This is a genomic window from Saccharothrix luteola, from assembly GCF_020859565.1.
Taxonomy (GTDB): domain Bacteria; phylum Actinomycetota; class Actinomycetes; order Mycobacteriales; family Pseudonocardiaceae; genus Actinosynnema; species Actinosynnema luteola.
This window is the reverse complement of record NZ_JAJHUO010000018.1, coordinates 57672-114099: the sequence shown is the minus strand read 5'-3', so window position 1 is coordinate 114099 and position 56428 is coordinate 57672. Positions and strand designations below refer to the sequence as shown.

General features: G+C 72.7%; 60 protein-coding genes (2 of these 60 only partly in view). 37 read left to right on the top strand and 23 right to left on the bottom strand.

The window, feature by feature from the left end:
- From LNK82_RS24910 to LNK82_RS24900, 3 genes are all read left to right on the top strand, one after another.
- Positions 1-1046: the 3' portion of a monocarboxylic acid transporter gene (locus LNK82_RS24910; protein ID WP_230569414.1), read on the top strand. It extends 544 nt beyond the left edge of the window; 1046 of the gene's 1590 nt are visible here — the last part of the coding sequence; its start codon lies off the left edge, out of view; it ends in the stop codon at positions 1044-1046.
- A 105-nt stretch (positions 1047-1151) separates the two neighbouring features.
- Entirely contained in the window at positions 1152-1490 is a 339-nt protein-coding gene (locus LNK82_RS24905) for a rhodanese-like domain-containing protein (RefSeq protein WP_230569413.1), read from the top strand.
- Position 1491: 1 nt separating this feature from the next.
- Positions 1492-2397, top strand: coding sequence for a DUF4328 domain-containing protein (locus LNK82_RS24900; RefSeq protein WP_230569412.1), 906 nt, complete (start codon positions 1492-1494; stop codon positions 2395-2397).
- Positions 2398-2399: 2 nt separating this feature from the next.
- Here the strand turns inward: LNK82_RS24900 and LNK82_RS24895 are convergent, their stop codons facing one another.
- Complete coding sequence (locus LNK82_RS24895) at positions 2400-3164, bottom strand: SDR family oxidoreductase (protein ID WP_230569411.1); 765 nt, start codon at positions 3162-3164, stop codon at positions 2400-2402.
- Positions 3165-3229: 65 nt separating this feature from the next.
- On the opposite strand from LNK82_RS24895, the gene sigJ reads away from it, so the two are divergent.
- The 4 genes from sigJ (at position 3230) to LNK82_RS24875 (ending at position 6475) form a co-directional block, all read left to right on the top strand.
- Positions 3230-4135 carry an RNA polymerase sigma factor SigJ gene (gene sigJ, locus LNK82_RS24890; protein ID WP_230569410.1) on the top strand — a complete coding sequence of 302 codons (906 nt, stop codon included), beginning with the start codon at positions 3230-3232 and terminating at the stop codon, positions 4133-4135.
- Between the two features lie 250 nt (positions 4136-4385).
- Positions 4386-5213 carry a helix-turn-helix domain-containing protein gene (locus LNK82_RS24885; protein WP_230569409.1) on the top strand — a complete coding sequence of 276 codons (828 nt, stop codon included), beginning with the start codon at positions 4386-4388 and terminating at the stop codon, positions 5211-5213.
- 14 nt (positions 5214-5227) lie between these two features.
- Positions 5228-5422, top strand: coding sequence for a DUF397 domain-containing protein (locus LNK82_RS24880; protein WP_230569408.1), 195 nt, complete (start codon positions 5228-5230; stop codon positions 5420-5422).
- Between the two features lie 24 nt (positions 5423-5446).
- Entirely contained in the window at positions 5447-6475 is a 1029-nt protein-coding gene (locus LNK82_RS24875; protein ID WP_230569407.1) for a glycerophosphodiester phosphodiesterase, read from the top strand.
- Positions 6476-6485: 10 nt separating this feature from the next.
- Here the strand turns inward: LNK82_RS24875 and LNK82_RS24870 are convergent, their stop codons facing one another.
- On the bottom strand, positions 6486-7718 hold the full coding sequence (locus tag LNK82_RS24870) for a cytochrome P450 (protein ID WP_230569406.1): 1233 nt from the start codon (positions 7716-7718) through the stop codon (positions 6486-6488).
- Between the two features lie 139 nt (positions 7719-7857).
- On the opposite strand from LNK82_RS24870, the gene LNK82_RS24865 reads away from it, so the two are divergent.
- The 8 genes from LNK82_RS24865 (at position 7858) to LNK82_RS24830 (ending at position 12418) form a co-directional block, all read left to right on the top strand.
- On the top strand, positions 7858-8562 hold the full coding sequence (locus LNK82_RS24865) for a glycerophosphodiester phosphodiesterase family protein (protein ID WP_230569405.1): 705 nt from the start codon (positions 7858-7860) through the stop codon (positions 8560-8562).
- Between the two features lie 15 nt (positions 8563-8577).
- Positions 8578-9525 carry a DUF5926 family protein gene (locus LNK82_RS24860; RefSeq protein WP_230569404.1) on the top strand — a complete coding sequence of 316 codons (948 nt, stop codon included), beginning with the start codon at positions 8578-8580 and terminating at the stop codon, positions 9523-9525.
- A 61-nt stretch (positions 9526-9586) separates the two neighbouring features.
- Positions 9587-9910, top strand: a complete 324-nt coding sequence (locus tag LNK82_RS24855; RefSeq protein ID WP_372470630.1) for a DUF952 domain-containing protein — start codon at positions 9587-9589, stop codon at positions 9908-9910.
- Positions 9911-9996: 86 nt separating this feature from the next.
- Positions 9997-10518: a SigE family RNA polymerase sigma factor gene (locus LNK82_RS24850; RefSeq protein WP_308257263.1), complete on the top strand. Its 522-nt coding sequence runs from the start codon at positions 9997-9999 to the stop codon at positions 10516-10518.
- Positions 10515-11255, top strand: coding sequence for a hypothetical protein (locus LNK82_RS24845; RefSeq protein WP_230569403.1), 741 nt, complete (start codon positions 10515-10517; stop codon positions 11253-11255). Before LNK82_RS24850 ends, LNK82_RS24845 begins: the two co-directional genes overlap by 4 nt.
- A complete protein-coding gene (locus tag LNK82_RS24840; protein WP_230569402.1) occupies positions 11252-11683 on the top strand; it encodes a hypothetical protein in 432 nt (143 codons plus the stop codon). The genes LNK82_RS24845 and LNK82_RS24840 overlap by 4 nt, the downstream gene beginning before the upstream one ends.
- Positions 11653-11874 carry a hypothetical protein gene (locus LNK82_RS24835; RefSeq protein ID WP_230569401.1) on the top strand — a complete coding sequence of 74 codons (222 nt, stop codon included), beginning with the start codon at positions 11653-11655 and terminating at the stop codon, positions 11872-11874. Before LNK82_RS24840 ends, LNK82_RS24835 begins: the two co-directional genes overlap by 31 nt.
- A 37-nt stretch (positions 11875-11911) precedes the next feature.
- A complete protein-coding gene (locus LNK82_RS24830) occupies positions 11912-12418 on the top strand; it encodes a YajG family lipoprotein (RefSeq protein ID WP_230569400.1) in 507 nt (168 codons plus the stop codon).
- Positions 12419-12477: 59 nt separating this feature from the next.
- Here the strand turns inward: LNK82_RS24830 and LNK82_RS24825 are convergent, their stop codons facing one another.
- Both LNK82_RS24825 and LNK82_RS24820 read right to left on the bottom strand, forming a co-directional pair.
- On the bottom strand, positions 12478-13038 hold the full coding sequence (locus LNK82_RS24825) for a ferritin (RefSeq protein ID WP_230569399.1): 561 nt from the start codon (positions 13036-13038) through the stop codon (positions 12478-12480).
- Between the two features lie 105 nt (positions 13039-13143).
- Positions 13144-14391: an arginine deiminase gene (locus LNK82_RS24820; protein ID WP_230569398.1), complete on the bottom strand. Its 1248-nt coding sequence runs from the start codon at positions 14389-14391 to the stop codon at positions 13144-13146.
- A gap of 199 nt (positions 14392-14590) precedes the next feature.
- Between LNK82_RS24820 and LNK82_RS24815 the strand changes: the two genes are divergently transcribed.
- Complete coding sequence (locus LNK82_RS24815; RefSeq protein WP_230569397.1) at positions 14591-14950, top strand: hypothetical protein; 360 nt, start codon at positions 14591-14593, stop codon at positions 14948-14950.
- Position 14951: 1 nt separating this feature from the next.
- Positions 14952-17015, top strand: coding sequence for a caspase, EACC1-associated type (locus LNK82_RS24810; protein ID WP_230569396.1), 2064 nt, complete (start codon positions 14952-14954; stop codon positions 17013-17015).
- Between the two features lie 60 nt (positions 17016-17075).
- Here the strand turns inward: LNK82_RS24810 and LNK82_RS24805 are convergent, their stop codons facing one another.
- From LNK82_RS24805 to LNK82_RS24795, 3 genes are all read right to left on the bottom strand, one after another.
- Positions 17076-18299, bottom strand: a complete 1224-nt coding sequence (locus LNK82_RS24805; RefSeq protein WP_230569395.1) for an alpha/beta hydrolase family protein — start codon at positions 18297-18299, stop codon at positions 17076-17078.
- A gap of 97 nt (positions 18300-18396) precedes the next feature.
- The gene (locus tag LNK82_RS24800; protein ID WP_230569394.1) at positions 18397-19161 is read right to left on the bottom strand and encodes a CPBP family intramembrane glutamic endopeptidase; all 765 of its coding nucleotides are present in this window, start codon (positions 19159-19161) and stop codon (positions 18397-18399) included.
- Positions 19162-19185: 24 nt separating this feature from the next.
- Entirely contained in the window at positions 19186-19944 is a 759-nt protein-coding gene (locus LNK82_RS24795) for a DUF2470 domain-containing protein (RefSeq protein ID WP_230569393.1), read from the bottom strand.
- A gap of 204 nt (positions 19945-20148) precedes the next feature.
- On the opposite strand from LNK82_RS24795, the gene LNK82_RS24790 reads away from it, so the two are divergent.
- A complete protein-coding gene (locus LNK82_RS24790; protein WP_230569392.1) occupies positions 20149-20622 on the top strand; it encodes a hypothetical protein in 474 nt (157 codons plus the stop codon).
- A gap of 60 nt (positions 20623-20682) precedes the next feature.
- Complete coding sequence (locus LNK82_RS24785) at positions 20683-21147, top strand: hypothetical protein (RefSeq protein ID WP_230569391.1); 465 nt, start codon at positions 20683-20685, stop codon at positions 21145-21147.
- Positions 21148-21151: 4 nt separating this feature from the next.
- Here the strand turns inward: LNK82_RS24785 and LNK82_RS24780 are convergent, their stop codons facing one another.
- The 6 genes from LNK82_RS24780 to LNK82_RS24755 form a co-directional block, all read right to left on the bottom strand.
- Entirely contained in the window at positions 21152-22342 is a 1191-nt protein-coding gene (locus LNK82_RS24780; RefSeq protein WP_372470629.1) for a VWA domain-containing protein, read from the bottom strand.
- Positions 22343-22629: 287 nt separating this feature from the next.
- Positions 22630-24846, bottom strand: a complete 2217-nt coding sequence (locus tag LNK82_RS24775; protein WP_230569389.1) for a DUF5682 family protein — start codon at positions 24844-24846, stop codon at positions 22630-22632.
- Positions 24846-25934 carry an ATP-binding protein gene (locus tag LNK82_RS24770; RefSeq protein WP_230569388.1) on the bottom strand — a complete coding sequence of 363 codons (1089 nt, stop codon included), beginning with the start codon at positions 25932-25934 and terminating at the stop codon, positions 24846-24848. Before LNK82_RS24770 ends, LNK82_RS24775 begins: the two co-directional genes overlap by 1 nt.
- Entirely contained in the window at positions 25931-27358 is a 1428-nt protein-coding gene (locus LNK82_RS24765; RefSeq protein WP_230569387.1) for a DUF5691 domain-containing protein, read from the bottom strand. Before LNK82_RS24765 ends, LNK82_RS24770 begins: the two co-directional genes overlap by 4 nt.
- A gap of 250 nt (positions 27359-27608) precedes the next feature.
- Positions 27609-28892 (bottom strand): SWIM zinc finger family protein, encoded by a 1284-nt coding sequence (locus LNK82_RS24760; RefSeq protein WP_230569386.1) that lies wholly within the window; start codon positions 28890-28892, stop codon positions 27609-27611.
- Between the two features lie 60 nt (positions 28893-28952).
- Entirely contained in the window at positions 28953-30128 is a 1176-nt protein-coding gene (locus LNK82_RS24755; protein ID WP_230569385.1) for a homogentisate 1,2-dioxygenase, read from the bottom strand.
- Between the two features lie 69 nt (positions 30129-30197).
- Here LNK82_RS24755 and LNK82_RS24750 point away from each other — a divergent pair, with 69 nt between their 5' ends.
- From LNK82_RS24750 to LNK82_RS24735, 4 genes are read left to right on the top strand one after another with little or no spacing between them, the layout of a single operon-like run.
- Positions 30198-31064, top strand: a complete 867-nt coding sequence (locus LNK82_RS24750; RefSeq protein WP_308257262.1) for a hypothetical protein — start codon at positions 30198-30200, stop codon at positions 31062-31064.
- The gene (locus tag LNK82_RS24745) at positions 31061-32233 is read left to right on the top strand and encodes a fumarylacetoacetate hydrolase family protein (protein ID WP_230569384.1); all 1173 of its coding nucleotides are present in this window, start codon (positions 31061-31063) and stop codon (positions 32231-32233) included. Before LNK82_RS24750 ends, LNK82_RS24745 begins: the two co-directional genes overlap by 4 nt.
- 3 nt (positions 32234-32236) lie before the next feature.
- A complete protein-coding gene (locus tag LNK82_RS24740) occupies positions 32237-32905 on the top strand; it encodes an IclR family transcriptional regulator (RefSeq protein WP_053714875.1) in 669 nt (222 codons plus the stop codon).
- A 46-nt stretch (positions 32906-32951) separates the two neighbouring features.
- Positions 32952-33536 (top strand): Uma2 family endonuclease, encoded by a 585-nt coding sequence (locus tag LNK82_RS24735; protein WP_308257261.1) that lies wholly within the window; start codon positions 32952-32954, stop codon positions 33534-33536.
- A gap of 12 nt (positions 33537-33548) precedes the next feature.
- Here LNK82_RS24735 and LNK82_RS24730 read toward each other — a convergent pair whose 3' ends face one another.
- Positions 33549-34136, bottom strand: coding sequence for a TetR/AcrR family transcriptional regulator (locus LNK82_RS24730; RefSeq protein ID WP_230569383.1), 588 nt, complete (start codon positions 34134-34136; stop codon positions 33549-33551).
- A gap of 75 nt (positions 34137-34211) precedes the next feature.
- Between LNK82_RS24730 and LNK82_RS24725 the strand changes: the two genes are divergently transcribed.
- Positions 34212-34601: a nuclear transport factor 2 family protein gene (locus LNK82_RS24725; RefSeq protein ID WP_230569382.1), complete on the top strand. Its 390-nt coding sequence runs from the start codon at positions 34212-34214 to the stop codon at positions 34599-34601.
- Here LNK82_RS24725 and LNK82_RS24720 read toward each other — a convergent pair.
- Positions 34598-35197 carry a TMEM165/GDT1 family protein gene (locus LNK82_RS24720; protein WP_230569381.1) on the bottom strand — a complete coding sequence of 200 codons (600 nt, stop codon included), beginning with the start codon at positions 35195-35197 and terminating at the stop codon, positions 34598-34600. The genes LNK82_RS24725 and LNK82_RS24720 overlap by 4 nt on opposite strands.
- A gap of 229 nt (positions 35198-35426) precedes the next feature.
- Positions 35427-37727, bottom strand: a complete 2301-nt coding sequence (locus LNK82_RS24715; RefSeq protein ID WP_230569380.1) for an RCC1 domain-containing protein — start codon at positions 37725-37727, stop codon at positions 35427-35429.
- 153 nt (positions 37728-37880) lie between these two features.
- Between LNK82_RS24715 and LNK82_RS24710 the strand changes: the two genes are divergently transcribed.
- The 4 genes from LNK82_RS24710 to LNK82_RS24695 are packed head-to-tail and all read left to right on the top strand — an operon-like array spanning position 37881 to position 44603.
- Positions 37881-39359 carry a cytochrome ubiquinol oxidase subunit I gene (locus tag LNK82_RS24710; protein WP_230569379.1) on the top strand — a complete coding sequence of 493 codons (1479 nt, stop codon included), beginning with the start codon at positions 37881-37883 and terminating at the stop codon, positions 39357-39359.
- An 11-nt stretch (positions 39360-39370) separates the two neighbouring features.
- Positions 39371-40387: a cytochrome d ubiquinol oxidase subunit II gene (gene cydB / locus LNK82_RS24705; protein WP_230569378.1), complete on the top strand. Its 1017-nt coding sequence runs from the start codon at positions 39371-39373 to the stop codon at positions 40385-40387.
- Complete coding sequence (gene cydD, locus LNK82_RS24700) at positions 40384-43488, top strand: thiol reductant ABC exporter subunit CydD (RefSeq protein ID WP_230569377.1); 3105 nt, start codon at positions 40384-40386, stop codon at positions 43486-43488. The genes cydB and cydD overlap by 4 nt, the downstream gene beginning before the upstream one ends.
- Positions 43485-44603, top strand: a complete 1119-nt coding sequence (locus LNK82_RS24695) for a GAF domain-containing sensor histidine kinase (RefSeq protein ID WP_268996983.1) — start codon at positions 43485-43487, stop codon at positions 44601-44603. The genes cydD and LNK82_RS24695 overlap by 4 nt, the downstream gene beginning before the upstream one ends.
- On the opposite strand, the gene LNK82_RS24690 is transcribed toward LNK82_RS24695, so the two are convergent.
- Positions 44595-45224 (bottom strand): response regulator, encoded by a 630-nt coding sequence (locus tag LNK82_RS24690; RefSeq protein WP_230569375.1) that lies wholly within the window; start codon positions 45222-45224, stop codon positions 44595-44597. The genes LNK82_RS24695 and LNK82_RS24690 overlap by 9 nt on opposite strands.
- Before the next feature lie 60 nt (positions 45225-45284).
- On the opposite strand from LNK82_RS24690, the gene LNK82_RS24685 reads away from it, so the two are divergent.
- Positions 45285-45767: a GNAT family N-acetyltransferase gene (locus LNK82_RS24685; protein ID WP_230569374.1), complete on the top strand. Its 483-nt coding sequence runs from the start codon at positions 45285-45287 to the stop codon at positions 45765-45767.
- A 50-nt stretch (positions 45768-45817) separates the two neighbouring features.
- Here LNK82_RS24685 and LNK82_RS24680 read toward each other — a convergent pair whose 3' ends face one another.
- Complete coding sequence (locus LNK82_RS24680) at positions 45818-46420, bottom strand: macro domain-containing protein (protein ID WP_230569373.1); 603 nt, start codon at positions 46418-46420, stop codon at positions 45818-45820.
- A gap of 114 nt (positions 46421-46534) precedes the next feature.
- Between LNK82_RS24680 and pheA the strand changes: the two genes are divergently transcribed.
- Both pheA and LNK82_RS24670 read left to right on the top strand, forming a co-directional pair.
- Positions 46535-47428, top strand: coding sequence for a prephenate dehydratase (gene pheA, locus LNK82_RS24675; protein ID WP_230569372.1), 894 nt, complete (start codon positions 46535-46537; stop codon positions 47426-47428).
- Entirely contained in the window at positions 47425-48039 is a 615-nt protein-coding gene (locus LNK82_RS24670) for a histidine phosphatase family protein (RefSeq protein WP_230569371.1), read from the top strand. The genes pheA and LNK82_RS24670 overlap by 4 nt, the downstream gene beginning before the upstream one ends.
- 6 nt (positions 48040-48045) lie before the next feature.
- Here the strand turns inward: LNK82_RS24670 and LNK82_RS24665 are convergent, their stop codons facing one another.
- Together LNK82_RS24665 and LNK82_RS24660 are read right to left on the bottom strand one after the other, a co-directional pair.
- On the bottom strand, positions 48046-48396 hold the full coding sequence (locus tag LNK82_RS24665; protein ID WP_230569370.1) for a metallopeptidase family protein: 351 nt from the start codon (positions 48394-48396) through the stop codon (positions 48046-48048).
- Between the two features lie 4 nt (positions 48397-48400).
- On the bottom strand, positions 48401-49465 hold the full coding sequence (locus LNK82_RS24660; RefSeq protein WP_230569369.1) for a septum formation family protein: 1065 nt from the start codon (positions 49463-49465) through the stop codon (positions 48401-48403).
- Positions 49466-49585: 120 nt separating this feature from the next.
- Between LNK82_RS24660 and LNK82_RS24655 the strand changes: the two genes are divergently transcribed.
- The 3 genes from LNK82_RS24655 to LNK82_RS24645 all read left to right on the top strand — a co-directional run bounded on the left by LNK82_RS24655 (position 49586) and on the right by LNK82_RS24645 (position 51998).
- Positions 49586-50275 carry a hypothetical protein gene (locus tag LNK82_RS24655; RefSeq protein WP_308257260.1) on the top strand — a complete coding sequence of 230 codons (690 nt, stop codon included), beginning with the start codon at positions 49586-49588 and terminating at the stop codon, positions 50273-50275.
- Positions 50276-51439, top strand: coding sequence for a glutathionylspermidine synthase family protein (locus LNK82_RS24650; RefSeq protein WP_230569368.1), 1164 nt, complete (start codon positions 50276-50278; stop codon positions 51437-51439). It begins immediately after the preceding gene.
- A gap of 106 nt (positions 51440-51545) precedes the next feature.
- Positions 51546-51998: a DUF350 domain-containing protein gene (locus LNK82_RS24645; RefSeq protein ID WP_230569367.1), complete on the top strand. Its 453-nt coding sequence runs from the start codon at positions 51546-51548 to the stop codon at positions 51996-51998.
- Positions 51999-52107: 109 nt separating this feature from the next.
- Here LNK82_RS24645 and LNK82_RS24640 read toward each other — a convergent pair whose 3' ends face one another.
- Positions 52108-52722, bottom strand: a complete 615-nt coding sequence (locus LNK82_RS24640) for a DUF6891 domain-containing protein (RefSeq protein WP_230569366.1) — start codon at positions 52720-52722, stop codon at positions 52108-52110.
- Positions 52723-52803: 81 nt separating this feature from the next.
- On the opposite strand from LNK82_RS24640, the gene serS reads away from it, so the two are divergent.
- Positions 52804-54054, top strand: a complete 1251-nt coding sequence (serS, locus tag LNK82_RS24635) for a serine--tRNA ligase (RefSeq protein ID WP_230569365.1) — start codon at positions 52804-52806, stop codon at positions 54052-54054.
- A gap of 3 nt (positions 54055-54057) precedes the next feature.
- On the opposite strand, the gene LNK82_RS24630 is transcribed toward serS, so the two are convergent.
- Both LNK82_RS24630 and LNK82_RS24625 read right to left on the bottom strand, forming a co-directional pair.
- A complete protein-coding gene (locus tag LNK82_RS24630; RefSeq protein WP_230569364.1) occupies positions 54058-54456 on the bottom strand; it encodes a ribonuclease domain-containing protein in 399 nt (132 codons plus the stop codon).
- Between the two features lie 106 nt (positions 54457-54562).
- The gene (locus LNK82_RS24625; protein ID WP_230569363.1) at positions 54563-55327 is read right to left on the bottom strand and encodes a hypothetical protein; all 765 of its coding nucleotides are present in this window, start codon (positions 55325-55327) and stop codon (positions 54563-54565) included.
- 95 nt (positions 55328-55422) lie between these two features.
- On the opposite strand from LNK82_RS24625, the gene LNK82_RS24620 reads away from it, so the two are divergent.
- Both LNK82_RS24620 and LNK82_RS24615 read left to right on the top strand, forming a co-directional pair.
- Positions 55423-56271 carry a DUF5753 domain-containing protein gene (locus LNK82_RS24620; protein WP_230569362.1) on the top strand — a complete coding sequence of 283 codons (849 nt, stop codon included), beginning with the start codon at positions 55423-55425 and terminating at the stop codon, positions 56269-56271.
- Positions 56268-56428 carry the 5' portion of a DUF397 domain-containing protein gene (locus tag LNK82_RS24615; RefSeq protein ID WP_230569361.1) on the top strand. The gene runs 34 nt beyond the window's last position, so the window shows 161 of its 195 coding nt (coding positions 1-161); it begins with the start codon at positions 56268-56270; its stop codon lies off the right edge, out of view. Before LNK82_RS24620 ends, LNK82_RS24615 begins: the two co-directional genes overlap by 4 nt.

Sequence of the window (56428 nt, the reverse complement as noted above, 5' to 3'; positions counted from 1 at the left end):
CCTGGGTCCAGATCATCAAGGCCGTCCTGCTCATCGCGGGCGCCGGCTTGATGACCGTCTGGGTGATGGGCAAGTACGGCTTCAACCTGTCGAGCCTGCTCGGCTCGGTGTCGGACAAGCTACTCGGCCCCGGCCTGCAGTACGGCAAGACCGAGACCAGCAAGCTCGACTTCATCTCGCTCGCCCTCGCGCTGGTGCTGGGCACGGCCGGCCTGCCGCACATCCTGATGCGCTTCTACACGGTCCCGACCGCGAAGGAAGCCCGTCGTTCCGTGGTGTGGGCGATCTGGCTGATCGGCATCTTCTACCTGCTCACCCTGGTGCTGGGCTACGGCGCGGCGGCCCTCGTGGGCTCCGACAAGATCCAGAAGGCGCCCGGTGGCGTGAACTCGGCCGCGCCGCTGCTGGCCGAAGCCCTCGGCGGTCCGATCCTGCTCGGCCTGATCGCCGCGGTCGCGTTCGCCACGATCCTCGCCGTGGTCGCCGGCCTGACGATCACCGCGTCGGCGTCGTTCGCGCACGACATCTACGCGAACATCATCAAGAAGGGTCAGGTCGAGGACAAGGAAGCCGAGGTGAAGGTCGCCCGGCGCACGGCTGTCGTGATCGGCATCGTCGCGATCCTCGGCGGCATCCTGGCCAACGGCCAGAACATCGCCTTCCTGGTGGCGCTCGCGTTCGCGGTGGCGGCCTCGGCGAACCTGCCGACGATCCTGTACTCGCTGTTCTGGAAGCGCTTCAACACCGCGGGCGCCCTCTGGAGCATCTACGGCGGTCTCGGCATCACGGTGCTGCTGATCGTGTTCTCGCCGGTGGTCTCGGGCAAGCCGGTCAACCCGCAGACCGGCAAGAGCGCGTCGATGCTGCAAGGCGTCGACTTCCACTGGTTCCCGCTCGACAACCCGGGCCTCGTGTCGATCCCGCTGTCGTTCCTGCTGGGCTTCCTGGGCACGGTGCTGTCGAAGGAGAACGACAAGGAGAAGTACGCGGAGATGGAGGTGCGCGCCCTCACCGGCGTCGGCGCCGAGAAGGCGACCGCGCACTAGTCGCCGCCGTTCCCGCCGGCCACCACGCCGGCCATCGCCCTCTCGGGGACGGTGGCCGGCGTGCTCCTTATCCCCGGCTTATGGCCACCGTGGGAGCATGGACCCGTGACGGTTCCCAGCGTTGAAGTGTCCGAGGTGCCGGCGGAGCTGCCGGAGGGCAAGGTCCTGCTCGACGTGCGCGAGGCCGACGAGTGGGCGGCGGGCCACGCCCCGGGCGCCCTGCACATCCCCATGAGCGAGTTGGCGGGCAAGCTCGACGAGCTGCCGGGCGACTCCGAGTTCTACGTCGTGTGCCGCTCGGGCGGCCGTTCCGCGCGGGTCACGCAGTACCTGAACGCCAACGGCTGGGAAGCGACGAACGTCGACGGCGGCATGCAGGTGTGGGCCGCGTCCGGCCGTCCCCTGGTCGGTGAGGTCGACGGCGCGGAGCCCGAGGTCATCTGACATGGCGCTGCGACCGCTGCGCGTGGACTGGGTGGCGACCCCGCCACCCGGCGCCTACCCGCACCGTCGCCAGGGTGCGCCGCGCCGGGCCTACACCGGCCCGCCGTCGTACCCGGTGCCGCCGCGCTGGGGCTTCCCGCTGCTGGCGTGGCGCTGGCCCACGTCCGTGGCCATGGACGACGAGCGGTCCGCCGACACGGTCGAGCAGGCGCAGCGGCTGGCGCGCACGGCGTCGCACGCCCTGGGCCTGGCCGCGTTGACGGCGTTGTGGGCAGCGGGCAGCGAGCTGTGGCGTTACGCGTTGTTGCTGCTCAGCCGCTACGGCGCGATGTCGGAGACCACGGTCGGCGTGTCGGACGCCATGGTCGTGGCCTCGTCCGTGGTGACGATCGTGGCGTCCGCGGTCGCCCTGGTCTTCACCCTGCTGTGGCTGCGCCGGGCCCGCAACGCCGCCGCCACCGAGGCGGGGTACGGCCCCTCGAGGTCGGACCGCGAGGTGCTGATCGGCCTGGTGGTGCCGGGGGTGAACCTGGTGGTGCCCGGCTCGGTCCTGGCCGAGCTGGAGCACGCCGCCCTGCGCGAGCCGGCCACCGCCCGCCCGGCGCCGTCCAAGCTGGTCCGCTGGTGGTGGGGCCTGTGGGCGTTCACGGGCCTGTTCGTCGCGTTCACCGTGGTCTGGGGCTTCCGCTCCAGCGTGCAGGCCATGGCGGACGGCGTGCTGTTCCACGCCGTCGCCGACCTCCTGGCCGCCGCCGTGGCGATCGTGACGGCGGTGCTGGTCCGCCGCATCACCACCCTCCTGCTGCCGGTGGACGCCGGCGCCATCCGCCGCATGCGGGTCGTGGACGTCAAGGACGCCCCGACCCCGGTCCTGCGCCCCATCCGCTCCTCGGGCTCGCCGCGCTGACTTCAGCGGTCCGCCGGCACCCGTTCGGCGAGGAAGTCCTCCCAGGGCCGCCTACCCCTCGCGGCTCCTGGTCCCGCCAGGTTCCCGCCCGCGCGGTAGGCCCGGCCGGCTTTGCCCGGCATCCGGACGGGCAGCGCGGGACGGCGCTTGTCGCGTGCCGCCAGGTAGCCGCGCACCAGGTCGGCCAGGCCGTGGACCTCCGGGCCGGCCAGGTCGGGCACCAGGCCGGCCGGTGCGCCGAGCGTCAGCTCCACCAGCCGTTCGGCCACGTCACGGGCGTCGACCGGTTCGAACCGCAGGCCACCGGGGATGGGGACGACCGGCAGCTTCGCCATCTTCGCCACCACGGTCAGGACCAGGTCGTGGAACTGGGCGGCCCGCAGGGTCGTCCACGGCAGGCCCGAGTCGGCCACCGCGCGTTCCGCGCCGAGCTTCTCCCGGAACCAGGCCAGGGGCACGCGGTCCGCGCCGATGGCCGAGATGTGGACGAAGTGCCGCACACCACCGGTCGCGGAAGCCGCGCGCACCAGCCGCCCGGTCGTCGCCGCGTCGCCCTTCGGGCCGCCGGCCAGGTGCAGGACGATCTCGACGCCGTCCACCGCCGCCTCGACGCCCTCACCCGTGAGCAGGTCGCCGGTGACGTGCTCGACGCCGTCGACCGGCCCGTGGCCGTGCCTGCTGAGCACGCGCACCCGGTGCCCGTCCAGAAGCGGCACGACCAGGCGTCCGAGGGTGCCGGTACCGCCCGTGACCAGGATGGATGTCATTGTTCCTCCGAACATGTCGAGTGGGTCCACTGCGTCGACCCGCGGCGCGGAGGGAACGTGACACGGTGGACGAGCTGACCGAGCGCTTCGAGGAGCACCGGGCCCACCTGCGCGCGGTGGCGTACCGGATGCTCGGCTCGGTGGCCGAGGCGGACGACGCCGTGCAGGACGCCTGGCTGCGGTTCGACCGCGCCGACACCAGCGAGGTGGAGAACCTCGGCGCGTGGCTGACCACGGTCGTCGCCCGCCTCTGCCTGAACGTCCTGCGCTCGCGCGAGCAGCGGCGCGAGGACTCGTTCGACCTCCACCTGCCCGACCCGGTCATCAGCTACGACGACGGCACCGACCCCGAGCACGAAGCGGTGCTCGCCGACTCGGTCGGCCTGGCGCTGCTGGTCGTCCTGGACACCCTCACGCCCGCCGAACGCCTCGCGTTCGTGCTGCACGACATGTTCGCCGTGCCGTTCGACGAGATCGCCGCGGTGATCGAGAAGTCGACGGCCGCGACCCGCCAACTCGCCAGCCGCGCCCGCCGCCGCGTCCAGGGCCGCGTCCCGACCCCGGACACCGACCCGACCCGGCAGCGGGAGGTCGTGACCGCGTTCTTCGCCGCCGCGCGTGACGGTGACCTCGACGCCCTGGTCGCCGTGCTCGACCCGGACGTCGTGCTCCGCTCCGACGGCGGCGCGGGCTCACGCTTCTCCGTCACCCTCTCCGGTGCCCGCACCGTGGCCGGCCAGGCGGTCACCTTCGGCCGGCTGTCGCCGTTCGCCCGCCCGGCGCTGGTCAACGGCGCGGCCGGGGTCGTCGTCGTGGCCGACGGCCGGCCGCTGTCGGTCATGGCGTTCGTCGTCGCGGACGGCCGGATCGCCGCCATCGACGTCCTCTCCGACGCCGAGCGCCTCCAGGACCTCGTCGTACTCCCAGACGAGCGCGAGGGGGACGCGCCTGCCGTAGCGCTTGAGGGCTGACTCGGCGGACGTGTGCTGCCCGATGAACGTCCGGCCGGTCTCGGGATCGCGCCGGTAGACGATCGCGTCCGTGCGGTCCTCGTCCAGGACCTCCATGCCCCAGGCGAAGATCCGGCTGCGGTCGGTCGCGTCCACCAAGCTGAAGAGATTCGCTTCCACGGGGACGACTGTGCGGCCGGGAGATCCGCCCGATGCGGTGAAGCACGGCGGGAATCCCGCATCCGCGCGTCCCACCGGATCATGCTGCCCTGTGCCCACCCCGCCACCGTTCCGCCGCCGTCGGCTGGGGCGCAAGCTCGCCCGGATGCGGACCCAGGCCAAGTTGACCCTGGACGAGGCCGCCAAAGCCCTCTACCGCACCAAGTCCACCCTCCACCGGCTGGAGAAGGGCGAGACGATCCTCGACGTCCACCTCGCCAAGTCGATGATGGACCTCTACGACCAGTACGACCCCGACCTCGTCGACCAGGCGCTGCGAGCCCGTGAGCCGGGGTGGTGGACCACCTACGGCATCGAGAACCAGGGCTACATCGACGTCGAGACCGAGGCGTCCGACGTGCGCGACCTGTCGCCGTTGATCATCCCGGGCCTGCTCCAGACGACCGGCTACATGCGTGCGATGTTCGAGGCGCACCGGCTCAAGCGGACCAAGCGGTGGCTGGAGAACGACATCCGGGTCCGCCAGATCCGCCAGGCGCGGCTGACCGATCCGGACGACCCCCTGCGGCTGCACGCGATCATCGAGGAAGCCGCACTCCGCAAGGTGGTCGGCAGCCGTGAGGTCATGCGGGAGCAGTTGGCACACCTGCTCGACATGGGGAAGCGGCCCAACGTGACCATCCAGGTGGTGTCGAACGAGCAGGGCGTCGTCGACGGCATGGCGACCGCGTTCACGCTGCTGGGCTTCTCGGGGCCGGACGAGCCGGAGGTCCTGTACATCGAGTACCTGACCGGAGCGCTGCACATCGAACAGGAGCGCGAGTTGCGGGAGGCTAGAATGACGTTCGGTTTCGTGGCCTCCCGGGCGTTGGGCCCGAAGGATTCGGTGGCCTTGATCGAACGGGTTCTGGCCGAGTGAAAGAGGCGGTGGCAATGTCCACAGTGGACCTCTCCGGCGTGGCGTGGCGCAAGAGCAGTCGGAGCAATGGCGCGAGCAATGCCAACTGCGTGGAGGTGGCGTTCGCGGGGCCGGCGGTCGCCGTACGGGACTCGAAGAACCCGCAGGCCGCAACGCTCGCGTTCCCCGCTGTTCAGTGGTCGTTCTTCCTCCGGCTCTTGGGCTCCTGACCGGCCGCGTGCCACCGTGACCCCATGCGGGTACTCGCGGCGGCACTGATCCTGACCCTGCTGGCCTCCGGGCTGGGCTCCGGCGTGGCGAACGCCGGCAGCGGGAAGGAGTTCGACCTCCAAGCCCACCGCGGCGGGATCGGGCTGACGGTCGAGAGCACGTTGGCGGCGTTCGCCAAGGCGCTCGAACTGGGCGTCACGACGCTGGAGCTGGACGTCCAGATCACCAAGGACGGCCGGGAGGTCGTCACCCACGACCGCAGGACGAACCCGAACAAGTGCGTCGACACCGCGCCCGCCTTCCCCGGCGACCCGGCGTTCCCGTACGCGGGCAAGTACGTGAAGGACCTGACGTTCGCGCAGGTCCGCACGCTGGACTGCGGTTCGCGGCGGTGGGCGCAGTACCCGGACCAGGAGCTGTCACCGGGCGCGCGGATGCCCACGTTGGCCGAGGTCTTCGCCCTGGCCCGCAGCTACCGGGCGTTCACCGTCAAGTTCAACATCGAGACCAAGGTCGAGGCCGCCGCGCCGCACGAGACCGCGCCGCGCGAGCAGTTCGTCGAGGTCACGGCCCGCGAGATCCGCAGGTCCGGCTTCTTCCGCAACGTCACCGTCCAGTCGTTCGACTGGGGCACGCTGATGCTGTGGCGCAAGGCCGAGCCGCGCCTCCCGCTGGTCGCGCTGACCCAGCCCGAGTTCCTGCGCCCCGGCTCACCGTGGACGGGCGGCCTCGACCTGGCCGACTTCGGCGGCAGCGTGGTCGAGGCGGTGAAGAGCTTCGGTGCCTCCGCGCTCTCCCCGGTGCACGGCAACCCGCAGAACGGCGAGGTCGGCGACCCGAACTACGTCCCGTTCACCACGAAAGCCCTGGTCGACGAGGCGCACGCGCACGGCCTGAAGGTCGTCCCGTGGACCGTCAACGACCCGGCCACCATGCACAAGCTGATCGACGACGGCGTGGACGGCATCATCACCGACTACCCGGACCGCCTGCGCACGGTGATGGCCGAACGCGGCTTCAAGCTGCCGAAGAAGTACTCGCGCAAGCGGTAAGCCGTCCGGCTCACGCCGACGTCAGCGGCAGGTCGTGCAGGCCCCGGATGACGAACTCGGCGCGGCGGCGTGGTTCGGCGGCCAGGGTGGCGTTCGGCAGCTTGCGGGCCAGGGAGGACAGGGCCGCCTGGACCTCGATGCGGGCCAGGGGCGCGCCGAGGCAGTAGTGGATGCCCATGCCGAAACCCAGGTGGGGGTTCGGGTTGCGGGTGATGTCGAAGGTGTCCGGGTCGGCGAAGACCGCGGGGTCGCGGGCCGCCGCGCCCAGCAGCGCGGCGATCTTCCGACCCGGCTCGACCCGGTAGCCGGCGATGGTGACGGGCTCGGTGGCGGTGCGTTCGAACAGCTGCAACGGCGAGTCGTAGCGGATCAGCTCTTCCACCGCCGTGGGTAGCAGGGCGTGGTCGTTGACCAGGCGTCGCCACTCGTGCGGGTGGTTCATCAGCGCTTGGACGCCGTTGCCGATGACGTTGACGGTGGCCTCGTGGCCGGCCATGAGCAGCAGCACGGCGGTCGCCACCAGCTCGTCCTCGGTCAGCTTCGCGCCGTCGGTGTCGGTGACCGCGACCAGGTCGGACACCAGGTCGTCACCGGGCGACGTGCGCCGCAGCGCGATCAGCTCCCGCAGGTAGGCGACGAACTCCGCGGACGCGCGCTCGGCCGCCGCCTGCTTGTCCGCGGCCAGGTCGTACTCGTACATCTTCACGATGGCGTTCGACCACGGCTGCAGCAGCGCCCGGTCGCGCGCGGGCACGCCCAGCAGTTCGGCGATCACCTCGACCGGCAGCGGCGCGGCCACGTGGGACAGCAGGTCGGCCTGCCCCTCCGACGAGATCTTGGCCACGAGCTCGTCCACGAGGCGGTCGGCCAGCTCGGCGATCCACGGCCGCAGCCGCTCGACGTGACCGCGGCCGAACGCGGCGGCCACCAGCCTGCGCAGCCTGCTGTGCGTGGGCGGCTCGTTCTCCAGCAGCGAGTTGCGGTGCAGGAGGTTGAACGACGCGAACCGGTCCACCGGCTTCGCGTCGGTCCAGATGCGGCCGAGCGCCCGGTGCCTGAGCACGGCCGACGCCGCCGCGTGCGACACCGCCACCGCGACGCCCATCTCCTCGTGCCAGTGCACGTCGCCCTGCGCGCGCATCGCGGCGAACGCGGGGTACGGATCCGCGATGAAAGCCGGATCGTGCTGGTCGAAGTAGGCCACGGTGACGGACGGTAGGTCTTGAGGAGGGCTCGCGTCCATCCGAGTGTGGTTGTTGTTTCAAACATTCAGCGAGCTGTGACTTCGAGTAGTCGGGTCGCGTCGGGCGGTCGCGACGCCGAAGGCGGCGCCGTCCGACGCAGGTTGACCCGGTGCGTGCTCCGCCAGGAGCATCCCTGACGTGTCACCCGAAGTCATCGCTCACCGCGGCGCGTCCACCCGCCGCCCCGAGCACACCCTCGCCGCCTACGATCTGGCGCTGCGCCACTCCGACGGCCTGGAGTGCGACGTGCGGCTCACCAAGGACGGTCACCTCGTCTGCGTGCACGACCGCACCATCGACCGCACCAGCGGCGGCACGGGCGTGGTCAGCGCGATGACCCTGGACGAGCTGCGCCGGCACGACTTCGGCAGCTGGCACGGCGGCGAGCCGGCCGAGGTGCTGACCCTGGACGCGCTGCTCGGCCTCGCCGCCGACCACGGCAAGCGGCTGTTCGTCGAGACCAAGCACCCCGTCCGGTACGGGGGCCTGGTCGAGCGCAGGCTCGCCGGGGAGCTGGGCCGCCACCGGGTCGACGCGGTGATGATGTCGTTCTCCGTCTTCGCCGTGCACCGGTTCAAGAAGCTCAGGCCCGAGGTGCCCACGGTCCTGCTCTACGACCGGCTGTGGCCGAAGGTGAAGCCCCACTTCGCCGACTACGCCGGACCCGGTGTTCACCTGCTCAAGCGTCACCCCGACAGGGGAGAGGGCGTCTACGCGTGGACGGTGGACGACCCGGCCGACATCGCGTTGTGCCGTGAGCGGGGCGTCCGGTTCCTCGCCACCAACAACCCGGAGGAGACGCGCGAGCACCTTGCGGATAACTTGACGCCCGACCAGCCCTGAGACCGAGGAGGCGCGGTGGCGAAGCGGACAGCCGTGAAGAACAAGCCGGCGGACGGCGTCAACCCGCGGCAGCCGTGCCCGTGCGGCTCCGGCAAGCGCTACAAGGCCTGCCACGGCTCGGCGGGCGGCGCGGCGGACGTGATCGTCTCCCGCCCGTTCGAGGGCCTGGCCGCCGAGGCGGAGCTGATCGCGCTGCGCGAGTTCGTCCCCTCGGCCACGGTGAAGCTGCCGCTCAAGGCGGACGGCGGTCGCGAGGTCGTGCTGGCGACCGTGCTGCCGATGGCGGCGGCGGGCCTCGTCCGCTCGGACGGCACCGCGTTCGTCGGCCTCCAGGTGCAGACCCGGTCCGGCGACCTCAGCCGCGACCTGGCGCGGGCCGTGCAGTGGGCGCTGACCGCGAAGACCGGTGACGCCCTCGCGGTCGTCGGCACGGACGACGGCTCGAACCCCGGCCGCCTCCAGGACCTGCTGGACGTCGAGGCGACGTTGAGCCCCGAGCTTCACCCCGACTTCGCGTGGTGGCTGCCGCCGGACAACGAGCCCGCCGGCGAGGTCGCCCTGTCCCTGGAGCGCGCCAACGCCGCGATCCTGCCCACCGAGCGCGTCGACGCGCCCGGCGTGGCCGCCGCCTACTGGGTGGACGCGGGCGACAAGGCGCACCTGCGCTGGGTCCGCCCCGAGCCGGAGGAGGCGCTGCTCGCGGCGCTCGCCCGGCTGTCCGTGCGCGGCGAGCTCGACCTGGGCGAGGGCTCCCGGTACGCCGGGTCGTTCCGCGCGCACGGCCTGCTGGTCCCGGTGTGGGACCTGGACCGCGAGCTGCACTCCAGCGAGTGGGCGCCGGGCGCGGAGGCGTTGGGCAATCGTTTGCGGGATGCCCTGACCAGCCTCGACGCCGAACCGCTCACCGAGCAGGAACGGCGGGCGCGCGACGGTCTGCGCGGCCGGCAGATCACCCTGCGCTGAACCTGTCCACAGGTATCCCCAGCTTTGTCCACAGGGTCCTGTGGACAAGTGAGGAGTCGGAGTGATCCTGCGGATCAGCCCGAAGGCGGACTGGAGGCGGGCCCGCGAGGACGGCGCGATCCCGCTCGACCTCGACGGTTTCGTGCACTGCTCGGATCCCGGGACGGTGCACCTGCCCGCCAACCGCCTGTACCCGCACCGGCACGACCTCGTGCTGCTGGTGATCGACCCAGAGGGTTTGCCCGTGCTGTGGGAGCCGGGCGAGACCGAGGACGGCCCGTGGTTCCCGCACGTCTACGGGCCGATCCCGGCCGACGCGGTGGTGGCCGTGCACGAGTTCACGCCGGACTCCGACGGCGCCTTCCGGCCGTTGCCCGTTTTGTGACCTCGGTCTGAGGCAACCGACACCCCCTCTCGAACGTGTCCTCTCCGACGGTGGCCGAGGGGCCGCCGTCCGAGGGGGGTTTCGAGGTGACCGCGGTCTTGCCGGGGGAAAGAGCCACCGATCGTGGTGGGGGGACGACGGCCGACTTCGCCGACTTCGTGCGGATGTCGTTGCCGGGCCTGTTGCGCTACGGGCACGCCTTGACCGGCAACCCGCACGACGCGGGCGACCTGGTGCAGACGGTGCTGGAGAAGGTCGGCGCGCGGTGGGCGGGGGTGCTGCGCAAGGGCGACCCCTTGGCGTACGTGCGGCGGTCCATGGCGAACGCCAACACCAGCCGGTGGCGCCGTCGGCGGCGTGAGGACCTGGTGGCGGAGTTCCCCGACGCGGTCGCCGCGGCCGGGCACGACCGCCTGGAGCACGAGCCGCTGTGGCAGGCGCTGCGGGCGCTCCCGCCGCGTCAGCGCGCCGTGGTCGTGCTGCGCTTCTACGACGGTCTGTCCGAGGCCGAGATCGCCCACGCGCTCGGCGTGTCCGCGGGCACGGTCAAGAGCCAGAACAGCAAGGCGATGGCGACCTTGCGCGCACGACTGGGGGAGTCGGGGTGAACCTCGAGGAGGAGCTGGGCCGGTTGCTGCGGGACGACCGGTTGGACGTGCGGGCCAGGCCGGACGCGATCGAGGTGGTCGTGGCGGGGGCGCGCAGGGCGCGTCACCGGCGGACCGCGGTGGTGGGCGCGGTCACGGCGGTCGCGCTGGTGGCGAGCGGGTGGGGTGTGTCGGCGCTGGGTGGCTCGTGGAGCCTGCCGTCCGTGGACCCGGCCGTGCTGCCGACCACCACCACGACCGCCACGACGGCGACGCCCGCCGGGGGGACCGAGGTCGCGCCGCCGCCGCACACCGTGGTGGAGACGGTCACGGTGATGGTGACCAAGGGTCCGGCGCGGCCGGACGTGGGGTACGGCGCGGTGAAGTTCGGCATGACCGCGCCGGAGGTGGCGGCCACCGGTCTGGTGACCGCCGCGCCCGGCGGCGAGTGCGCGGCGTTCACGTGGACGAGCGAACCGGGCACCGCGAACGCCGTGCTCGTGGCGCCCGGCCAGGGCGTCGTGCGCATCACGTTGCCCGCGGCCGGCCGGACGTCGAAGGGGATCGGCGTCGGCTCGACACTGGAGCAGGTGAAGGCGCAGTACCCGCAGGGGGAACCGACCCACGGGGGCTACCAGGTCCCCATGACCGGTGACGTGGGCTGGATGTACGTGTTCGCGCTGGACGCGGAGCGGGTTGTCGGAATTCGGATGCAGCGGCTCACCGCCGACTGCGCGCAGCAGGGGGAACAGCGATGAAGGTCATGGGTGGTGTGGTGCTGGTGGTCGCCGGTCTGGCTCTGGTGGGGTGCACGGCGCAGCAGGACGCGTCGATCGGCTCGGCGTCGTCCGCGTCGACGACCACGACCGCGGTCACGACGACCGCGCCGTCGAGCACGTCGGCCGTCGCGCCGAGCACCGTCACGGTGCGGTCGACGGTGACGAGCACCGTGCAGGAGACCGTGGTCGTGGACACGACGCCGGTGCTCAGCCACTCCGCGTTCGGCGCGATCGAGCTGGGCATGACGCGCGAGCAGCTCGTGGCCACCGGTCTGGTCGGGGAGCCGACGCTGCGGATGAGCGCCCTGTGCGACATGTACCCGCTGAAGTCCGGCAACGGCTCCGCGTGGATCCGATCCAGGACGGCCAAGGCCTCATGGCGATCCTGCTGGAGTACGGCGCCGTGACCGCCGAGGGCCTGCCGGTCGACATCGGCCCGGGCGACCCGCGGCTCGCCGAGACCTACCCGAGCGGCGTGCCTTGGCAGAATGGCGGCGGTGTGACGGCCGCTTTCAGGGTGTGGGTGACCGACGACGTGAACTACCAGTTCCGGGGCAGCACCGCGCTGGTCCGCCGGGGTCAGGCCTGCTTCAACTGATCATGCCGCGGGCACGGCCGAGCGGGAGGATGGACGGATGAAGCGGCTGGTCGTGGTGGCGGCAACCCTGCTGCTGACCGCCTGCGAGTCGTCCGCGCCGCAGGTCGTGCCACCCATCACGAACGCCAGCGGCACGTCCGGGGCGGGTGACCCGGCCGTGCTCGACGCCCGCGGCATCGGCTCGGTGCGGCTGGGGATGTCGTTGGCGCAGCTCAAGGCCACCGGTGAGGTCGGCGAGGAGATCACGGAGCCCGCGTTCTCGTGCCCGGTGCACGAGCTGGAGGCCGTCGAGGGCTGGGTCGGCCTGCAGAACGGCGTCGCGGTGGACCTGCGGGTCGAGTCGGGCGCCCGCACACCGGAGGGACTGCGCCTCGGCGACTCGCGGGCCCGCATGCACGAGGTCTACCCGGACGTCGAGCAGACGCCGCACGGGTTCGTCCGCGCGGCGGAGGGCGGGACCTGGTTGTGGTTCTACTTCCGCGACGCGGGCGACACCCTCACCGGCATCGGTCTGACCAGGGAAGGCCACGGCTGCCTGAACTGACCGCGACGCCCGCCACCCCGAGGGGGTGACGGGCGTCGTTCGCTGTCGGCGGTCGGCTTCTACACGGCGCCACCCGCGGCGCGCGGCGTGCCGCTGTCGGCCTCCTCGCCCACGCTCTCGCGGGTCAGGAAGGCCTCCACGTGGAACAGGTTGCCGTCGGCGCGGTCGATCACGGTGAGCAGCGTGCTCATCGACGCGACCTCCTCCACCTGCTCCTTCAGGAACCACTGGAGGAACTGCTCGCCGATGTAGTCGCCCTCGTCGCGGGCCGTCTTGGCGAGCGCGACGATCTGCTCGGTGACCTTCTTCTCCTGCTCCAGCGCGAGCGCGACCGGCTCGCGCGGCGCGGTGAAGTCGTTGCGCACGTCGTCCACACCGGGAATGGCCACCGGCAGTCCGTTGTCCATCAGGTACTGCACGATCATCATCGCGTGGTTGCGCTCTTCCAGCGCCTGCTTGTAGAAGTGCGAAGCGAGGCGCGGCAGGTCGGCGGCGTCGAACCAGACCGCGATGGCCACGTACTGCTGCGAGGCCGTGAACTCGTTGCGCACCTGCTCCTGGAGCAGGTCGTGGAACTTCGAGGAACGCGCGGCGGTAATCTTCTTCAAGTTGACAGCCATACTCGCAGAATAACCGAAAGTGCGCTTTAATGCATTTCAGGTAAGCCTTACGAAGGTAAGGAAAGGGTTGCCGAAGAAAGCTTAGGCAACCCTTTCCGGGACGTTTCAGACCAGCGGCGCGCGGTCGATCGGGCACGACATGCAGCGCGGCCCGCCGCGACCGGAGCCCAACTCGGAGCCGCTGATCCGGATCACCTCGACGCCCGCGTCCTCCAGCCGCGCGTTCGTCTCCACGTTCCGCTCGTAGGCCACCACCAGGCCGGGCCCGACGGCCAGCGTGTTGTTGCCGTCGTCCCACTGCTCGCGCTCGGCGGTCACCGGGTCGAGGCCGGTGTCGATCACGCGCAGCCGCTCGATGCCCATCGCGTCGGCCGCCGCCTCCAGGAACGGCCGCCGGTCCTCGACCACGACGCCGCCGGCGCCGTCGGACCGCACGGGGAACGCGAACAGGTTGTCCCGCACCGCCGGGTACATCACCACGGCGTCCCGGTCGACCATCGTGCACACCGTGTCCAGGTGCATGGTCGCCCGCTCCTGCGTGATCGGCACCGCCAGCACGGTGTGCGCCAGGCCGTCGGCCAGCGCGGACCGGGCGAACGACTCCGCGCCGGCCGGCGTGGTCCGCTCGCCGACGCCGATCGCGAGCACACCCGGCGCGAGCAGCAGCACGTCACCGCCCTCGACCGGCGCGGAGTGCGCGCCGTACGCGCGGCCGGTCTTGCGGAACCGCGGGTGGTAGGCGTAGATCAGGTCGGTCAGCGCGGTCTCCCGGTCGCGCGCGGGCAGCGCCAGCGACGTGATCGCGACCCGGTCGCCGACCCACACCGACGAGTCTCGGGTGAACAGCAGGTTCGGCAGCGGGTCGACCGCGAAGTCGATCGGGTGGTGCATCTTGCGCACCAGCGACGCGCCCTCGGCGGCGGGCAGCTCCTCGAACGTCATGCCGGTCATCAGCGCGGTGGCCAGCTGGTCGGGGCTGATCGAGGCCAGGTGCGAGCGCAGCGCGTCGGCCAGGTCGATGCCCAGCCGCCGCTCGTTGACCGCGCTGTGGATGCCCGCGATCCGGGCCCGGTCGTCGTGCAGCGCGTCGACCAGCAGGTCCGCCAGCAGCAGCACCTCGACGCCGCGCCCGCGCAGCAGCTCGGCGAACGCGTCGTGCTCCTCCTGGGCCCGGTCGACCCACGGCACGCCGTCGAACAGCAGCTGGTCGTTGTTGCGCGGGGTGAGCCGCTTGAGCTCGGCGCCGGGACGGTGCAGCAGCACCGTGCGCAGGGGGCCGACTTCGCTGTCGACGCGGGGCGCCGCTGCCGGCTCGCCGTCGGTGGACGCGGTCTGGGCGATGTGCGCAGTCACGGGTCGAGGGTAACCCGAGGTCGGTCGGATCAGCAGCTCTGAGTGGTCCGTTCCGGCGAAGCTCGATCGTATGACGGCCTTGGAACGGCGATTCGTTGCGTGATTGGACGAGAGGGCTTCAGGAACGTTGCGTTGTCACGTGGACTACCGGTCCGGGGGCGTGGTTGCGGGATGATCGTGTTCTACCGGGGGAGGATGAGTGTCGGACTTCCGCTTGTTCGTCGACGCGCCGGGCAACGCCGCCTCGGCGACGAGCCAGTTGCTGCAAGAGCTGGTCAGGGGCGCGAAGGTCGACGCGCGACCCGCGCCCGCCGCGTCGCCGGAGGGCTCCAAGAGCGGCGCGGGCGCGACCGTCGCCGAGCTCGTGCTCAACGGCGCGCTGCCCGCCGCCGTGGCCGCCGCCGTCGCGTCCGTGGTCACGTCGTTCGTGCAGCGCGGCAGCGCGCGCAAGGTGACGGTCAAGACCGGGGACGACGAGATCACCGTCGAGGGCGTGGACGCCCGCTCGCAGAAGGCCCTGCTGGAGGCGTGGCTGCGCGAGCACGAGGGCGAGGGGTGAGGTGGGCCGGCACGCGCTCCTGGTGGCGACCGGCGAGTACGAGGACGTCCGGCTGAGCCGGCTGCGCGCGCCGGAGCAGGACGTGGAACGGCTCGCCGCCGTGCTGGAGGACCCCGACGTCGGCGGGTTCACCACGGTCGAGGTGCTGCGGGACCGGACCGACCACGAGATCCGGCGCGCCGTCGAGGACCTGCTCGCGCCGCGCGAGGCCGACGACCTGGTGCTGCTGTACTTCTCGTGCCACGGCCTGACCACGGCCGCGCGGCGGCTGTACTTCGCCGCGTCGAACACCGTGCAGGACCGGCCCGCCGGCACCGCGATACCCCGCTCGTTCCTCAACGAGCAGCTGGAGGACTGCCGGGCGTCCGGGCGGGTCCTGCTGCTGGACTGCTGCTTCAGCGGCGCGTTCGTCGAGGGTTTCAAAGCGGGCGGGACGAGCGTGCTGGACGGCGCGGACCTGGACGGCTCGGGCTCGGGGTACGTGGTGATGACCGCGTCCAACGCCTACGAGTACGCGTTCGAGCAGGACTCGCTGTCGCTGGACGCGCCGCTCGCGTCGCTGTTCACCGACGTGCTGATCGAGGGCCTGGCCGGCGGCGCCGCCGACCTCGACGGCGACGGGTGGATCGACGTCGACGAGCTGTTCAAGTACGCGCAGGGCGAGGTGCGCGCCAGGCGTCCCGACCAGACGCCGCAGTACTTCGCGCACGGCTCCTCGCAGCCGCTGCGGATCGCGCGGGCCGGCGGGGCGGCGGGACGTCGGCCGCGCGGCACGGCGTCGTACACGTCCGGGCAGTTGTTGGTGGCGCGCGGTTTCCGGGCCGCCGCCGAGCCGGTGTGCCGGACGTTGGGCCCGATGGGGCGCCGGGCCGTGGTGTTCGTCGACCGGCGGCCGGTGGAGCTGTCGGACGCGTCGGCGATCGTGGACGCGTTCGAGCCGGACGACCCGCGTGACCGGCTCGGCGCGGGGTACGTGCGCGACCTGGTGCTCCAGGTGCGGCGGGAGGCGGGCGACGGCGCGGCGTCGGCGGTGGCCGTGGCGCGCGGCGCGATCGGCGGGCTGGTCGACGCGATGCGCGACGGGCACAACCCGGTGCGGCTGCTGCGCGGCGTCACGGCCGCCGCCGCCCGTGCGACCGAGCTGATCGAACGGTCCCTGGCGCGGCCGTTGCAGCCGGCCGAGCTGACCCAGCTGGCCACCGCCGCTTCGGGCGACCCCGAGGTCGGCCGGCTCGTCGGGGCCGTGGCCGTCGGTCCCGTCCTGGTCGAGGAGAGCAAGCGGTTCGAGCTGGAGTTCGAGTTCCACCGCGGCCTGCGCCTGGACCGCGGCTACGCGTCCGACCGGTTCGTCACGGACACCGTCGGGGGCACGGTTGTGCTGCAGGACGCGTGGGTGTTGCTGGCCGCCGGTCGGCTGACCGACGTCGACCGGTTGACGGGAGGGCTGGAGCTCGGCGAGCACCCGCTGCTCGTGGTCTGCGAGATGCTGCCGCACGCGGAGCTCGCCGAGCTGCTGCGGCTGGGCGAGACGCGGGACGTGGTCGCGGTGACCGCCGAGCTGGACGAGGTGGAGCGGCTCCAGGGCGTGGTCGGCGGCGCGATCCACTACCCGTACTGGGGGAGCGACCCGGCGTTGAAGTCGTCGTTGGGCCGCGCCGCGAGGGTCGTGGTGACCGAACGGGACACGACGGTGCTGGGGCACCCCGGGGTGAACCGCGGCCACACGGCCGCTCTCGTCCGGGCACCCGCCGGTGACGTGGACAAGGTGCGGCGGGCCGTGCGCGCGGTGGACGGCGCGGTGCGGGAGGGCGTGATCCGCGGCGGTGGCGTGGGCCTGGCCGAGCTGGGCTCCCTGCTCGCGCGGGACGCCACCGGCGGCCCGGAGGAGATCGCCGGCTGGCGCGCCTTCGCCGCGGCCCTGGCCGAACCGGCCGCCCGGATCGCCGAGAACGCCGCCCTGACCGTCGCCGACCTGGACGAGACCCTGCTGGACTCGGCCGGCGTCGCCCGCACCGTCGTCACCGCCGCCGCCCACACCACCTCCCGCTTCCTCCTCGTCCACTGACCCGCGTGTCCTACGTCCAGAACGCGAGAGTCCTACGTTCACGACCCCCGAGTTGAACGCTCACGCGATGAACCGCACGTCGGGGTGCTGCGGCGAGTCGCCCCGGAACAGCCCGGTGTCCCGCCCCTTCAGGTGCAGGTCGAAGTACCCGGCGTAGTACTCGTGCTGCGCGGCCAACGACCGGGTCGCGTCGATCTCGCCCACCAGCTCCCGCTGCGTCTCCGGGCTGATCACCCCACCCAGCTGCGGCACGGCGAACTGCAGGTCGGTGAAGCTGTAGTGCGTGCCCCGGTCGAAGTGCAGGTCGCGCTTCCACCCGCGCCGGCTCACCCAGAAGTCCGCCCACGTCGGGTCGAACTCCGGCGTCAGGTGCGAGTGCTCGATCCGCCCGCCCGTCCCCGGGTCCACGAAATCCCCGCCCACCAGCATGAACGGCCGGTCCAGCCCGCGCGTCACGACCTCACCGGGCCGGTAGTCGTCGCCGAAGCCGTGGGACATCGCGCCGTCCACGTTGATCCCGGCGTCGATCCGCCGGTCGTTCACCATCGTCTCGCCCGCCGTGAACCCGCCGTACGAGTGGCCGAACATGCCGACCCGCGACAGGTCGAGCGCACGGCCCAGCCCACGCGGCAACGGGTCCCGCTCCGCGTCCGGGTTGTGCCCGCGCGCGATCGAACCCAGCTGGTCGAGCACGAACCGGGTGTCGGCCACCCGAGCGTCGAGCGCGGTCTTGAACTGGGTGGGGTCGTCCTCGTCGATCATCGGCGGCTCGACCCGCCCATCCGGGAACTCGACCGCGAGCGACTCGTGCGTGTGCGACATCGAGACGACGACGTACCCGCGGCTCGCCAGGTCGTCGGTGAGGCCCGCGCTCAGCTCCCGCGCCGAGCCGAAACCGGGCGAGTGCAGCACGACGGGCCACCGGCCGAGGACCGGCGCGCCGGTGCGGGCGTGCCGCCGGGGAGAACCCCAGTCGACCGCGCCGGACGGGATGCCGACGAGCCCCGCCTCCCGGTCGACGGCCGCCGCCACGCCCGAGGTCATCCACGGCGCGCGTTCGCCGGGGGAGCCGTGCGCGGGGTAGGTGACGGTGACCATCACCTCCCGGTCCTCCGCCGGCCGCCACGGGTCCGGCCGCCGGTCGACCAGGTGCAGCTCCGCGGTGCCGACGGCGTGCCGGCCGCTCAGCTCGGGCATGGCGATCCGCACGCCGGTGTCGGCAGCGGCGGGTGCGGCTAAACCAAGGGTCGCGATGGCCGCGACGGTGAGCGCTGTGGTGCGCATCAGTTCCCCCTCTTGTCGGGTCACCTGATGCTGTCGGGGGCAGCTGTCGCCACGCGTCCGCCTCGCGGCTGACCGGACGTCCGTCGCGGGGAGGACCTCAGGGCAACCAGGACACGTGACCGCGCAGCAGCGTGTAGCCGACGAACGCGACCACGTCGAGCAGCGCGTGCGCCACGACCAGCACCCACAGCCGGTTCGTGCGCTGCCACACCTTGCCGAACACCAGCCCCATCACCACGTTGCCGATGAACCCGCCGAACCCCTGGTACAGGTGGTACGAGCCGCGCAGCACCGCGCTGGCCAGCAACGCCGTGTCCTCCCGCCACCCGAGCTGCCGCAGCCGGGTGATGAAGTACCCGACGACCAGCACCTCCTCCGCCCACGCGTTGCCCACGGCGGACAGCACCAGCACCAGGCTGCGCCACCACGAGGAGTCCAACGTGGACGGCAGCACGGCCAGGTTCAGCCCCAGGTTCCACGCGACCAGGTAGAAGACCAGCCCCGGGATGCCGATCACGGCCGCCAGCCCGAGGCTGCCCAGCGCGTCCGGCCCGACCCGGGTCCGGTCCAGGCCGAGCGCCTTCAGCTTGATGCCGCCCTGCCACAGCAGGTACAGGCCGAGCCCGCCCCACGCCGCCAGCTGCACGACCCCGAGCAGCTGCGCGATCAGGTCGAGCAGGTCGAACCGCGCCTGCGGGACGTTGATCGCGACCTTCTGCTCGTTCAGCGGCACGGGGTCGAGCAGGCTGTCCAGCAGCCGCACCAGGCTGCGCGCGCCGGACAACCCGAGCGTCACGGCGAACACGAGCAGCAGTTCCAGCCGGTAGCCGCGGCGCGTCCGGGCGTCGAGGTCTTCGATCACGCCCCTACGTTAACCGCGCCCCCGTCACCGGCGTTGCGCCAGGAAAGGGCAGCCCATCAGGCGACGCAGCTCCGCGGCCAGCTCCTGCGCCGTGCCCACCGGTCGGGAGAACGCGATCCGCACGTCGTGGTCGGAGTCCGCCATCTCCACCCGCAGCCGCAGGCCGAAGCGGTCCAGGCCGAGCGGGCGGAGGTGACCGCCCCTCAGCTCGTCCGGCAGGTGCTGGGCGAGCAGGCCCACCACGTCCCGGTGCGACAGCTCCAGGTGGCGCAGCCAGTGGTCCTCGTGCGCGGCGAACGGGTCCGGCTCCGCCTGCGCGAACAACTCCGGCCGCAACGACGTGGTGCCCTCGCCGTCGGCCACCACCAGCGACGCGGGCGACAGCCGCAGCGCCGACGCGCCGTGCCCGACGTCGAGCAGCCGCGGGTCCGGACGCGCCTCGGCGACCTGGAGGCTCGCCTCGCGCGCCTCCCCCGGCGTGAGCGTGCGCAGCCACCCGGTGATCCACAGCAGCCCGCGGACCGGCTCCCGCAGCTGCACGGGCGCCTGGTCGGCGAGCTCCAGCATCGCGGTCACCTCGGTCCCGCGCGCGGCCTCGACCAGCGGGTGCCCGTCGGGCAGCACGATCGTCGCGTCACCGTCCGGGTGGACGTGGTGCAGGACCGGGGTGATCCGGTTCTCCGTGCCGCCGGACGGCAGCAGGGCCGCGCGCCCACCACGGACGGCGATCGTGCGGGCCCGCTCCGCCGGATGCGGCGCCGGCGGACGACGTGTCTCGTTCACCCGCTCACCTCCCAACTTAGGGCAGCCTAACTTGATGGAGCCCTGCGGCGGTAGTCCCACGACCGGCTTACCGGACCGGAGTCGTCCAGGCAGGTTAGGGGGTCCGCCGCGGCCGTGCCGAGGTGGCACGCGGAACGGTCCGGTTGGCCGATTCGGCGGGCCGCGCGTTCGTCGTAACCTTGGCTCGCCTGGCGGAGGTGGCTCGTGGTCGTGCCGAACAAGCCGTCCACCCGGGGTGCGGCCCTCGATGACCGGTGGACCCGGTACTGCATGGAGATCGCGGGCCGGCGGGCGTTCGGCTGGGTCGTGGTCGGCGCGCTCGCGTTCGTGCTGCAACTCGCGCTGATCTTCGTGTTCACCGTGACGTCCGCCCTGCCGCTCGTGCTGCTGCTGTTCTCCGTGCTCGTCCTCGGGTTCGGGCTGACGCGGCGGCAGGTGTTGCCCGAGGTCCTCGGCGAGCACGCGTGGGTCTACGTGCGCGTCCACTGGCGCGGCGGGCTGCTCGTCGTGCACGGGCCGCGACCGCTGGTGCTGGACGTGAGCGCCGGACCCGTCGCCCGCGGGCGGATCAACCGGCACCGGCGCGCGTGGGTCGTCGCGCCCGACCGCGCCGGGAACACCGTGGTCACGTTCCGGGGCGTGCCGAAGCTGTTCCCGGCGAAGGTCGTCCGCCGGTGAGTTTGGTGATCATCTATTCGGTTACCCACGGGGAGGACTTCTGGTTTGCTGGGAGCGGTGGTGGGCGAGGCTTGGGTGGACAAGTGCCTGACCAGTGCGGATCGCCGCGCGGTCGGGTTCGTCGGGCTGGCGTTGTTCGCCTTCCTGACGCTGTGGGTCGTGTCGGAGTGGGTCGGGTCGCGCTGGGTGTTCGTGCTCACGCCGCTGTGCGTGGAACTCGCCGTGCCCGGGCTGCGGCACTTCTTCTCGCGACGAGCGCTGCGGCGGCTGCTCGACACCTACCCCAGGCACGCCGTTTCGGTGCACTTCGTGCCGGGGCGCACGCGCGTCGGGCGGCAGACGTACCTGGAGACGGCGGGCTCCGACCGGACGTTCCTGCGGCTGGCCGAGATCCCCGAACGCGTCCGCGAGAACATCCGCCGCGGTGGCCGGGTGTGGCTGGCCGGACCCGACCCGCGGGGCCGGACGGCCGTGCTGACCAGGGGCGCGCCGTTCATGACGCTCGGCCGGATCGTCATCCGGTGAGGGCTCACCGGCCCACCGGGATGCCGCTCTGCTCGGCCCACGCGGCGACGTCCTCGCGGCGCAAGGCCGTGGCCAGCAGGTCCGGGAACCGGTCCGGGGTGCACGCGAACGCCGGCGCGCCCAGCTCGGACAGCTTCGCGGCCAGCTCGTGGTCGTAGGCGGGCGTGCCGCTGTCGGACAGCGCGAGCAGCACCACCACCGTCACCCCGCTCTGCACGAGCTCCCGGACGCGCCGCTGCAACTCCCGCGCCACACCGCCCTCGTAGAGGTCGCTGATCAGGACCATCACCGTGTCCGTCGGGCGGCGGACCAGTGACTGGCCGTAGGCGACGGCGCGGTTGATGTCCGTGCCGCCACCCAGTTGGGTGGAGAACAGCAGGTCGACCGGGTCCTTGAGCTGCTCGGTCAGGTCCACCACCTCGGTGTCGAACACGACCAGCTTCGTGTCGACGGCCTTCAGCGAGGCCAGCGAGGCGCCCAGCACGGCGGAGTAGACGACCGACTCGGCCATCGAGCCGGACTGGTCGACCAGCAGGACGACGTCCCGCAGCGAGGCCTGGCGGCTGCGCCTGCTGTTGCCGACCAGGTCCTGCACGATCACCGTGCGCTGGTCGGGTTGGTAGTGGCGCAGGTTCTTGCGGATCGTGCGGTTCCAGTCCACATCGGACAGACGTGGGCGGCTGGTGCGGCGGGACCGGTCGATCGCGCCGTGCACGGCGGCGAGGAGGCGGTCGGCGAGCTTGCGCTCGATGTCCTCGACCACCTTGCGGACGACGGCGCGCGCGGTCTCGCGGGTGCGTTCGGGGATGGCGCGGGAGAGGGAGACCAACGTGCCGACCAGGCTCACGTCCGGCTCGACGCTCGACAACAGCTCCGGCTCCAGCAGCAACTGCCGCAACCCCAACCGCTCCACCGCGTCCTTCTGCATCACCTGGACGACCGAGCTGGGGAAGTACGTGCGGACATCGCCCAGCCAACGGTGCAACACCGGCGACGACCCACCCAACCCGGCACTGCGCTTGCCGCCGGCGTCCACCGCGTCCCCACCGCCGCCGTACAACCCGGTCAACGCGGAATCCCGCCGCTGGTCGTCCTCACCGAGTGGGCCGAGATCCCCCGCCGCCCCACCCAACAACAACCTCCACCGCCGCTGCCGCTCAACCGCGATATCCTGCGTCACGCGCCCACCTGCCATCCCGGCCACCCCAGGGCCCTCTGTCACACCATCGGGTGATCATCGCCCGAAAATGTACGGAAACACTGTTACCGCCCCTCGGTTAAAACCATGAGGAGCCCCGACCAACCACCACCCATCCCAACCCCCGACCCCGCCCACCACACGACCCCGACCCGCCACCTCCCAACCACCCGCCGCCCTCACCCGACACCCCGCCCGCCACCTGCCGCCCCCGCCGCCGGTCGCCCTGCCGCCTCGCCTGCGGGCCGCCGGACGGGACCGCCCCTGCCGCGTGGCCACGCGCGTCACGCGCCCGCGCCCAGCAGATCGCGCACGTGGCCGGCGAGACGTGCCGCCAGCTCCTCGTCCCAGTCGCTCGCCGCCATCGCACCGCCCGCCGTCGTGCCCTTGACCCGGTCGCCGAGCATCCGGCGCTCGGCCGGGCTGAAGTCGCCCACCGCACGGCGCAGGAGCGGCAGCGCGGCGGCGAAATCCGCGCCGGACAGGCCGGTCAGCCACTCGTCCACGACGCCGAACAGGCGTGGATCGGCGGTGAGCAGCGCGGCCGACCCGCGCAGGAAGCCCGCCACGAACGCGGTCGCGCCGGCGGCCAGCGAGACCGCGCGGTGCAGGCGGGTGGCGACTTCATCCGAGTCCAGGGCACCCGTCTCCCACAGCAGGCGCGTCGCGCGGCCCGTGGGCAGGCCGTGCGCGTCGGGCATCGCGACCAGCGATTTCAGCGCGCGCTGCCACGTGTCGCGGTGCTCGTCGTCGGCGGCCAGGCGGACCGCGTCGTCCGCGCCCTCGACCGCCTTGACCGCGCGTTCCGCCGTGTCCTCGTCCACGCCGCGGCACGCGAGCGGCAGGCCGACCGCGCCGCGGGCCAGCAAGCCGTGCAGCGCGACGCGAAGCAGCTCCGGGTCCGTGCCGCGCACCGAGCCGTAGCGGACGGTGGTCGCCAGGTCCGGTAGGGCGGAGAGGAGTTCCAGGGCATCGGTCGCGGCGGCGGCGCAGCGGTCCAGGGCCTGGCGGGACGCGGCGACGGCCTCCGGGATCTCGCACCCCACGGCCTGGCTCAGCGCTTCGGCGGCGTCGACCACCCGGGTGGCCGCCGCGGCACGGGCGATCAGCACGGTCCGGGCGGCGGATTCGACCGTCGTGCCGTGCCGGGCGGCGACGGCCAGCGCGACCGCGAACTCCGGCCGCCAGTGCAGCTGCCAGGCCTCGGCGAACGTGCCCAGGGTCCGGGTCGTGTCCGGCGTGCCCCACGGCACGTCCAGGACCTCCAAGCGCCGCAACAACTTCGAGCGCTCACGATCGGTGTCCTTGCGCAGGTCGAAGCGCATCGGCTTGATCGCCGCACTGGCCGGCATCCGCAGGCGGCGTTGCCACCGCGCCAGATCCGCGGCCAGCGGTGACGTCGGCACGTCGTCGCCCACCACGCCCAACCGCTCACCGACCACCAACTGCTCGTGCACCAAACGGAGCGGGGTCGCGTCACCGCCGCACAACACCGCCAGCGACGCCTCCATCACCTCCGAAAGCCCCGGCGACGGCCGCCCGCGCATCGCCGCCAACGCGTCCGCCAGCCGCACCGCCTCCACCGCGCTCGCCGTCGACGCGGGCAAGTCCTCCGCCCGCAACACCGCGCACGCCTTCGCGAACCACCGCGGCACGGCGTCGCCGCGTTCGGCGCACTCCCACAAGTGCGCGTACCACCCCGGCGAAGCAACACCCGCGCCGTAACCGGACGACGCCGCCAGCCGACCGTGGCTCCACGGCACCCACGTGCCGGAGATCTTGTTGCGCGGCAAGCCTTTCAGCGCCGCGGCGTCGACCGACGCGGGCGGCAGGGTGCGCAGCGCGGGCACGTGCCACGCGCCGGCCACCACCGCGATCGGGCCCTCGACGTCCTTCAACGCCTGCCGGACGTTCTGCCGCATCGCGGCTTCCCGGCGCAACGTGCGGGCGTCCACCTGGTCGGCGAACTCCTCCCGCAACGCGCCCATCGCCTCCGCGACCGCCTCGGCCAGGTCACGCGGGTCGGTGTGGTGCTCGACCACGTCCTCCCACCAGCGCTCGGGGTCGTCGAACCCCGCCGCCTCGGCCAGCGTGCCGAGCGGGTCGAGCGCCGCTTTCGGTGCGTCCGCGGAGTCGGGGGAGTCGGGGAGGTCGGGCGTTTCGGGGTCGGCGAGGGACGCGGCGGCCGGCAGGTCGAAGAACCGCACCGGCACGCCGTTCGCGTGCGCCCACGTCATCGCCCGCCACTCCGGCGAGAACTCGGCGAACGGCCAGAACGCGGCCCGCGCCGGCTCCGCCTCGTCGTGCAGCAGCAACGCCACCGGCGGGGTCAGGTTCGGCACGTGCGGCAACAGGGCGTCACCCTCCGGTGGTCCCTCGATCAGGACCACCTCCGGCCGCACGGCCGCCAACGCCGCCGCGACCATGCGCGCCGAACCCGGACCGTGATGCCGGATGCCGAGCAACGTCACCCGTTCCGGCAAAGGCTGGTCGCGTGCCATCAGCCCACCGTGTCCTGGCAAGCCCGGTACAGATCACGCCACTCGGCGCGCTCCTTCACCACCGCCTCCAGGTACTCCTGCCACGCCGCCGTGTCCGACACGCGGTCCTTCACCACCGCGCCGAGCAGGCCGGACGCCAGCTCGTCGGCGGTGATCGTGCCGTCGCCGAAGTGCCCGGCCAGCGCCATGCCGCTGGTCACCACCGAGATCGCCTCGGCCGTGGACAGGCTGCCGCTCGGCTTCTTCAGCTGCGTGCGGCCGTCCACAGTGGACCCGTTGCGCAGCTCGCGGAAGATCCGCACCACCCGGCGCACCTCCTCCAACGCCGGCGGCTCGGCGGGCAGCTGCAACGCCCGGCCGAGCTGGGCGGCACGCGCCGACACGATCTCCACCTCGTCGTCCTCGGTCGCGGGCGGCGGCAGCACGACGGTGTTGAAGCGGCGGGCGAGCGCCGACGACATCTGGTTCACGCCGCGGTCGCGGTCGTTCGCGGTGGCGATCACGGTGAACCCCGGCACGGCCTGCACCTGGATCCCCAGCTCCGGGATCGGCAACGTCTTCTCGGACAGGATCGTGATGAACGAGTCCTGCACCTCGGCGGGCATCCGGGTCAGTTCCTCGACCCGGACCACCGCGCCGTCGCGCATCCCCGTCATCACCGGGCTGGCCACCACCGCCGCCTCGGACGGCCCCTCGGCGATCAGCCGCGCGTAGTTCCAGCCGTAGCGGACCTGGTCCTCGCCCGTGCCCGCGGTGCCCTGCACGACCAGCGTCGAGTTGCCGCTCACGGCCGCCGAGATGTGCTCGGACAGCCACGACTTCGCCGTGCCCGGCACGCCGACCAGCAGCAACGCCCGGTCGGTGACCAGCGTGCCGACGGCGATCTCGACCAGCCGCCGTTCGCCGACGTACTTCGGGGTGATCACCGTGCCGTCCGGGAGCGTTCCGCCGAGCACGTAGGTGACCACCGCCTGCGGCGACATCCGCCAACGCGGCGGGCGGGGCCGGTCGTCCGCCGCCGCCAGGGCCGCGAGCTCGGCGGCGTACTGCTGTTCCGCGGCGGGCCGCAGCACAGATTCGGTGGTCACTGGCTTTCCTCCCGGTGGTTGAACGCCTCGCGCAGCTGCATGCGCAGGCGCAGGACGTCGAGTTCGACGGTGTGCTCGGGCCAGCGCTCGGTGATACGGGCCCAGTTCGCGCCGAGGACCTCGGCGTCACCCCTGGCCAGCAGCACCGCGGGCGGACGGCCGGCGCGCCACCTCGGGTCGCGCATCCCGGCGTAGCGGTCGAGCAGGTCCGCGGTGGCCCGTGCGCTCCACGGCCCGGGCAACTGCGAGCACGCGTGGTCGAGCAGGTCGTAGTTCCACTGCCGCGACACCTCGACCACGGTGCGCGCGGCCAGCTCGGCGGGCAGGCCGCCGAGCATTTCGAGCTGTTCCATACCGGTCAGCGACCGGGTCGCCGCGACCGCCCACGGCCGGGCGTCGTCGGCCAGCTTCAGGTTCTGCGCCACGCCGCGCAGCAACGAGCTCGCCCACGGGCCGCGCGCGAGTTCGGCGGCGGCGCCTTCGTCGTCGGTGTTCAGCCGGCCGGTCCAGTGCTGTGGCGGCACGCTCGCCGCCGCGCCGCGCAACCGACCCGCGACACCCGCCTCGGAACCGTCTTTCAGCAGGTCACGGGCCTCGTCCGGCTCCGGCGAGGTTTCGGCCCACAGCTCGTCGGTCTGCACGTCGAAGCCGTCCGCGGTCAGCCACAGGCCGCGGTGCAGGCGTTCGGCGGCGCGTTCGGCGAGGTCGGACGCGGGCAGGGTGCGCAGCAGCCGCAACGCCTCGTCGTGCACGCCGATCGCGCGGTCGTCCAGCGCGCGTTCGAGGAGCGGTTCGTCGTCCGGCCCGAGGTTCGCCTCCAGGGCGCTGATCAGCACCTGGCGGTCGGTGGCGCGGCGCTGGACCTCGAATTGCGCGGCCAGGAACGCGCGCGTCCCGGTCGGGTCCTGGTGGCGGGCGCGGCGCAGGGCGGCGAGGCGGGATGTGCCGGGCAGGTCGAGGGCCTGGTCGAGGTCGATCTCCTCCGCGACCGCGCCGGTCGCGGCCCAGGCCCAGGTCGGGCGGATGGCCGCCAGCCACCGGCCGCGGGCGCCGAGGACGGCGGACACGGCCGGGCGCAGGCCGGGGTGCGCGGTGCCCAGGCCGAGCAACGCGGGCAGCTCGCGGTGGTCGGCGACGACGCGTGCCGTCTTGGCCATGCCGCACCACTCCGTGAGCAGCACCTGGTCGTCCAGGGCCAGGATCTGGACCAGCACGGACCTCGCGGCCGGGTGGGCGCGCACGTCGTCGGACGCCGGGGCGGCGGGCAGCGGCGGGGTGTCGACGGGCGGCGGGAGCTGGGCTCCGTGTGCGGCCAGGCCCAGGGCCGCGACGCGGTCCAGCAGGGCGGTCGGCGTCGTGCCCGCGCGGTGTGCGCCGATCAGGGCCGCTTGGACGGCTTCGTCCCATTCGGCTTGGAGGGTCATGGCCGGCCGCCGGTCGGGATCGCGGGCCCGGTCGGGATCGGGGGCCCGGTCGGGATCGGGGTCGGGGCGGTCGGGTTGGCGGTCGGTCGGAGGGTGGCGTGAGGGTGGTTGGTGGGGCGGGGGTGGTCGGGGTGGGGTTGGTGGGTCGCGGTTCCTCGTATGCAACCGAGGGGCGGTAACGGTGTTTCCGTACATTTTCGGGCGATGATCACCCGATCGTGTTGCCGGAGTTCCTCTGCTGCCTGCGTGATCATCCCACTACCTCCGGTGCTCCGCCGGCCACGGCGACGGCGCCCAGGCGGAGTTCGCGGCCGTTCCACAGGCCCCACGCGTCGAACTGCCCGCCGCCCGTCAGCGCCAACGCCTGGTCCAGGCCCAGGTCGCCGCGGACCTGGAGGCCGCGGCCTTCCTCGTCGACCAAGTGCCTGGTATCGGCAGTGACCCGCACCGACGCGCACCCCAGCGGGTGGAGGCGTTGCCACGGGTCGGCTTTCAGGTGCTCCTCCAGACCCGCCAGGGCCGCGCGCCACGTCGAAGGCGCGGGCACCGGCTCCGGCCGCCGCTCCACCAGCAGCTCACCCACCGCCACCCGGTGCGGCGGCACGCCGGGGTACGGGTGCAGCACCCCCTGCACCTGCACCCCGTGCGTCAACGGCGGCACGGGGCGGCCTCCGCCACCGGCATGCCGCACGGCCACGACCCACCCGTGCGAACGCCCCCAAGCCCACTGCCGCACGGTCCGCACCAGGCCGTCGTCGCTCTCCACCTTCAACAACGGCGCCCACTGGTCCGTCCACCCCGGACCGGCGCGCACCTCCTCCTCGGCCACGGAGAACCCCAGCCGGCGGCGAATCACTGCATCAGGTGACGACGACAGCCGCGCCAACAGGTGCAGCCCGCCCAACCGGTCCGCCGCGTCGTGGGCCCACCGCGGCCCGCCCGCCGCCACGATCCCGCGCACCTCGTCCACCGCCGACGCCAGCCCCTTGGCCTGCGCGTCCACCATCCGCGCCTGGATCGAGTGCCACCACGCCGCGTCACGCGCGGGCAGCCCGGCCAGCCCCGCGCCGGCCACGTCGCCCAACCAGTCGGTCAGCCCGGCGACCCCGGCGCGCACCGCGTTCTGCCTGGCCAGGGCCGTCTTCTCCTTGGCCTTGGCCCGCCGCTCGACCGCCTCCGGCGAGTCGTCCGACCCAGCCGACGCGGCGGGACCCGCGGCACGGTTGCGACGGGTCAGCCACTCCGTCACCCAGTCGGGCGTCTCCGTGACGGGGAACGGCTCGCGCAGGTCCCGCAGCTGCAACGCCAACGCGTGCTTGCACGGGAACTTCCGCGACGGGCACGAGCACTTCGTCGCCCGGTCGCCCAGGTCGACGCACACCTGGTACGGGTTCTTGCCGCTGCCCTTGCACAGACCCCACAGGGCGGTGTCGCTGCGACCCGTCCCCTGCCACCCGGAGAACCCCGCCAGCCGGGTGGCGCTGCTCGCCACCTGGCCGTCCGGGGCCTGCTCCAGAAGCGCTTGTGCGTCCATGCCGGCAGACGTTAGAGGCACCCACCGACAGAACCGGGGCACTCCCCGGCGGAAAGTCGATCAATCCAGGTCAGGACCCCGACGTGCCCAGGACCAGGCGTACTTGGGGTCCTCGGACGCCACCGCGGCCTCACCGAGGTCGAGCGGCCGGAAGGTGTCGACCATGACGGCGGTCTCGTCGAAGTGGTCCGCCCCCAGCGACGCCTCGACCGCGCCCGGCTGCGGCCCGTGCGTGCAGCCCGCCGGGTGCAGCGACAGCGAGCCGATGCCGATGCCCGAGCCCTTGCGCGCCTCGTAGTTCCCGCCGACGTAGAACATCAGCTCGTCCGAGTCCACGTTGGCGTGGTTGTAGGGCACCGGGATGGCCAACGGGTGGTAGTCGACCTTGCGCGGCATGAACGAGCACACCACGAAGTTCGGCCCCTCGAACGTCTGGTGCACCGGCGGCGGCTGGTGCACGCGGCCCGTGATCGGCTCGAAGTCGCGGATGTTGAACACCCACGGGTACAGGCAGCCGTCCCAGCCGACGACGTCGAACGGGTGGTTGGCGTAGGTGAACCGGGTGAGGCCCGCGCGGTGCCGCACGAGCACCTCCACGTCCTCGCCGTCGACCAACAACGGCTCCACCGGTCCGCGGATGTCGCGCTCGCAGTACGGCGAGTGCTCCAGGAACTGGCCCTTGGCCGACAGGTACCGCTTCGGCGGTCCGATGTGTCCGGTGGCCTCCAGCACCAGGATGTTCATGGGCCCGGACGGCACCACGCGGTACGTGCACGACGTCGGCAACACGACGTAATCGCCCTCGGCGACCGGCAGCGCGCCGTAGATCGTCTCCACGACGCCCTCGCCGGACTGCACGTACAGCAGCTCGTCGCCGGCCGCGTTGCGGTACAGCGGGCTGGGCGCGGTGGCGGTCACGAAACCGATGACCACGTCGGCGTTGCCGAACAGCGTGCGGCGGCCGGTGATCGCGTCGGCAGCCGAATCCCAGGTCAACGCCGGTGTCCTGAAGTGCCGCGGCTTGAGCGGGAGGTTCGGCGCCAGCGCGCCGCGCGCCTCTTCGACGGTGACCGCGTCGACGATCGCGGTCGGCAGGTGGCGGTGGTAGAGCAGCGCCGAATCGGCCGAGAAGCCCTCGACCCCCATGAGCTCTTCCGCGTACAGCCCGCCCTCCGGTGTGCGGAACTGCGTGTGGCGCTTTCGGGGGATCTCACCCACCTGGCGGTAGTACGCCATGGTTCACTCCGGGCGTTCGATAGTCGGACATCTTTGTTCATTGACCGGTACGCCACTAGCGTGTCAGCCGTGTCAAGCGCCTTCGAACTCCGTGCGCCCGGTCCACGCGGCACTCCGCCCCTGCTCGCGAGGCTTGTCGACGACGCCGCACTGTTCCCGCCGGGCAACGCGTCGATGCCCGACGCGGTCCGCGGCCACCTCGACGCACGCGCCGGGGAATGGGCCGGTGCGGTCGGTCTCTTCCTGTGCCCCGCTTCGCGACTCGCCGAGCTGATCACCGAGTTGATCAAGGTGAAGCCGGTGAAGCCGGTCGCCCTCTCGCTGGTCATCGACACGGGTCTGGGAGGTGTGCCCAAGGCCGTGTCGATCGTCGAGTCCCGCAGTGAGCTCTTGGCGCTGCGGATGGTCGAGATGCCGGCCCCGTCCGACGTGGACGAGGTGTGGCTCGAACGCGTCTCCGAGTTCGTGCCCGAGGACGTCATCCGCGTCGTCGAGCCCCGCCGGGGCGGCGCCGAGTGGCTGGACGGCGTGCGCCGCGTCATCGAGCACGGCAGCTGGCCCAAGCTGCGCTGCGGCGGGGTCAGCAAGGAGAACTTCCCCAGCGTGGACGAGGTCGCCGACTTCCTCGCCGTGGTGAGCAGCGGCGGCGTGGCCTTCAAGGCGACCGCCGGCCTGCACCACGCCGTGCGGCACACGGACGAGGAAACCGGGTTCACCCACCACGGGTTCCTCAACCTGCTGGTCGCAACCGCGCGTTCGCTGTCCGGCGGCGACGTGCGCGAGGCGTTGTCGAGCACGGACGCGGTCGCGTTGGGCGAGGAGGCCAACGGCCTGTCCGACCAGGCCGCGCACGCCGTCCGCGGAGTGTTCGCCTCCTACGGGTCGTGCTCGCTGGACGAGCCGATCGCCGACCTGGAGGAGCTGGGTCTGCTGTGAGCTGGATCGAGGACCCCGCGTTCACCGCGGACGAGCCGTTCGGGCCGCAGACGCTGCCGTACGGCGTCGTGCCCGGCGGTGTCGCGGTGCGGGTGGGCGACCAGGCGTTGTTGCTGCGGGGACTGGCCCTGGGCGAGCGGTTGGAGCCCCTGGTGGCCACGGGCACGCTGGACGCCCTGCTGGCGGCCGGCCGGCCCACGTGGAGCGAGCTGCGGGCGCGGCTGGTCGAGATCGTCTCGGCCACGTCGGCGCCGCGCGGCGCGGAGCTGGTCGGGCTGGACGGCGCCGTGCTGCCGTTCACCGTGGCCGACTACGTGGACTTCTACTCGTCGCGCCACCACGCGGAGAACGTCGGCCGGATCTTCCGGCCCGACGGCGAGGCCCTGCTGCCGAACTGGACGCACCTGCCCGTCGGCTACCACGGCCGGGCGGGGACGGTGGTCGTGTCCGGCACGCCGATCGTCCGGCCGCACGGGCAGCGGCGGTCCTCGGCCGGTCCGGTGTTCGGGCCGACGGGCCGGCTGGACATCGAGGCCGAGGTCGGGTTCGTCTGCGGCGGGCCGGTCGCGTCGCGGCTGACGCCGTCGCAGGCGGTCGAGCACGTGTTCGGCGTGGCGCTGGTCAACGACTGGTCCGCGCGGGACGTCCAGGCGTGGGAGTACCAGCCGCTCGGGCCGTTCCTGGGCAAGTCGTTCGCCACGTCGGTCTCGGCGTGGATCACGCCGCTGGAGGCGTTCGCGGTGGCCCGGGTGTCGCCGCCGCCGTTGGGCAACGACGTGCTGCCGTACCTGGTCGAGGACCGGGCGTGGGGCCTGGACATCGACCTCGAGGTCGAGTGGAACGGCACCGTGGTGTCCAGGCCGCCGTTCCGCGAGATGTCGTGGACGTTCGCGCAACAACTCGCGCACCTGTCGGTGAACGGCGCTACCGTTCGGCCGGGCGACCTGATCGCGTCGGGCACCGTGTCCGGCCCGGCCCGCGACCAGCGCGGCTCCTTCCTGGAGCTGAGCTGGGGCGGGAAGGAGCCGGTGGTGCTCGACGACGGCGAGCGGACGTTCCTGGAGGACGGCGACACGGTGCGGATCACCGCGACGGCCCCGGGTGAAGGCGGTTCGGTCGTCGGGCTGGCCGAGGTCCTCGGCACGGTCGTCCCCGCCGACGAGAGGTAGAGCGTGGTCAGACCCGATCCCCGCGGCCGGCTGCCGGCGCCCGCGTCGAAGGAGAGCTCGCTGACCCTGGAGCGGGGCCTGGCCCTGCTCCAGGCGGTGGCCGACGCCGAGTCGGAGGCGCCGTCGATCAGCGAGCTGGCGGCGGCCATCGGCGCGTCGCGGGCGGCGGTGTACCGGCTGCTGGTGCCGCTGCAGTCGCGCGGGCTGGTGCGGCGCGAGGGGTCGAAGGTGCGGCTCGGGCTCGGCGTGCTGCGGTTGGCGTCGAACGTGCTGCCGCAGTTGCGGTTGGCGGCGCAGCCCGCGTTGCGGACGTTGGCGGAGGCGGTGGGCGCGACCTCGCACCTGACCGTGGCCGACGGGAGCGAGGCGCAGGCGGTGGCCGTGGTGGAGCCGTCGTGGACGGCGTACCACGTGGCGTACCGGGTCGGGTCGCGCCACCCCGTGCACCGGGGCGCGGCGGGCAAGGCGATCGGGCTGTCCCCGGAGGGGCGGCAGTGGGTCCACTCGACGGGCGAGTTGCAGCCGGGCGCGTTCGGGGTGGCGGCGCCGGTGCGGGGCGTGCCCGGATTGCGGGCCAGCGTGGGCGTGGTGGCCCTGGAGAAGCTGGACGGTGACGTGGTGGGGCCGCAGGTGGTGCGAGCGGCTCAGGAGGTCGCCGACGCGTTGCGCTGACGCAAGGTAGCCTATTTTTACACTCTGCGTATACGAAGGGAACGAAGTGATCGCTCTGTCCGAGGACATGGAGAACTCGGCCGAGGACGTCCACTTGTTCACGGTCGCCGAATACGCGGAGCTGGGGGAGACCGGGCCCGGCTACTCCGAGCTGCAGGAGGGTCGCATCTTGATGTCACCGAGCCCGAGTCCGCGCCACATGATGGCTTCGGGTGAGCTGTTCGTCCAGCTCCGCGACCAGGTGCCCGGCGACTTGGTCGCGATCCAGGACGTGGACGTCGACCTGGAACTGGTCCCCCCGGGCGATCCCGGTTTCTCGCGGCGGCCCGACCTGGTCGTCGTGCCGCGTGAGGCGGCCAGGAGCGGGCGCCTGCTCAAGGCGTCCGAGGTGCTGGTGGTGATCGAGCTCGTGTCGCCCGGCTCGAAGCGCATGGATCGGGTCATCAAGCGCGGGGAGTACGCCGACGCGGGTATTCCGCACTACTGGATCGTCGACCTGGACCCGCCGATCTCCTTGGTCGCGTGTCACCTCGCCGGCGAGTTCGGCTACCAGGACGCCGGTGACGTGGTGGGCGAGTTCACCACGTCGGTGCCCTTCCCGGTGACGGTGAAGCTCGACGGACTGGTCTGAGATCCGGGAGGGTCAGCGGTCGGCGCGGAGGACGCGCAGGAGGGTGGTCCGGAGGGTGCGCGCCGCCTCCCCCTCCGACAGCCGGCCGGCGTCGACCTCCTCGCTCGCCGCGTGCCCGAGCTTCACCGTGACGGCGATCTGCCAGTCGAGCGGCAGGCCGTCGTCGAACTCGCCCGCCTCCCGGCCGCGCCGGATCACCCGCGCCAGCCGCTCGGCGACGGGCGCGTGGCGGTCGTGGTCGGCTTCCGGGGCCACCGGCAGCGCGGCGACGGCCCGCATCAGGACGGGGTGGCGCCCGGCGGTCCGCTGCCCGGCTTCGAGCAGGCGCAGCAGGGCGTCGGCGGCGGGTCCGGTGTCGAGGTCGGCGGCGTCCATGGCCGCGACGGCCTCCGCGGTGACGTGGTCGACGACCGCGGCCAGCAACTTCTCCCGGGACGGGAAGTGGGCGTAGACCGTCTGGCGGGTCACGCCGGCGGCCGTGGCGACGGCTTCCACGCCCGCGTCGGGGTTGGTGTCGAGCAGCCGGACGGCGGCCTCCAGGATCGCGGCCCGGCTGCGGCGGGCGTCGGCACGGCGGTTGCGGGCGGCGGCCTCGGGCATCTCTTACACCTTGTCAAAGTTGGTGGGTGGTGGATATCTTACGGCGTGTAAGAGATCGTCGGGGAGAGGAACACCGTGGGCCGCGTCGACGCCGATCCGAAGCAGTTCATCGCCGACTTCCTCACCTCCTTCACGGACGACCTCGTGAACGGCGAAGAGGACGCCGAACTCGTCGTGGACCGCTACCACACCCCTGACGTCGTCCAGTTCGCCGACGGCAACGCGATCGACCGCGCGAAGCTGATCGCGCACACCCGCCCGGTCCGCAAGAACCGGCCGACCTCGCGGGTGGAGGTGCACGAAGCGCTGGCCGACGGCGACCGGATCGCCGCCCGGTACACCCTGCACGTGGTCAACCGGGGCAAGTCCCTCACCATCGACGTCCACTTCTTCGGGCGGTTCGCCCCCGACGGCCGGATGCGCGAAGCCCACCTGCTCACCCGCAGCGCTGGCGCGACCGCCTAACCCACCACCGCCTGCCACAGGGCCACCAGGGCGAACCCGGCGAAGACGAAGCCGCTCACCCGCTGGATCAGGTGCGTAGGGATGCGGGTGGCGACCTTGCGGCCCACCAGGACCGCGATCGCGGCGACCGTGACCAGGGCCAGGAACGCGCCGAGGCCGACGAACACCGGGCTGGCGTAGCGGGCGGACAGGGCGGCCGTGGCGAGCTGCGAGGCGTCGCCCCACTCGGCGGCGAACAGGACGCCGAACGACGTGAGCGCTGCCCTCCGGAACGTCACCCGATCAGGCCCGTTCGCGGCCGCGCCCGTCTCGTCGCCGTCCTTCGAGAAACCCTCTTTGAGCAGCAGGAACGCCCCCACGCCGAACAGCGCGGCGACCACGCCCGCGACCACCCGGTCGGGCAGGAGGGTGAGCACGCCGCCGAACGTCGCGGCCACCACGCACTGGATCGCGAACGCCGCCGTCACGCCGACGAACACCGGCCAAGCCCGGTACCGCGTGGTGAGCACGAGGGTGGCGACCATGGTCTTGTCCGGCAGCTCGGCCAGGAAGACGATGGCGAAAGCCGTCGCCGCCGCGATGAGTTCAGGTGCCACGGGAACCTCCGACGTCCGATGTGAACCCGGACGGAGGCAGCACGACCCCGACCGGGCGTCCTGCACTGCCCGGCCGGAGGTCTCGTTCGCCCGCTCCGAAGAACGGGTGAGGGACCGGATCCGCGCTGGGCGGATCAGTATGTCGATCCTCTCGCCCCGGTCGTGGTGACCCGGGGGAACTACTCCCCTCTGGCGTCCACAGCGTACCCCGCCCGTCGGGGACGAGGGGCTACGGCCTGATCGCGAACAGACCGACCCCGCCGCCGCTGATGGCCTTCACCCCGGAGATCGCGGTCCGGACCGGGGTGGTGGACAGGCAGTGCTCCGACCGCGGCGTCGTCGTGCAGCTGCCGGACGTGCCGTTGCCGAGGTGCCCGGCGAGGTTGTTGCTGCCCCAGGCCCACACCGAGCCGTCGGCGCGGAGGGCGAGGGCGGTCGAGGAGCCGCTCTCGACCGCGACGACGTCCGTCAGCCCGGCGACCTGGACCGGCACGTCGGAGTGGCAGGCGGCCGGGTCGGCGCACGGCGCGCCGGTCCCGAGCTGGCCCCAGTAGTGGTAGCCCCACGACCACACCCGGCCGTCCGCGGTGACGGCGTACCCGTTCTCGAGGCCGCCCGCGATGGCGACGGCGTCGGTCAGCCCGACGACCCGCGCCGGCGGCACGTCGTCGCCCAGCGGCGAGCCCGTGCCGGTCTCACCCCGCCGGTTCTGGCCCCACGCCCACACCGTGCCGTCCGAGCGCAACGCGAACCCCGTGGACGCCCTGGTGGTCGCGATCGCGGTGAACCGGGTGCCGTCCGGCTGCGGCAGTGCGATCCGCCTCGGCTTGCCCGGCAGGCAGTCGGACTCGGTGGGGCACACGCCGTGGGGCGGGCCGTGCACCGAGTTGCCCCAGCCCCACACGGTCCCGTCGGACTTGAGCGCGTACGCCGTGACGTGGTCGCCGGCGATGGCGGTCACGTCGGTGAGGCCGCCCACCCACACCGGGACGTTCGAGTCGCCGGTGACGTCCGGGCCGAGCTGCCGGTACTGGTTCGAACCCCAGCCCCACACCGTGCCGTGGGTCGTGAGCGCGTACGCGGTGAAGCTGCCGGCGGCCACGGCCGTCACGCCGGTCAGCCCGCGGACCCGCAGGGGGACCGCCGAACGGCCACCGGTGGCGCCGGAGCCGAACTCGCCGGCGTTGTTCCGGCCCCACGACCACACCGTGCCGTCGGACTTGAGCGCGTAGGCGGTGGAGGCGCCCGCGGCCACGTCGGTGACCCCGGACAACCAGGGGCGGAAGCTCGGCGCCGGGCCGTAGTCCAGGTCGCCGCCCCAGGCGTGCACGCAGTCGACCAGGCACCCGGGCGGGGTGGCGAAGAAGCCGGCGACGTCCACGACCAGGTCCGCGGAGCCCGCGTTGTTGTACAGCGCCATCCGCGCGTCACCGCCGATCCTCACCACAGCGGCGTTCGCCGTGTCCCGGCCGGCGGACAGGTTCAGGTTCGACGTCCCCGGCCGCGGCGTGACCGCCTGGTAGGCCGTCACGTACGTGTCGGCGGTGACGTTCGTGCCGGTCAGGTTGAGCGACACCGCCATCGCGGTGGCGGGGATCCGGCTGGTGAGGTCGACGTGGCGGGCCACGCCGGCACCGACCGGCCCGCCCACCTCGCGCGTGTCGAGGGCGCGCGCGGCCACCGGGAAGAACCGGTGGCCGCGGTCGGCGGCGTAGTACCCGGCCACGTCCACGACCAGGTGCGTGTCGCCGACGTGGTTGTACAGCGTGATCCGGCGATCCGGGCCGAGGGCGACGGTGACCAGGTTGGGGCTGGTCTGGCCGGCCACCAGGTTGAGGTTCGACGCGGTGGGCCGGGCCGCGCCGGACGGGTACGCGGTCACGTGGGTCGCGGCGGTCGGCTCGGTCGCGGTCAGGTTGAAGGTCACCGACGTGGCCGAGGCGGGCACCACGGCGGACAGGTCCACCTCGCGCGTCGAGCCCGGGCCGACGGGTCCGCCCGCACGGGTGTCCAGCACCCGGGTCGGCTGCGTCGTGGTGAACCGCGTGGCCTCGTCGGTGGTGTAGTACCCGGCCAGGTCGACGATCAGGTGCACCCGGCCGGCCTTGTTGGTCAGGCTCAGCCGCGGCGCCCCACCCAGGAACTCCGCCGTGACGAGGTTCGCCCGCGTCTCGCCCGCCTTGAGGTTGAGGTTCGAGATCGCGACGTAGGACAACACCCCGACGTGCGTGTCCTCCGACGGCTCGGTGCCGGTCAGGTTGAACACCACGGCGGTCGCCGAGGCGGGCAGGTGCCCGGTCAGGTCCACGGACACGCCGCCGTACCCGACCGGGCCCACCACGCCGCCGGTGCCGGTGCCGTCCCGCGTGTCCAGCACCCGCAGCGGGGCCATCGGGACGAACGTGAGACCCCCGTCGACCACCTGCGCGTACGGGCCCGGATCCGCCTGTGCCGCGATCGGATCCGCCTGTGCCGGTTGAGCGCCGAGCACGACGAGCACGGCCGCGCAGAGCGCGAGAAGCCGCCGCATGATGTTCCCCCAAGGTCCACGATGAGCCGGACGGACCATACGTTCCCGCGGCGCGAAACCGGTAGCGCGAGTTCGCGCACAGGACCTTGGTCCCGGGTCCAGGGGGACCGTCGTACCTGAGGCCGACCCCCGGCCCGGGCCTACGGTCGGTCCGTGGACGTCCTCGACCTGGCACGGTGGCAGTTCGGCATCACCACCGTCTACCACTTCCTGATGGTGCCGCTGACCATCGGGCTCTCCCTGCTGGTCGCGGGGATGCAGACCGCGTGGGTGCGCACGGGTGACCGCAAGTACCTGGCGATGACCAAGTTCTGGGGCAAGCTGCTGCTGATCAACTTCGCCATGGGCGTGGTCACCGGCATCGTGCAGGAGTTCCAGTTCGGCATGACCTGGAGCGCCTACTCGCGCTTCGTCGGCGACGTGTTCGGCGCGCCGCTGGCGATGGAGGGCCTGGTCGCGTTCTTCGTCGAGTCGACGTTCCTCGGGCTGTGGATCTTCGGCTGGGACCGCCTGCCGAAGAAGGCCCACCTGGCCTGCGTGTGGGCGTTCTCGCTGGCCACGATCGCGTCGGCGTACTTCATCCTCGCCGCGAACTCGTGGATGCAGCACCCCGTCGGCGTGGAGATGGTCGACGGGCGGCCCCGGCTGACGTCGATCTGGGCGGTGCTGGGCAACAACACCGTGCTGGCCGCGTTCCCGCACACGATCTTCGGCGCGTTCGCCGTCGCCGGGACGTTCCTGGTCGGCGTCGCGGCGTGGCACCTGTGGCGGCGCAGCGACGACGGGCCGGTGTGGCGCGCGTCGGTCAAGGTCGGCACGTGGGTGGGCGTCGCGGCGTTCACCGGGCTCGCGATCACCGGGGACGTGCAGGGCAAGCTGATGTTCGAGCAGCAGCCGATGAAGATGGCCGCGGCCGAGGCGCTGTGCCACACCGAGTCGCCCGCCGCGTTCTCGGTGTTCGCGCTCGGCGACGTGTCGCGGCCCGACTGCGAGAACGTCAAGAGCATCACGGTGCCCGCGCTGCTGTCGTTCCTGGCCCACAACGACTTCACCACCGAGGTGAAGGGCATCGAGGACCTGGTGCCGCTGTACCAGGAGAAGTACGGCGCGAACTACCCGGTCGACCCGAAGCTGGGCGAGCTGTCGGGCAAGCCGATCGACTACGTGCCGAACCTGCCGGTCACGTACTGGGGCTTCCGGCTGATGATCGGGTTCGGCGGGCTCGCGGTCGGGGCGGGGCTGCTGGTCCTGTGGCTGACGCGCGGCGGTCGGACGCCGCGCGGCCGGTGGTTCAAGTGGCTCGCGCTGGGCAGCATCGCGACGCCGTTGCTGGCCAACAGCTTCGGCTGGATCTTCACCGAGATGGGTCGGCAGCCGTTCGTGGTGGTGCCGAACCCGAGCGGGGTGGACGGGGTGTGGATGTTCACCGCGCGTGCGGTGTCGTCGTCGACACCGGGGGAGGTGTTGACGTCGCTGGTCGCCTTGACGCTGGTCTACGGGGTGTTGGCGGGCGTCGAGGTGTTCCTGATCCGGCGGTACGTCCGCGCTGGGGTCGCGGGCGTGCTGCCGGCTCGAAAACCCGATGACGACGCCGACTCGCGCGACGACGACGTCCTGACGTTCGCTTACTGAGAGGGGGAGCCGTGGAGACGTTCTGGTTCTGCGTGATCGCCCTGCTGTGGCTGGGCTACCTGTTCCTGGAGGGCTTCGACTTCGGCGTCGGCATGCTGCTGCCCGTGCTCGGGCGGTCGGAGCGCGAGCGGCGGGTGCTGGTCAACACCATCGGGCCGGTGTGGGACGGCAACGAGGTGTGGCTGCTGGTGGCGGTCGGCGCCACGTTCGCCGCGTTCCCCGCCTGGTACGCGGCGCTGCTCAGCTCGGTGTACCTGCCGCTGGTGCTGTTCCTGCTGGCGCTGATCGGGCGCGGTGTCGCGTTCGAGTACCGGGGGAAGGTGGACTCGGCGCGGTGGCGGCGGGTGTGGGACGCGGTGATCGTGACCGGGTCGTGGACCGCCGCGCTCGCGGTCGGGTTGCTGCTGTCGACGACCGTGTTCGGGATGCCGCTGGACGCCGCCGGCGACCGCGTCGGCTCGCCGTTCGCCTCGATCCGGTGGGAGACGCTGCTCGGCGCGGTGGCGGTGGCCGGGTACGCCCTGGTGCACGGCGCGGTGTTCCTGTCGCTGAAGACCGAGGGCGACGTGCGGGAACGGGCGCGCGCGCTGGCGTTGAAGGTCGCGCCGGTGGCGTTGCTGCCGTTGCTGGTGCTGCTGCTGATCGTGCAGCTGCGGTTCGGGTCGGTGTGGACGTGGGGCGCGTCGATCGTGGTGGCCCTGGGGGCGCTGGGCGCGTACGGGCGGCTGGTGCTGCGGCGCGAGGGGCAGGCGTTCGCGCTGATGGGTGTCGTGGTGGCGGCGACGGTGGCGGCGCTGTTCGGCGCGCTGCACCCGAACGTGCTGCCGTCGACCCTGGACCCGGCGTGGTCGCTGACGGTGGCGGGCGCGGCGTCGAGCCCGTACACGCTGACCGTGATGACGTGGGTGGCCGCGTTCGGCACGCCCGCGGTGCTCGTCTACCAGGGGTGGACGTACTGGGTGTTCCGCAAGCGGATCGGCACCCGGCACATCCCGGACGTCCACGTGCCCGCCGGGACGACCCGATGAACTTCCCCGGAGCCCCTTCCGCCAAGAAGCCGGGGAAAGGCCCGCTCGGCGCGCTGCCCGCGCTCTCGCGCTCGGCGCGCCGGGCGTTGGCCTGGTGCGCGGTGCTGGCCGCGCTCACGGCCGGCGCGCTGGTGTGGCAGGCGGTCGCGCTGGCGTCGGCGCTGGTGACCGGCGGGTCGTTGTGGGTGCTGGCGGGCGCGGTCGTGGTGCGGGCGCTGTTGGCGTGGGCGACCGAGTCGGTGGCGGCGCGTGCGGCGGCGGGCGCGAAGGAGGAGCTGCGGGCGGCGGTGCTGGACCGGGCGCTGGGGCTCGGGCCGTCGTGGATCGTGGCGCGGGGCCCGGCGTCGTTGGCGGTGCTGGCGACCAAGGGCCTGGACGCGCTGGACGCCTACTTCACCCGGTACCTGCCGGCCCTGGTGACGACGGCCGTGGTGCCGGTGGCGGTCGGCGGGTGGATCTTCTTCACCGACCCGACGTCGGCCGTGCTGATCGCGGTGACGCTGCCGTTGATCCCGGTGTTCGCGATCCTGATCGGCCGGTTCACCTCGGCGCGGGTGGCCGCGGCGGCGACGGCGCTGGAGCGGTTGTCGGGTCGGCTGGCGGAGCTGGTGCGGGCGTTGCCGGTGCTGACCGCGTTCGGGCGTGCGGCGGCTCAGGCGTCGGCCGTGCGGGAGGTGGGCGAGCGGTACCGGCGGGCGACCATGGGAACGTTGCGGGTGGCGTTCCTGTCGGCGCTGGTGCTGGAGATCGTGGCGTCGCTGTCGGTGGCGTTGATCGCGGTGGGTATCGGGCTGCGGCTGGTGTCGGGGGACATGGCGCTGGTCACGGGCCTGGTGGTGTTGATCCTCGCGCCGGAGTGCTACCTGCCGTTGCGGGCGGCCGGTGCGGCTCACCACGCCTCGGAGGACGGTGTGGAGGCCGTGCGGCGGGTCGCGGAGATCCCCGCGCCCGGTCCGGTCCGCCAGGACGGCCCGGTCGGCTCGGTCGGCTCGGTCGAGGGGGTGGAGGTCCGTGATGTCCGCGTCCGGCGGCGGGGGCGGTTCGCGCCGGACGGGGTCGGGTTCCGGGTGCGGCCCGGCGAGGTGCACCGGGTGGACGCGCCCAGCGGGGCGGGCAAGTCGACGCTGTTCGGCGTGCTGCTGGGGTTCGTGGAGCCGGACGGCGGGTCGGTGGCCGTCGACCGGTCGTCCATCGCCTGGGTGCCGCAGCGGCCCGCGTTCGCCGGGCGGACCGTGGCCGACGAGCTGGAGCTGACCGCGGGCCGGGTCGATCACGACGTGCTGGCGTCGGTGGCGGCCGACCACCTGGTGGCGCGGCCGATCGCGGAGCTGTCGACCGGGGAGCGCCAGCGGGTCGCGGTCGCGCGTGCGCTGACGCGGGTCCGGGACGGCGCGAGGGTGCTGCTGCTGGACGAGCCCACCGCCCACCTCGACCCGGCGACGGCCGCGAAGGTGATGGCCGCCGTGCGCCGGGCCGCCGAGGACGGTGCGGCGGTCGTGCTGGCGACGCACCGGCTGGTGGGCGAGCAGGCCGAGGAGGTGGCGGCGGCTCGTGAGGTCGGCGTCGTGGACGACCGGTCGACCGCCGCGCGCACGCCGCGTCCGACCCGGCGGCTGCTGGCGGGGGCGTTGCTGGGCACGGCGGCCTCGCTGAGCGGTGTGGCGCTCACGGCGTTCGCGGCCTACCTGATCGCGAAGGCGGCGACCCAGCCGCCGATCCTGACGCTGTCAGTGCTGGTGGTGGGCGTGCGGACGTTCGCGCTGGCCAAGGGCGTGTTCCGGTACCTGGAGCGGCTGGTGTCGCACGACGCCGCGTTCCGCCACGCCGAGTCGCTGCGGGTCCGGTTGTGGCGCGGCCTCCGGCCGGGTCGGGCCGAGCTCACCCGACTGGTCGACGACGTGGACGCGGTCCGCGACCTGGTGCCGCGCGTCCTGCAGCCGCCGCTGGTCGCGGTGGGCGTGTCGCTCGCGGCGGTGACGCTGTTCGCGGTGATCGAGCCGGTGGCCGGCCTCGCGCTGGCGGTGGCGCTGGTCCTCGGCGGCACGCTCGCGCCGGTCGTCGCGGTGCTCGCCGAACGCCGCGCCACGGCCGTGCTCGCCAGGGGACGGCGGCACGTGTCGGAGCAGGTGCTGACCCTGCTCACCGCCGCACCCGACCTGATCGCGTTCGGCGCCGACCGCGTGGTGCGCGCCGAGCTGGCGCGCCAGGACGCCGAACTCGCCCGGCAGGCACGGCGGCAGGCCCTCGGCGCGGGCGCGGCGATCGGCATCGTGCACCTGACGACCGGGCTGGCGTCGGCGGTGTGCATCGGCCTGGCCGGGGGCGTCGACCCGCTGCTCGTGCCCGTCCTCGGCCTCGTGCCGCTCGCGTTGGCCGAGGTGCTGGGCACGTTGCCCGCGGCCGCCCAGCACCGGGCGGCGTTGCGCGAGTCGTACGGCCGGATCGTCGAGCAGTCGCCGGCGACCGGCGCGGCACGGGTCGAGCGTGGCTCGGTCGGCGGCGCGGTCGGGCTCGAAGGCGTGACGGTGAAGTGGCCGGGCAGCGCGGAACCGGTGCTGGAGCGGGTGTCGTTCGACCTGCCTGCCGGCGCCAAGGTGGCCGTGGTGGGTCCGTCGGGCGCGGGCAAGTCGAGCCTGTTCGCGTTGTTGCTGGGCTTCCTCGAACCCGAACGCGGGCTGGTGTGGCGGCCCGACCGCGTGGCCTGGTGCCCGCAGGAGCCGATGCTGGTCTCGACCACGGTCCGGGAGAACCTGCGGCTGGGCGACCCACGGGCGGATGACGCGCGGTTGCGCTGGGCGCTCGACGTCGCGGGCGTCCGGCTCGGCCTCGACACCGTGATCGGCCCGACCCTGCTCTCGGGCGGCGAGGCGCAGCGGGTCGCGCTGGCCCGCGCCCTGCTCCACGACGCCGACCTCGTGCTCCTGGACGAGCCGACCGCGCACCTCGACGAGCCGACCGCCGCCGCGCTGCTGGCCCGGCTGGACGACGTGCTGCGGGACAAGACCGTCATCCACATCACCCACCGGCCGGCCGAGGCCGACCGCGCCGACCTGGTGCTGGACGTCGCCGAGGGGCGGATGCGGACCAGGGCCTACCGTTGACCACCGTGGACCCAGCCCGCGTGCTCGCCGCGTCGACCGAGATCACCTCGGCCGCCCTGGCCGGCGACGACCCGGACGCCGTGCTGCCGCTCGTGGTGCGCAGCGCCGTCGAACTCGCCGGCGCGGACCTCGGGCTGGCCATGGTGACGGCGGAGGACGGCACGCTGACCGTCGAGGCGTCCTCGGGCGACGACGACCCGGTGGGCGTCGTGCTGTCGAGCCGCTCGTCGGCGGCGCGGGCGGCGCGGACCGGCGTGCCCGTGGTCGCGGACGACTTCACCACCGACCCGCGCACCGCGCCGTTCGTGCCGAAGGCGTTGCGGGGGTACGGGCCGTTCGCGGTCGCGCCGTTCGGCACCAAGGAGCGCAAGATCGGCGCGCTGGCGGTGTACCGGCGCAAGGGCGCGCAACCGTTCAGCACGGACACGGTCGAGGTGCTGGCGGCGTTCGCCGCGCAGGCGGGGCTCGCGGTCGTGCTGGCGGAGGGGTCGACCGCGCGGCAGCGGATAGCGGTCTACCAGGAGCGCGAGCGCATCGCGCGCGACCTGCACGACGTGATCATCCAGCGGCTGTACGCGACCGGCGTGCAGCTCGACCTGCTCGACCGGCGGCTCAAGCTCGACGGCCGGGAGGCGCGGCGGCTGGCGGACTGCGTGGACCAGCTCGATCAGACGATGGCCGAGGTCCGCGCCACCGTCCGGGCCCTGCGCAGCGCCGACCCGGGCAAGCCCGCCGACGTGGACCTCAAGGGCTCGGTGCTGGCGGAGGCCCGCACGGCGGGCGAGCTGCTCGGGTTCGAGCCGGAGGTGCGCGTCGAGGGCGACGTCGCGGACGTGCCGGCGGACCTGGCCGACCACGCCCGCGCGGCGCTGCGGGAGGCGTTGTCGAACGTGGTGCGGCACTCGGGCGCCCGGCACGTCGGCATCACGCTGCGCCGCACGCCCGACCGGCTCGACCTGGAGGTCGCCGACGACGGGTGCGGCGTCCCGCGCGGGGTGGCCAAGCGGGGGTTGCGGCACCTGGAGGAGCGCGCGCTGGCGGCCGGCGGTGGGTGCGAGATCGCGTCGTCGCCCCGGACCGGCACCACGATCACCTGGCACGTGCCGCTAGCGTGACCGGCGGGCCACCCAGGCGGCGGCCTGCGTGCGGCGTTCCATGCCCAGCTTCGACAGCACCGCGGTGACGTAGTTCTTCACCGTCTTCTCCGCCAGGAACAGCCGTTCGGCGATCTGGCGGTTGGTCAGGCCCTCCCCGATCAGGTCCAGCACCCGCCGTTCCTGCTCGGTCAACGCGTCCAGCACGTCCACCTCGACCGGGCGGCGCATGCGGTCCAGGACGCGGGACGTCGTCTGCGGGTCGAGCAGCGAACGCCCGGCCGCCACCTCGCGCACGGCCGTCACCAGGTCCTGCCCGCGCACCTGCTTGAGCAGGTAGCCCGACGCACCGGCCATGATCGCCCCGACCAGCGCCTCCTCGTCGTCGAACGCGGTCAGCACCAGGCACCTCGGCCCGTCCGCGAGCGCGCGCAGCCGGCGGCACAGCTCCACGCCGCCGCCGTCGGGCAGCCGGACGTCGACCACGGCGACGTCCGGCCGGGTCGCCGAAGCGCGGACCAGGGCCTCGCCCACCCCGCCCGCCTCGGCGACCACCGAGATGTCGTCCTCGTCCTCCAGCAGCTCGCGCAGCCCCCTGCGCACCACCTCGTGGTCGTCTACGAGCAACACTCGCACCGGCACGAACCAACCATAGGTCGAATGCCGGTACCCACCGCGCCCGCCCGCCAAGACAGTGCAGGGATGCTCGTACGCGCGATCGAGGAAGCCGACCGGATCGTCGTCGGCAGGCTGGTGCTTGAGCTGTGGGGCGCGCACACCGCGGTCGCCCACGGCCAGGTGTTCTTCCCGGCGAGCCTGCCCGGGTTCCTGGTCGAACAGCAGGACACCGTGGTCGGGTTGCTGACCTACGCCGCCGCCGACGGACACTTGGAGATCGTCACCATCGACGCGTTGCGAAGAGGCAGGGGTGTCGGGAGCTCGCTGGTCGACGCCGCCGTCCGCCGGGCCCGCCAGCTCGGCTGCTCCCGGGTCAGGCTCACCACGACCAACGACAACCTCGACGCCCTGCGCTTCTACCAGCGCCGCGGCTTCCGGCTCACCGCCCTGCGCGCCGACGCGGTGCGCGAAGCCCGTCGACTCAAGCCGGAGATCCCCAGCGTCGGTGACTACGGCATCCCCATCACCGACGAGCTGGACCTGGAGCGTTGGGTCGCGCCGCGCTAGTTGTCCACAGGTCGGGGTCGAACTGTCCACAGGTTGTGCACAACTGGCGGCTACCTGCGGGGCAGCGGGCTGAACACCTCGTCCCACGCGGCCGCGACCTGCCGGGCGCACGTGGCGGGCGCGACGCCGCCGACGCCCGTGCCCAGGCCGGGCATGGCGATCGTGCGCACGACCTCGCGCACCGGGCGGCCGTCGTCCAACCGGCCGCCCAGCCACAGCCGCAGCACGGCGCGCGCGGCCAGGTACGGGTGCACGGTGTCCCCGGGCAGCAGCTCACCGGGCAGCCGCATGGTCGGCGCGCTGATCAGCCACTCGGGCTCCGGCTCGCCGGTCGGCACGACCAGCGCCTCGCCCACCGGCAACTCGCCGCCGTGCAAGCCGAGCACGGCACTGCGCACGTTGCCCTCCACCAGCGGGAACGCGCGCGCGTAGACCGCGTCGATACCTCCGCGCATCCAGCCGGAGGAGTTGGCGGGGCTCACCACGGCCTCGGCGACGATGTCGAGCACCGAGCCCCGGTGCACCTCGACGCCGCTCCGGCCGTCGGCCACCGCGAGCCAGGCACGGGCCAGCGGTTCGTCGACGGCGCACAACACCAGACGGGGAACTGCTACCGGAGCGTTGATCTCACCCTCCGTATCGGCGGCGGACACATCACCAGCATTCCAGGAGAACGGGTTGCGGCGGAACGGGGGCGGGCACCCACCGGGCGGGTGATCCTCGCCTCAACAACGGTCACCGGACGTGGTCCTCGTATCGTTGCGGCCGTGCTCGCCTACTTCGGACCGCAGGGAACCTTCACCGAGCAGGCCGCACGCGGCTTCGCCTCTCCGCAGCAGGAGCTGGTGCCGTTCGACACGGTGCCCGCCGCCCTGACGGCCACCCGGCGCGGGGAAACCGGGTCGGCGTGCGTGCCGGTGGAGAACTCCGTCGAGGGCGCGGTGCCCGCGACGATGGACGCGCTGACCGAGGGCGAGCCGCTGGTCGCGGTGGCCGAGGCGGTGCTGCCGGTGCGGTTCAGCGTGCTGGTGCGGCCCGGCGGCGGGCCCGTGCGCACGGTCGCGAGCCACCCGCACGCGCTGGCCCAGGTGCGGCACTGGCTCGCCGAGCACCTGCCGGAGGCCAAGGCGGTCGCCACGACCTCCACCGCCGCCGCGGCGCGCGCCGTGCTCAACCACGAGTTCGACGCCGCCGTGAGCGCCCCGGTGGCCGTGCGGCACTACCCGCTGGAGGTGCTGGCCACCGACGTGGCCGACGTGCGGGACGCGAAGACCCGGTTCCTGCTCCTCCGCCCCCCCGGCGAGCTGCCCGAGCCGACCGGCCACGACCGCACGTCGGTCGTCTGCACGGCCGCGGACCGGGTCGGCGCGCTGTCGGAGCTGCTGACCGAGCTGGCGCTGCGCGGCATCAACCTGACCCGCATCGAGTCCCGGCCGACCAAGGGCAGGCTCGGCGAGTACCGGTTCTACGTCGACTTCGACGGTCACGTGGCCGAGCCGAGGGTGGGCGACGCGCTGGCCGCGCTGCACCGGCACTGCCCGCAGACCCGGTTCCTGGGCTCCTACCCGAAGGCCGAGCCGGGCGGCGTGGTGGCGGGCAACGAGGAGTTCGTGGCGGCGGCCGAGTGGGTCGACGCGGTCCGGAGGGGGCACGGCGCGTGAGGTTGATCCTGGTCAGACACGGCGAGACGGCGTCGAACGTGAAGATGGCGCTGGACTCGCTGCCACCCGGTCCGCCGCTGACCGACGCGGGCCGGGCGCAGGCCGCCGCGTTGGCCGAGCAGTTGGCCGCCGAGCCCGTGACGGCCGTGTACGCCAGCACGGCGGTGCGCGCGCAGGAGACCGCCGCGCCCGTGGCGGCGGCGCACGGCCTGGACGTCGAGGTCGTGGACGGCGTGCAGGAGATCTTCTGCGGCGACCTCGAAGGGCGGCACGACCGCGAGGCGTTCGAGGTCTTCATCGCCACCGTGAAGCAGTGGGCCGAGGGCGAGCTGGACGTGCCGCTGCCCGGCGGCGAGAGCGGTCGCCAGGCCCTGGACCGCTACCTGGCCGCGGTGGACGGGATCACCGCCAAGCACCGCGACGGCGACACGGTGGTGCTGGTCAGCCACGGCGCGGTGCTGCGGATGGGCGCGCTCGCGCTGGCCCGCAACGTGGGCCCGGCGCTGGCCGAGGCGGGCCTGCTGCCCAACACCGGCCGGGTCGTGCTGGAACGCGGCGACGACGGCTGGCGCTGCACGTCGTGGACCGGGGTGGACGTGGTCGGGGACTGATCGGCCCTAGCCCCAGCCCAGCTCGTGCAGCTTGGCGTCGTCGATGCCGAAGTGGTGCGCGATCTCGTGGACCACGGTGACCACGACCTCCTCCACCACGTCGTCCTCGGTGCGGCAGATGTCCAGGATCGCCTCGCGGTAGATCGAGATCCGGTCCGGCAGGACGCCGCCGTAGTCGGTGGTCCGGCTGGTCAGCGCGATGCCGTGGTAGAGGCCGAGCAGGCTGGGCACGTCCGCGTTGCGGTCCTCGACCAGCACCACGACGTTGCTCATCGCCGCCGCGAAGTCCGGCGGGATGAGGTCGAGGGCCTCGCCCACCAGTTCCTCGAACCGCTGACGGGTCATCTCCACCGGCATGTCGTCACCTCGACGTCGTCGTGGTCGTGGCTGTCGTCGTCTCGTCCGACTTGGGCGGCTTGGAGCCCGACGAGGGCGGAGCGGCGGAGCTGGAGTTGGACTCGGAGTGCAGGGGCGCGCCGGTCGGCTCGTCCTGCTGCACGGCGGTCGTCTGCGGCGGGTTGGACGTGGTCAGCGGCGGCGCGTTCGGGTTGCGGACGCTGCCCTCCCACGCGATCAGGACGTTGTCGACGGGCTGCGCGCCGACCTTGCAGTTGGCCAGCCGGGAGCCGGCGGCCCAGCTCTCCGGCACCCGCGTGTCCCACGTGACGATGAGGCCGCGGGCCTTGAGGTCGGCGCCGCCGGTGTACTCGGCGGTGAGCTTGTTGCACTCGGCGAACAGCACGTCGTCCTGCTGGTCGGACGGCGGGAACTCGCCCGCCGGCAGGGGCACCACGCCGGTGATCTCGAACGTGTGCGGCTTCGCGCAGTCGATCGGGTCGCCGACCGACCCGGTGGGGGTGATGCCGAGGCACACGCCCGGGTCGTAGACGTCGGACTGGTCCTGGGTGCGCGCCGTGCCGTAGGCCGGGAGCAGCCCGCCCGCCGGACCGGCCACCTGCAGGCCGCAGCGCAGCGTCCGCTGCCCCTCGCCCCACAGCCGCTCGCCCGGGTTCAGCGGGCCGACCGTGTACTTGCCGAACGGGTCCAGCTTGCCGCCGAGGTAGTCCAGCGACGGCTTCGCGCACTGCTCCTGGCTGATCAGCTGCCACTGCTCGTCGTCCGGGAACGGCGCCTGCGGCCCGTGAGCGGCGGAGATGTCCGCCACACCGGTCACCTCGAACAGGTGCTGGGCGGCGCAGTCGACCTTCTCGACGTCCGACAGGTCCTGCTTGGTCCAGTTCAGGCAGTCGCCCGCCTGAGCTGCCATGACGGGGTTCACCTTGGTCGTGGCCGGGCTGCCTGCGCCGCCCGCGCCCACCGGCCACCCGGTCAGGGTGCTCAGGGCCAGCAGCACGAACGCGCCAGCCGACGCGCCGAGCATGACCAAGTGGTCACCTCGACGAAACCAGCGCGTGGTGGCGGACATCTACTCCATGATGCCTGTGTAGGCCGTGTAACCGTTCGGGCGGGTGGAGAGTGTTGCTTTTGGGACACTCGTCACCCATTCGGCGGCCGATCTCTGTACCGTCCCCGCCGGGAGTGGCTGATGACTGAGAACGACAACACCGGTAGCGCCGCGACGCCCGGCCAGGGTGGGCCGAGCGGACCGGACCAGAACCGCGGACCGGCGACGCCGGGGCCGGGCAGCGGTGGCGCGTCGCCGCCGCCCTACGCGCCCCCGACGCCGCAGGGACCGCCCCAAGGACCGCCGCCGGGCGGTCGTGGCCAGATCCGCAGCCAGGAAGCGGGCCAGACCAAGCCCCGGCCGCCGACACTGGCCGAGCAGCGCGCCCGCGCCGCGGCGATCGAGCAGCAGCGCGAGCAGCAGCTCGCCGTCGAAGCCGAGGAGGCGCGGCGCAAGAAGCTGCGCAAGCGGCTGCTCATCGGCGGCGGCGTGGCCGTCGGCGTGGCCGGCGTGGTGGCCATCTGGTACGCCGCGTCCAGCCCCGACGACGTGGTCGCGCAGTGCGTCAAGGACGACGTGGTGGTCGAGGACCAGTACTGCGACGAGAGCTACGCCAGGTCGCACGGCGGCTACGTCAGCAGTGGGTTCATCTACATCGGCGGCAGCTCGTACCGCTACAACTACGGCGCGCCGAGCACCCCCGTCGGCCAGAAGATCAGCGGCGGCAGCTACACCATGCCCAAGGGCGCGAACATCAGCACCAAGTCGGGCACGGTCGTGCAGCGCGGTGGGTTCGGCGTGTCCGGCGGCAGCAAGAGCGGGGGCAGCTGAGTGCGTCGGGAGACCTCAGCGCCCCGGCCGAACTGGCAGCGCACCGTCTCCGAGCAGGGGCTGGTGTTCGGCGCGCCGGCGCGCGCCGCGGACGGCAGCCCGCGCCCGTACTGGGACGAGTCGGCGCACTACGTCTTCGACATGAGCGACGTGCTGTCGCTGGAAGCCGACGTCGAGCTGCTGCACAACATGTGCCTCGAAGCCGTCGACAACGTGGTGCTCACCGAGCGCTACCGCGACTTCGGCATCAACGAGTGGCTGTGGCCCGCGATCGCCGAGTCGTGGAAGCGCCGGGACCCGCACGTGTACGGGCGGTTCGACCTGCGCTACGACGGCAGCGGGCCGGCCAAGCTGCTGGAGTACAACGCCGACACGCCCACGTCGCTGCTGGAGGCGTCGGTCGTCCAGTGGAACTGGAAGACCGACGTGCACCCCGAGGACGACCAGTGGAACTCGATCCACGAGAAGCTGGTCGAGCGCTGGGCCGAGATCGGCAGCCGGCTGCCGTCCAACGAGCTGCACTTCACCTGGTCGGGCGCGGACCCCTCGGGTGAGGACCACGTCACCGTGGCCTACCTGCAGGAGACCGCGGCCGAGGCGGGCATGGACACGGTCGGCCTGGCGATCGAGGAGATCGGCTGGGACTCGCTGCTCAAGCGGTTCGTCGACCTCGAGGAAGCGCCGATGGGCACGGTCGTGAAGCTCTACCCGTGGGAGTGGGTGGTCGACGAGCAGTTCGGCCGCTACGCGGTGGAGAGCCTGCCCGGCACCCTGTGGGTCGAGCCGCTGTGGAAGATGCTGCTGTCCAACAAGGCGCTGCTGGCCGTGCTGTGGGAGATGTACCCCGGCCACCCGAACCTGCTGCCCGCGTTCCTGGACGACCCCGGCCTGCTCACCGAATACGTGCGCAAGCCGAGGCTCGGCCGTGAGGGGCAGAACATCCAGATCGTGGCCCCCGGCTACGAGACCCAAACCGGCGGGGTCTACGGCAAGGAGGGCTTCGTCTACCAGCTCTTCGACCCGCTGCCCGAGTTCGACGGCTACCGGCCGGCGCTCGGCGCGTGGGTCGTCGGCGACGCGTCGGCGGGCCTCGGCATCCGGGAGACCGTCGGCCTGGTCACCGACGACGGCGCGGCGTTCGTGCCGCACAGGATCGTCGAATGAACCCCTCCCCGAAACCCCCGAAGGCGCCACACCCGTCGTCACAGGCTCCTTCACCGGTTCCTTCACCGGCGGCACAACCGATCAACCTGCACACCACGGAGGGTCTGTGATTCCCCCACTCGCGCTGGACCCCGGCTTCGGGTCCGCCATCGGCACCGGCGTCGGTGCGATCGCGCTGTACGCGATCGTCGGCCTGATCCTGATGGTCGTCGGCTTCTACGCCATCGACTGGACCACCCCGGGCAAGCTGAGCGCCCTGGTCCGCGGCGGCGCCCCGAACGCGGTCATCGTCACCTCCGCCGGTCTGGTGAGCATGGCGCTGATCGTCGTCGTGGCGATCTACAGCGCGGCGGGCAAGCTGGACGAGGGCCTGCTGTCGGCCCTGATCTTCGGCTTCGTCGGCATCATCGTGCAGGTGCTCGCGGTTCGGTTGCTGGAGTGGGTGACCAGGCTCGACATCGGCTCGCTGATCGAGTCGGACCGCTTCGCGCCGGCCAGCGTCGTCGTGGCGTCGGCGCACGTCGCCCTCGGTCTCGTGGTCGCGGTCGCGATCTCGTAGTCCTCACGGCGAAGGGGGCGCGCCCGCGGGTCGGGCGCGCCCCCTTCGCGCTGTCCTGCGTGGTCAGGGGTTGCGTGGTCAGGGGGCGTGCGGTCAGGGGGCGTGCGGGTCAGCCCACCGGCAGCCGCTTCCGCCAGTCCATCGGCCCCACCTTGATCCGGGTGCGCGCCGACCCGTTCCACTCGACGGGCAGCCCGCTCGCGGCGAGCGCCGCGACCACCTCGCGCGCCACGGCCTCGTCGGCCGCCGCGTGGTCGGTGGACCCGTGGCTCGCGGGCTCGCCGAACGAGCCGTAGGCGAGCCAGACCCCCTCGCCCGCCACCGCGCTCTCGGTGTCCTGCCGGTGGAAGAACACGTAGCCGCGCGCGTCGTCGCCCGCCTCGTCGCCGATCTCGGCGTGCCCGCACGTCTGGCAGCACGTGAAGTCGGCGCGGGCCACGATCCCGTCGCGGTCGAGCGCGTCGAACACCGCGAACAGGCGGTCCACGTCCGTGCTCTCCGGCCACGACTCCTGCTCGGCGGACCGCTCCCGCCACACCCGCTCCACCACCGCCCGCGCGACCGAGGGCGTGATCGGGCGCTCGTCGGCCACGTAGTCGAGCACCTGCTCCACCACGTCGTCCAACGAGGTCATCCCCGCGTGCACCAGCGTGCGCGCGTAGTTCTCGGCCAGTTCCGGCGCCTCGGTGGGCGGGCCGGCGTCCTCGTCCGTTCGTTCAACCACGCGCGCATCCTGCCCGAGGGGTCCGACAGCGAGGCGCGACGTCGTGCAAACCGCTTCCGGCCGGGTACTACCCTTCCTGGTGTGATTGACCTCAAGGCACTGCGCGAGAACCCGGAAGCCGTCCGCGCGTCGCAACGCGCGCGTGGCGAGGACGAGACCGTGGTCGACGCGCTGCTGTCCGCCGACGAGCGCCGCCGGGCCGCCATCGCCCGCGCCGACGCGCTGCGCGGCGAGCAGAAGACGTTCGGCAAGCAGGTCGGCCGGGCCAAGGGCGAGGAGCGCGACGCGCTGCTGGCCAAGGGCAAGGAGCTGGCCGCCGAGGTCAAGGCCGCCGAGGCCGAGCAGTCCGCCGCCGAGGCGGAGCTGGGCGAACTGCACCGCGCCGTGCCCAACGTGGTCCACCCCGACGCGCCCGAGGGCGGCGAGGACGACTACGTCGTGCTCAAGCACGTCGGCGAGAAGCGCGAGTTCGACTTCGAGCCGCTCGACCACCTGGACCTGGGCGTCCGGCTCGGCGCGATCGACATGGAACGCGGCGCGAAGGTGTCCGGCTCGCGCTTCTACTTCCTGACCGGCGTGGGCGCGCAGCTGGAGCTGGCGCTGCTGAACATGGCCGTCGCCCAGGCCACCGCGGCCGGGTTCAAGCTGATGATCACGCCGACCCTGGTGCGCCCGGAGATCATGGCCGGCACCGGGTTCCTCGGCGCGCACGCGAGCGAGATCTACCGCCTCGAAGCCGACGACCTGTACCTCGTCGGCACGTCCGAGGTGCCGCTCGCGGGGTACCACTCGGACGAGATCCTGGACGGCCCGAAGCGGTACGCGGGCTGGTCGTCGTGCTACCGGCGGGAGGCCGGCTCGTACGGCAAGGACACCCGCGGGATCATCCGCGTGCACCAGTTCAACAAGGTCGAGATGTTCTCCTACGTCAAGCCGGAGGACGCCGAGGCCGAGCACGCCAAGCTGCTGGCGTGGGAAGAGGAGATGCTGGCCAAGATCGAGGTCCCGTACCGGGTCATCGACACGGCCGCGGGTGATCTGGGCACGTCGGCCGCGCGCAAGTTCGACTGCGAGGCCTGGATCCCGACCCAGCAGGCGTACCGGGAACTGACGTCGACCTCGAACTGCACCACGTTCCAGGCGCGGCGGCTCAACGTGCGCTACCGCGACGAGAACGGCAAGCCGCAGATCGCCGCCACGCTCAACGGCACGCTGGCCACCACGCGGTGGATCGTCGCGATCCTGGAGAACCACCAGCAGGCCGACGGCTCGGTCGTCGTCCCGCAGGCGCTGCGCCCGTTCCTCGGCCTGGACGTGCTCAAGCCCTCCTGATCGTCAGAGCAGGTAGAAGTTCCGGTAGTGGTCGCCGGTGTACCAGGCGTCCATCGTCTCGTGGTCGACCACGATCCGGTGGGCGTCGCGACCCTGCCCGCACGGGCGCGGGTGGACGTCGAACTCGCGGTAGGCGCCGCGTTCCTCCTCCGGCAACTGCTCCTCCCGGTTGCCGAACGTTCCGCCGCCGGTGTAGCACTCGTTGCCCGGCAGGACGTTGGTGACGCGCTGCGCCGGCAACCCTTCGGCGTCCCAGTACGCGAGCGCCTGCCGGGCGTCCGCGCAGGCCGGCACGGCGCAGTAGTCGTACACCGCCGCGGACGCCGGGGCGGTGAGGCCACCGGTCAACGTCAGCGTCAGGGCCAGCAGGGACAACGCGCGTTTCACGGATCGAACGAGCACGGGTGGCTCCCGAAGTCGGAGGGCGGCGACGCCCACCATGGTCGGGTCGACCGCTCACGGCCGCGCCCTGACCTGCGCCGATTCGCCCGGCCGAGGTGCGATCCGGTCACACCCAGCTGAGCTGGCCGAACTCCGCGCCGACGGGCACCGACTCCGGCAGGTCGTCGCCGGAGTCGAGTGCCTCCAGCAGGCGCAGCACGTCCACGGCCGCGTCGTCGTCCCCGAGATCGCCCAACGCGGCTTCCAGCAGCACCCGGGCCTCCGTCGGCCGCTCCTCGGCCCAGCGGACGCACGCCAGCAGCACCCAGCACCAGGCCCGCGCCAACCGCACCGGCGGGTCGTCGGCCTGCTCGCGGTACAGCGACACGGCACGGGTCAGCCGCCTGCCCGCGAGCGCGAGGTCGCCCGCCTCGATCGCCAGCACGCCCAGTTCCCGCAACGCCCACGCCACCCCCGCCCGATCGCCGTGGTCGTGCTGCCACTCCACCACCTCGGTCAGGCACGCCTCGACGGCCTCGTCCTCACCGCGCGCCCGCTGAACGCTCGCCAGCACGTCGAGCGCGCCCACGTGCGCCGTCAGCGATTCGGGCGTCGGCTCCGCCTGGCACCGGGCCCGCCGGACGCCCACCTCCCGCCTGGCCAACTCCTCGGCCGCCGGCAGCAGACCGCGCTCAGCGCTGCTCAAGGCAGCCGTCCGCAGCACCTCGGCCGCCGAGTCGGACAGCGGGAACCGGTCCGCCAACTCCACGCTCGCCTCCCGCAGCCCGCGCAGGTCGGGGTCCTCCGCCCACAAGTGCAGGAGCAAGGTCGCCGCGTCCTCCACCGCGCCCTTCGCCATGCACGCCCGCACGCCCTTCATCACCCTGTCCATCGCCACACCGTACCGTTTGCGCGACGCGAAACTGCGTTTACCAATTGGGTGAAACCGAACTGGGCTTGACTACGGAGAGTCGCTAAGGTGATCGAATGGCGGTAGGCACCACGCGCGGCAAGCGGAAGCTCGGTGCCCTCATGGAGGGCTATCTGGCGCAGTCGGGGATCAAGGCCGACAAGGTCATCAAGGAAGTGCGCACCTCGCGCTCGACCTGGAACCGCATGATCGCCGGTGAAGCCCGACCGAGATGGGCCACCTTCATCGCCATCCTCGCGGTGATGGAGGTCGGCGAGGAGGATCGCAAGCGCGCCGTGGCGCTCTGGGAGGTGGCTGACGACGAGGCCGCGCCGATCGAGCACGCCGCTTCGCTGGCCAAGAGCTACCTGCGGTTTCGCCGCGACGAGACCGAGGCCGTCACCGAGCGGTCGGTGGACACCGTGCTGATCCCCGGCATGCTCCAGACGCCCGAGTACGCCCTCGCGCTGGCCATCGGCAACCGGTTCCTGCTGCCGAACGAGAACTGGGAGGAGACGGCCGCCCCGGAGCGCCGGGACAGGCAAGGGTTGCTGCGCAGGGAGCCTGAACCGCTGGTGGTCCATGCGCTGATCGACGAGGCTGCGTTGCGCCGTGAGATCGGCGGCCCGGAGACCATGCACGCCCAGTGGGATCGCTTGCTCACAGCCTCGAAGTTGCCCAACGTGACGATCCAGGCGATCCAGAACGGCGCTGGTGCATATGGCGCGCTGTCCGGGACACTGACGATCTTCGACTTCCCGGATGACCTGGGGGCGGCCTATGTGGACAGCCTCATCGGGCTGAGCCCGGTGGAGGACGCAGACGGGGTCGCACGGTTCCGGGCTGTGTGGGACGACGCGGTGGGTCGCGCGTTGTCGGTCGAGGAGACGGTCGATTTCATTCGGGAACTGAGGAGCGAAGCATGAAGAAGCGGCTGGTCCGGGACGGACGGGTGTTCGTCACTTCGAGCGCCAGCAACACTGGTAGTTCCTGCGTGGGCGTGTCGGTGGGGGTGCAGCAGGCTGGGGTCCTGGACACGAAGAACCCCGGCGGGGACGTGCTGGAGTTCAGCCGGGGGGCGTT

What these genes read in the sequence shown, in the direction of transcription:
- LNK82_RS24900 (WP_230569412.1), top strand. Translation starts at nt 1,492, where the DNA reads ATGGCGCTGCGACCGCTGCGCGTGGACTGGGTGGCGACCCCGCCACCC.
- LNK82_RS24895 (WP_230569411.1), bottom strand. Translation starts at nt 3,164, where the DNA reads ATGACATCCATCCTGGTCACGGGCGGTACCGGCACCCTCGGACGCCTG.
- LNK82_RS24880 (WP_230569408.1), top strand. Translation starts at nt 5,228, where the DNA reads ATGTCCACAGTGGACCTCTCCGGCGTGGCGTGGCGCAAGAGCAGTCGG.
- LNK82_RS24875 (WP_230569407.1), top strand. Translation starts at nt 5,447, where the DNA reads ATGCGGGTACTCGCGGCGGCACTGATCCTGACCCTGCTGGCCTCCGGG.
- LNK82_RS24870 (WP_230569406.1), bottom strand. Translation starts at nt 7,718, where the DNA reads ATGGACGCGAGCCCTCCTCAAGACCTACCGTCCGTCACCGTGGCCTAC.
- LNK82_RS24840 (WP_230569402.1), top strand. Translation starts at nt 11,252, where the DNA reads ATGAAGGTCATGGGTGGTGTGGTGCTGGTGGTCGCCGGTCTGGCTCTG.
- LNK82_RS24835 (WP_230569401.1), top strand. Translation starts at nt 11,653, where the DNA reads ATGGCGATCCTGCTGGAGTACGGCGCCGTGACCGCCGAGGGCCTGCCG.
- LNK82_RS24830 (WP_230569400.1), top strand. Translation starts at nt 11,912, where the DNA reads ATGAAGCGGCTGGTCGTGGTGGCGGCAACCCTGCTGCTGACCGCCTGC.
- LNK82_RS24825 (WP_230569399.1), bottom strand. Translation starts at nt 13,038, where the DNA reads ATGGCTGTCAACTTGAAGAAGATTACCGCCGCGCGTTCCTCGAAGTTC.
- LNK82_RS24805 (WP_230569395.1), bottom strand. Translation starts at nt 18,299, where the DNA reads ATGCGCACCACAGCGCTCACCGTCGCGGCCATCGCGACCCTTGGTTTA.
- LNK82_RS24780 (WP_372470629.1), bottom strand. Translation starts at nt 22,342, where the DNA reads ATGGCAGGTGGGCGCGTGACGCAGGATATCGCGGTTGAGCGGCAGCGG.
- LNK82_RS24775 (WP_230569389.1), bottom strand. Translation starts at nt 24,846, where the DNA reads ATGGCACGCGACCAGCCTTTGCCGGAACGGGTGACGTTGCTCGGCATC.
- LNK82_RS24765 (WP_230569387.1), bottom strand. Translation starts at nt 27,358, where the DNA reads ATGACCCTCCAAGCCGAATGGGACGAAGCCGTCCAAGCGGCCCTGATC.
- LNK82_RS24760 (WP_230569386.1), bottom strand. Translation starts at nt 28,892, where the DNA reads ATGGACGCACAAGCGCTTCTGGAGCAGGCCCCGGACGGCCAGGTGGCG.
- LNK82_RS24755 (WP_230569385.1), bottom strand. Translation starts at nt 30,128, where the DNA reads ATGGCGTACTACCGCCAGGTGGGTGAGATCCCCCGAAAGCGCCACACG.
- LNK82_RS24730 (WP_230569383.1), bottom strand. Translation starts at nt 34,136, where the DNA reads ATGCCCGAGGCCGCCGCCCGCAACCGCCGTGCCGACGCCCGCCGCAGC.
- LNK82_RS24715 (WP_230569380.1), bottom strand. Translation starts at nt 37,727, where the DNA reads ATGCGGCGGCTTCTCGCGCTCTGCGCGGCCGTGCTCGTCGTGCTCGGC.
- cydD (WP_230569377.1), top strand. Translation starts at nt 40,384, where the DNA reads ATGAACTTCCCCGGAGCCCCTTCCGCCAAGAAGCCGGGGAAAGGCCCG.
- LNK82_RS24685 (WP_230569374.1), top strand. Translation starts at nt 45,285, where the DNA reads ATGCTCGTACGCGCGATCGAGGAAGCCGACCGGATCGTCGTCGGCAGG.
- LNK82_RS24665 (WP_230569370.1), bottom strand. Translation starts at nt 48,396, where the DNA reads ATGCCGGTGGAGATGACCCGTCAGCGGTTCGAGGAACTGGTGGGCGAG.
- LNK82_RS24660 (WP_230569369.1), bottom strand. Translation starts at nt 49,465, where the DNA reads ATGTCCGCCACCACGCGCTGGTTTCGTCGAGGTGACCACTTGGTCATG.
- LNK82_RS24655 (WP_308257260.1), top strand. Translation starts at nt 49,586, where the DNA reads ATGACTGAGAACGACAACACCGGTAGCGCCGCGACGCCCGGCCAGGGT.
- LNK82_RS24625 (WP_230569363.1), bottom strand. Translation starts at nt 55,327, where the DNA reads ATGGACAGGGTGATGAAGGGCGTGCGGGCGTGCATGGCGAAGGGCGCG.
- LNK82_RS24620 (WP_230569362.1), top strand. Translation starts at nt 55,423, where the DNA reads ATGGCGGTAGGCACCACGCGCGGCAAGCGGAAGCTCGGTGCCCTCATG.